Genomic DNA, 57,082 nt, shown 5'->3' on the forward strand with positions numbered 1-57,082 from the left:
TCACCCCTTGACCCCAAGCCGTCACGGAAGGCAACAACTTCATGATCAACGCGGTCGACCGCGGAGGGGACGGTGGGTGGACAGGGTGCGGAGGGTTTGGGCTGTTGCTATGGCGTCGCTGCGGGCGCTGCCGTGGCGGCCGTCAGTGCTGTAGAGGGTGGGGTCGGCCGTCAGGGGGTGGTCGGTCAGGTGCACGTGGATTGTTCGCAGGCGTTCGGCGAGGGTGGCCGTGTGGGCGGACAGGCGGCGCATCCGTTCGCCCAGGGCGGGCCGGACGTGCTCGGGCACCGCCGGGCTGTGCGAGACGTCGAACATGCCCACTGTGATCACGTCGGCGCCCCCGTCGTGCAGCGCGGCGATCATCGCGGTCAGCTCGGCGTCCACCGCCTCCGCGTCGTACGCCCTGTGGAAGGCGTCGTTGCCGCCGCACACGACCAGCGCCAGGTCCGGGGCGAAGGCCAGCGCCGGGGCGAGCTGGGTGGCCCGCACCTGGTGCGCGCGCAGCCCGCGTCGACCCAGATTCCGGTACGCCAGCTCGGGGCGCACGGCGGCCAGCTCGGCGGCCACCCGGTCGACCCACTGCACGTCCGGGTAGCCCGGTGTCGGCTCACACATGCCCTCCACGACGCTGTCGCCGAGCGCCACGAACCGCCGCCACGGGTGCCCGTGCAGCAGTTCGGTGGCCTCCCCGGGGCGCAGACAGTACGGGTCCGTCGATTCGTTGAGCGTCGATGGCATGCCGGCACGCTAGCCGACCGCCGGGCTTCCGGGCTCAGCCGGTCAGGCTGACCTCGGCCAGGTAGACACAGGTCCGCCCCTCGTGCGACGAGTAGTAGCTCACCCACAGCAGGTCGTCGTGCCAGACCAGGCCGGGGTAGCTGGTGTCGCCGCCGGACGGCAGCGCGACCAGCTCGGTCAGCTCGCCCCGCTCCGGGTGGACGACGCAGATCGCGGTGCGGACCTCGCCGTCGTGCAGGCGCACCCCGGCCAACAGCAGCCCGTCGGGCAGCCGGAGCAGCGCCGGCCCGCCCACCTGGACACCCAGGTCGGTCCAGGTCCAGTCCCGGTACGGCGGCGCGGCCCGTCCGAGCTGCGCGCTCGCGGTGGCCGCGTCCCGCCGCAACAGGCAGAGGGCGGTGCCGTCCGGGGCGAAGACCAGGCCGGACTCGTTGGGGTACCCGTCCTCGAACAGCGCCGGCACCCACTGCCGCAGGTCCACCCCGTCGGTGCTGCGGTAGAGCCGCGCGAACCTCGGCTCCCGGGTGGCGTAGCCGACGCCGTACATCACGTCGTCGTGCCAGGCCGCCCGCCACACCCAGACGTCCGGTTCGCCCACCGGGGTCGGATCGCCCCAGGCGTGCCCGTCGGTGGAGAGCCAGGTCACCGTCTGGAACGTCGTGGTGGCCTCGCCGGTGGCGGCAGCCGCCAGCAGTTGCAGCCGCCCGTCGGGGCGCGTCACGAAGCGCGGATCGCGTAGGTCGGCGCCGGCTTGCCGGATGACCGTCGCGGGAGCCCAGGACCGGCCGTCGGTCGAGGTCAGTACCCGGATCGCGCCGTCGTCGCTGAGGTGGGTCCGGGCCTCCCGGAAGGCGCAGAACCAGCTTCCGGCGTACCGGACGAGGTCGGTGAACGCGCTGTGCGGCGCGCTGTCGCCGATCCGGCGCACGGCGGTGACCTCGGCGGTGCGGCGGCGGGTGGGTGACGACGCCATGCGCGGCGGCCTCCAGGTGCGGTGACGACATGTCGACGCTAGTCGTCCCCGGCCGACGCCCGCGCGGCCAGCAGCCGAACGTCCGACGAACAATGCTCGGCCGCTGTCGGATTGGCGTCGGGGACGACGCGGCGTCGGCGCGCTGCTGTGGGCTGGTGGCACCCAGCGCCCACGATGGGCGGTGGGCTGACCGCAGATCCCATCGGCGAGGAAGGTGACCGCATGCTCGGTTCGTTCCTTCAGGCCCTCGCGTCGAAACTGGTCGAGGAGATCCTCAAGCTTCTGGTGCAGTGGCTGGCGCCGAAGGCGCTGCGGTCGGTGCCGCACCGCGCCTCGCCGAACTGCCCACGCTGCGGCGGGTACGGGGTCCGTCGGTGGGCGCCCGGCGGCATGTTGATGTTCCTGCCGTCCCTGCTGACCTTCGCCTGGGGTTTCGGGTTCACAGTGCTCGGTGTGCCGGTGGTCGTGCTCACCGTGGTCGCCGCGCTGGTCTCCGACGGCGTCGGCGGAGTGCCGACCGCGCTGCTCGCGCCGCTCGGCCTGCTGGTCCCCGCCGCGCTGATGATCGCAGGCGCGTTCGGCCTGGCGCACTACCACAGCTACCCACCGAAGTGGTGCTCCCGCTGCCACGGCCGGTGGCCACGCCGGAAGCGCGACGAGTACCTACGGGCGTCTGTCCCGGTGATGACCTGCGGCTGCGGTCAGCGGCTCCGGGTGCCCCGGACGGCAGCCGGGACGCGACTGCGCTGCCCGCGCTGCCGTACCGAACACGCCACCCCGGCTGCCGCCGGGCGCTGACGGGCCACGGCCTCTACGGGTTCAGCGGGCCACGCTGTCCTCGGCGAGAAGTTCGCCAAGCAGGTGTCCGGCCCACTCGGCCTTGGCCGGATCCCGATCGTCCGGGCACGCCCCGCAACGGGTTTACGGGGTGGTGACGGGGGTGGTCTTCGCCGTTGTCTCCGGCTCGGACGGCCTGCTCAGCAAGGGGTACGCGGTGATCACCAGGCACGCCGCTGCCATGGTCAGCAGGGCCGGGGTGAATCCCAGAGCGTCCACCGACCAGCCGCCGAGCAGCCCGCCGACCGGCAACCCGACGAACGCCAACGAACCGGCGATGCCGATCACCCGGGTCTGCAACTCCGGCGGCACCCGTTCGTAGAGCGCCACCCCGAGCAGCGGGTTGACCGCCGCGATGCCGATTCCGGACAGGAACGTCACCACGAGCACCACCGGCAGTTCATCGCTGATCGCCAGCGCCACCAACCGGGGCGTGCCGGCGACCAGCGCGCCGACCAGGAACGTCAGTCGCCGGGGCAGTCGGGGCCCGAGCGTCGTGAAGACCAGGTTGCCCAGCAGCGCGCCCGCCGAGAACGCCGCCAGCACCAGGCCGAGACCGCTCGGGCCGGACAGCTCCCGGGCGACCCAGACCGGGATGTAGACGGCAACGCTGGCGTTGGCCACCATGTTCAGCGCCGAGATGACGGCGAGCATGCCGAGCAGCGGCCGGTCCCGGCCCAGGTAGCTGAAGCCGCCCCGCAGGGCGCGCAGATAGCTCTCCGGCTGGGCGGGTTGCGTCGAGGCGGCCGGCGGGCGGACCAGGACGCCGATGAGCAGTGCGCAGACGCCGAAACTGGCCGCGTCGATGAGGATCGCCTCGGTCACCCCGAACGCGGCGATCAGCAGACCGCCCACGGCGACGCCGAACAGGGTCACCACCCGGCTGAGCCCGTCGTACGCGGAGGTCAGCCGGATCAGCGGCACTCCGGCGGCCTCCGCGACCGGGCGGAACATCACATGCTTCACCCGGTCCCCGATGCCCCGCAGCGCGCCGGCCACCGCGACGAGCGCCACCAGCGGGACGAAGCCCAACCACGGGGTCAGCGCCACGACGACCATCACCACCGCGCTACCCGCGTCGCAGAGGATCGAGGTACGGCGCAGGCCGATCCGGTCTGCCCAGGGCGTGCCCAACGCGCTGGACAGCAGGTACGGCAGGGTCTCGGCGAACGCGACAAGGCCCATCTTGGTGGGGCTGCCGGTGGTGACCAGCACCAGCCACGGAATGGTCACCACCGAGATGCGGGTACCCAAATTGGAGATCAGGTCGGCGCTGACCAGGACGACCAGCTGTCGGCGGGGGGTCACGCCCCGACCGCCGCCGCCCGACGGGCCGCGTACCGTGCGCGCAGCGCCCGCTTGTCCACCTTCATCGACCGGTTCACCGGCAGCCGGTCGACGAACTCCACAGCGGCCGGCGCCCACATCTCGTTGAGTTCGGCGGTCACCAGGTCGATCAGCTCCGCCCCGGCGACCGTCGCGCCCGGGGCGAGCACCACGTACGCGTACGGGACCTCACCGGCCGTCTCGTCCGGTACGCCGATCACGGCCGCGGCCCGTACCCGCGGGTGCCCGGCCAGCACGTCCTCGATGGGGCGGCAGAAGATCGGCCAGCTCCGTCGTTGCGTGAGGATCGCGTCGTCTGCCCGGTCGACCAGGTAGAGGTAGCCGTCGTCGTCGAGGTGACCGATGTCGCGGGTTCGCACCCAGCCGTCCACGAGCGTCTGTGCGGTCAGCTCCGGCTGGCCGTGGTAGCCGGCGAAGCTCAGCCGGGTGTGCACCCACACCACGCCGTCGCGGCCGCTCGGCAGCACGGTGCCGTCGTCGCCGCGGATCTCGATGCGGACGTCGCCGTAGGGCCGCCCGCAGGAGCCCAACCGCTCAGGGTGTTCCGGATCGTCGGTCAACCCGGGCAGCGCGGTGATCACGACCGCCTCGCTGAGGCCGTACACGATGCGCAGCACCGGACCGAACCGCGCGATGGCCTGGCGCAGCCGGGCGGGCGCGGCGGGCCCGGCGCCCACGTTGAACATGAACATGGCGGAGAAGTCCGCGCCGACCAGCGCCGGGTGGTCCAACACCTCGTAGAGCATCGGCGGGGTGACGAAGGTCGAGTTGATCCGCTCCCGCTGCACGGTGTCCACGAAGGCCACCGGGTCCCAGTCGTCGCGCAGGAACAGCACCCCGCCGGTGAACAGGTTGAACAGCGTGGTGATCTGCCCGCTGGCCAGCCACATCGGCGAGTGCGACAGGTGCCGCAGCAGCGGGAACCCGGCGGCGCGGAAATCGGCGGCCAGGGTGAGGATCTGGGCGTAGAAGCTCTCCCGGTGGTGGACCAGCTTGGGGCTGCCCGTGGTGCCGCTGGTCTGGAGGAACGACTCCGGCGCCGGCACGGACGCCGGCAGCTCCGCCACGTCGGCGTCGGCTTCGTCGGTGAGGTCGGGGCCGGCGCCGCCCGCGCCCAGACAGCAGACCGGTGTGCCGGGCAACGCGGCGGCCAACTCCGGGCCCAGACCGGCCCGGTCCCGGGCGTCGTAGACCAGGGCGTCCGGGCGGGCCAACCGGATGAACTCGTCGACCTCCCGGCGTGCGGTCACCGGGGCGACCCACATCGTCCGGCAGCCGAGCAGGTGCAGGGCGAGTTGGAGCAGGGGGCCCTCCACCGCGTTCGCGACGGTCACCAGCACCGCCGACCCGGGTCGTACGCCGTGCCGGGTCACCGTCGCGGCCATCGCCCGGACCCGCGCGGCGGCCTCGGTGTAGGTGAGTCGCCGATCGGCGCCGACCAACGCCTCCCGGTCGCCGAATTCGGCGAAGAGGTCCAACACCCTGTGCACGTAGGTAGTGGTGTGCCCGGGTCCGTCAGTCATCCGGCAGCCCCCATCCGAGAAAGCGGCGGTCCCCGGGCAGCTCCCGGTGACGACGCGACGGTGGCGCGCTTGGGCGACCGCACCGCCGCCGCCTGGAAGCCTAGGCGGGAAACGGCTGGTCGGAACCGTGCCGACGGGCGGTCCGAGCGGCCCGCCGGACATTTGATCGCGTCGATCAGGTTGATTGACGCCCGTCAGCGGCGGCGGCTAGGTTTCTGGACCATCGTCCAGGCGGGCGCCGTCAGCGGACGGCCCTGGGCTGCCACACGATGGAGGTTCCATGGCAACGGCAACCCCGAAGAGATGGCCTGTCATCGCCGCTGCGGCCGCGCTGTTGGTCGCCGGCGCACCCGCCGTCGTCGCCAGCGCCGGTCCGTCCGGCACCGCCGCCAGCCGACCCGACCGCGCCGAGTGGGCGGGTAGTTGGGCCACAGCTGTCACCCGGGGCAACTCGGTCGGGTTGACCAACACCGGCCTCAACAATCAGAGCGTCCGGATGATCGTGCACGTGTCGGTGGGCGGCCCGGCGCTGCGGGTCCGCCTGAGCAACCTCTACGGCGAGCAGGCGGTACAGGTCGGTCGCGCCACAGTGGCCCGGCCGAACACCGCGACCCCCGACGACCTCTCCGACATCGACGCGGCGTCGGTGCGTCCGCTGACCTTCACCGGTGCCACCACGGCGACGATGAACCGGGGCGCCGAACTGCTCAGCGACCCGTTGGCCTTCCCGGTCACCGACGACAGCGACCTGGTGGTCACTGTGCACTTCCCGACGCCGACCGGCCCGACCACGTTCCACGGGCAGTCCCAGCAGGCCAACTTCATCGGCGCCGGGGACCTGACCGGGGCGGCCGAGGGCACCGGGTTCACCACCCGTCCCACCTGCTGCTGGTTCTTCCTCTCCGGCGTCGACGTGCAGCGCAAGGGCAGCCCCGGCGCGCTGGTGGTGCTCAGCGACTCCATCGGTGACGGCAACGGCAGCACCGTCAACGCCAACCGGCGCTGGCCCGACCTGCTCTCCGACCGGCTGCTCGCCGACCGGCCGGACAAGCGCACCCCGGGCGTGCTCAACCTGAGCCTGGCCGGCAACCGACTCAACCACGAGGGCACCGAGCCGGGCGACGGTAACTACCCGGGCTACTACCAGCTCGGCCCGAACGCGGCGGCACGGCTCAACGAGGACGTCTTCCCGCAGACCGGGGTGCGTACCGTCGTCACCCACCTGGGCATCAATGACATCTGGATGTCGAACGACTCACCCGAGGCGATCATCGGCACGCTGCGGCAGATCAACCAGCAGCTCCAGCAGCGTGGGCTGACCAGCCTGGTGGCCACGCTGACGCCGTACGAGGGGCACGGCGCGCCGGGTGTGTGGACGGCGCAGAAGGAGGCCACCCGCCAGGCGGTGAACGCGTACCTGCGTGGCAGTCGGGAGTTCGACGGGCTGCTCGACTTCGACCGGGTGCTGCGCGACCCGGCCCGGCCCAGCCAGCTGCTGCCCGCGTACGACTCGGGGGACCACATCCACCCGAACGACGCCGGCAACCAGGCACTGGCCAACGCCGTGCCGCTGCGGCTGCTCGACCTGTGACATCGGCCGGGGGCGGCGGGTGATCCCCGCTGCCCCCGGCCACCGACATCCTGGGGAGGAACTGGCAGTGGACGTGGAGGAGATACTCACCGGCCTGTACAGCGAAGAGGGCAGAAAGAACCCGTACCCGTGGTACGCGGACCTGCACCGGCTCGGCCCGATCAGCGCGGTGCCGGTACGCCCCGAGCACCGGACGGTGGCCGCCGTCGCCGTCGGCTACGACCTCGTCGACGGGTTGCTGCGCGATCCGGAGTGGACGAAACAGCCGCCGCCGGGCTGGGAGGAGCAGGAGATCCTGCGGACCTTCCAGACCTCGATGATGTTCGTCAATCCGCCCGATCACACCCGGATGCGACACGTCTTCTCCCACACCTTCACGCCGCGCCGGCTCGGCGCGCTGGAACCGGTGATCCTGCGGGTGGTCGACGATCTGCTGGACCGGATGGCGGACACCGGGGAGGGCGTCGTCGACTTCGTGGCCGACTTCGCGTACCCGATTCCGGCCCTGGTGATGGCCGAGTTCATCGGCATTCCGGCCGCCGAGTTGCAGTGGTACCGGGAGCGGGTGGAGTGGATCGACGAGTTCCTGGACGTGGCCGGGAAGACCCCGCAGCGGCTGGCCGCGGCCAACACCGCCGCCCGGGAGTTGCGGGACTTCTACCGGGAGCTGATCGGGCACCGCCGCCGGGTGCCCGGGGACGACCTGCTCAGCGCGCTGGTCGAGGCGCTCGACTCCGGGGAGGTGGAGCTGACCGAGGAGGAGCTGGTCAGCAACCTGATCGTTCTGTTCAACGCCAGCTTCGTCACCACCGTCTACATGTTCAGCAATGGCTTGCCGTTGCTGCTGGCCCACCCGGAGACCGTCGCGGCGCTGCCCACCGACGCCACGCTGGCGCAGGGCTGCGTCGACGAGGTGCTGCGGTTGGCCAGCCCGGTGCACTTCCTGGCCCGCGCGGCGCCGGCCGACACAGTGCTGCACGGCGTACCGGTCGCCACTGACGACAACGTGCTGATCATGATCGGAGCTGCCAACCGCGACCCCGCCCGCTTCCCGGCCCCGGACACCTTCGACCCGACCCGTCCCGGCCCGCCGTCGCTGGCCTTCGGGGTGGGCCTGCACTTCTGCCTCGGCGCGGCGGTGTCGCGGTTGGAGGGCCGCCTCGCGCTGCCTCGGCTGTTCGCCCGGTTTCCCGCGCTGACGGTCACCGAGACGCCGACGTACAGCGGCAGCCTGTTCCTGCGCGGGATCGACAAGCTGCTGGTCAGCACCGGTGGATAGGAGCGACATGGCAGTTCACCCGGAGGTGGCGGCCTATCGGGCGGCCCGTGCCGCGGCCGGCACCCCGCCGCTGTACGCACAGACCCTTGGAGAGGCGCGCGCCGCGGACCTGGCCGCCATCCGCGCCGGCGGCGGCGCGGTCGAGCCGGTGACCGAGGTACGCGACGAGCGGTTCCCCGGCCCCGGCGGGGAGCTGCCGCTGCGGGTGTACCGGCCGACCGGGTCGGGCCCGCTGCCCACACTGCTGTACTTCTTCGGCGGCGGGTGGACGCTCGGCAGCGTCGACACCGCCGACGGCATCTGCCGGCGCCTGGCCAACGCGGTGCCCTGTCAGGTGATCACCGTCGGCTACCGCCTCGCCCCGGAGCACCCCTTTCCGGCGGCGGTGCACGACTGCCACGCCGCCACCTCGTGGATCGCCCGACACGCCGACGAGCTGGGCGTGGACCCGGCCCGGCTGGCGGTGGGAGGCGACAGCGCCGGCGGGAACCTGGCCGCCGCGGTGACACTGCTCAGCCGCACGGACGGGCCGCCGCTCGCCGCGCAGCTGCTGGTCTACCCGAACACCGACCAGAGCGGCGAACCGGCCGGGGACGACGACCCGGCGCTGTTCAACCGCCGATCGGTCGCCTGGTACCGGACGCACTACCTGGCCGACCCGGCGCACGCCAAGGATCCGCTGGCCTCGCCGCTGCTCGCCGACGACCTGTCCGGGTTGCCGCCGGCGCTGGTGATCACCGCGGAACTGGATCCTCTGTGCGCCGAGGGGCAGCGGTACGCCGAGCGGCTGCGCGACGCTGGCGTGTCCACCCGGTTGGCGCACTACCCGGGCATGATCCACGGGTTCTTCGCCATGCCGGGCACCTTCACCGACGGACGGCGCGCGCAGGAGGGCGCCGCGGTCTTCCTCCGCGAGCGCTTCGGGCTGCCGGCCGGGACGGGTGATGCCGATGAGCTGGCCGAGCCGGCAGCCGCGACGGGCCCGGCGGCGGGCGATGGGTGAGCGGATGGTGGCCGATCTGCCGGCCGTGTCGCTCGCCGACTACGCCGAGCGGGCCCGGGCCGTGCTGCCGCCGCACGTGTGGGACTACCTGGCCGGCGGCAGCGCGTCGGAGGTGACCCTCGCCGCGAACCGTCACGCGCTGGACCGGGTCGCGGTGCTGCCCCGGGTGCTGCGCGGGGTGGACACCGTCGACCTCGGCACCCACCTGCTCGGCCGTCGGTACGCCATGCCGGTCGGGGTGGCGCCGATGGCGTACCAGCGGTTGGTGCACCCGGACGGGGAGCTGGGTCTGGCGGCGGCGGCCGGCGCGGCCGGGATCCCGTACCTGGCCAGCACGCTGGGCAGCACCCCCATCGAACAGGTCACCGGGGCGGGCGCGGACGTCTGGTTCCAGCTCTACTGGCTGCGCGACCGGGCGCTCGTCCGCGACCTGCTGGACCGGGTCGTCGCGGCCGGCTGCCGGGCGCTGGTGGTCACCGTGGACGTCCCGGTGCTCGGCCGACGTCCCCGGGACCTGCGCAACGCGTTCCGGCTGCCGGCCGACGTGGTCGCCGCGAACCTCCCCGACGGTCGCGACGCGCTGGCGCACTCCGGTGCCCCCGGGGTGTCCGCGATCGCCGCGCACACCGCCGCGTCGTTCGCGCCGGCGCTGCGTTGGGCGGACCTGGCGTGGCTGCGCGAGCAGGTCGACCTGCCGCTGGTGGTCAAGGGGCTGCTGGACCCGCGCGACGCGACCGAGGCGGTACGGGTCGGCGCGGACGCTGTGGTCGTCTCCAACCACGGCGGGCGGCAACTGGACGGCTCACCGGCGAGCGTCACCATGCTGCCGGAGGTCGTCGACGCTGTCGGGGACGGCTGCCAGGTGCTGCTGGACAGCGGCATCCGGTGCGGCACCGACGTGTTGCGGGCGCTGGCGTTGGGTGCGGCCGGGGTGCTGGTCGGCCGGCCGCTGCTGTGGGCCCTCGCAGCCGGCGGCGAAGCGGCCGCCCGGGACGCGTTGGGGCTGCTCGTCGCCGAACTGACCGACGCGCTCACCCTGGCCGGCTGCGCCGACGTGGTGGCGGCCGGCGAGCTGCGCACCCTCGGGATGGGGTGAGGGGTGAGCGCCGACGAACATGTCGACCTGACCGTCGCCGACCTGCACCCCGCGCTGGGCGATCCGGCGCTGACCTCGATGAATTTCCTCAACGAGGTGTCCGAGCGCTACCCGGCGGCGGTGTCCCTCGCGGCCGGCCGCCCGTACGAGGAGTTCTTCGACCTCGCGGCGGTGCACCGGCACCTGGACACCTTCCACCGGCACCTCGTCGACGACCTGGGTCACCCACCCGAGCAGGCCCTCCGGCTGCTGCTCCAGTACGGCCGGACCAAGGGCATAGTGCACCACCTGATCGCCCGCAACCTCGCGGTCGACGAGGGGATCACCGTCGACCCGGAGGACGTCGTGGTGACCGTCGGCTGCCAGGAGGCGATGTTCCTGGTGCTGCGGGCGCTGCGGGCGGGGCCGACCGATGTGCTGCTCGCGGTCGCCCCGACCTACGTCGGGCTGACCGGTGCGGCCCGGCTGGTGGACCTGCCGGTGTGGCCGGTCGCCGGTGGGCCGACCGGGATCGACCTGGCCGACCTGGCCGCCCAGGTGCGGCGGGCCCGGGCGGCGGGGCTGCGGCCGCGCGCCTGCTACGTGATGCCGGACTTCGCCAACCCCTCCGGGGTCAGCATCGACACCGCCCACCGGCGACGGCTGCTGGACCTGGCCGCGCGGGAGGATCTGCTGCTGCTGGAGGACAACCCGTACGGTTTGTTCCACAGCGACGACGGGCCACGCCCGCCCACCCTCAAGGCGTTGGACACCGGGCGGCGGGTCGTCTACCTCGGCTCGTTCGCCAAGACCGTGCTCCCCGGCGTACGGGTCGGGTACGTCGTCGCCGACCAGCGGGTGGCCGGCCCGGACGGGCGGGTCGGCCCGCTCGCCGACCAGCTCGCCATGATCAAGAGCATGGTCACTGTGAACACGTCTCCGATCGCGCAGGCGGTGATCGGCGGCCGGCTGCTGGAGCACGGATGCAGCCTGGTGGCCGCGAACACCCGGGAGCGGTCCGCGTACACCCGGAATCTGCGGCACCTGGTGGCCGGCCTCACCCGGCGCTTCCCCGATCAGCCGGACCGGCCGGACGGGCCGGCGGTGCGCTGGACGGTGCCGGCCGGGGGGTTCTTCGTGGTGGTGACAGTGCCGTTCCCGGTCGACGACGCGTTGCTGGACCGCTCGGCGCGCGACTACGGGGTGCTGTGGACGCCGATGGCGCACTTCTACGACGACTCCGCGCCGGTGTGCGCGTTGCGGTTGTCGGTCAGCGCTGTCACACCGGAGCAGATCGACGTCGGGCTGGATCGCCTCGCGGTGCTGATCACCGACGAGCTGGTTCGCCGGACGGGTTGACACACCGCGTTCATCGGATGGCAATGCGCGACGACCCGCGTGCCGTCGTCCTGGTTGGACGGTCATAATAAGCCGCATGGTTGCCTGGGAGTACGCCCTGCTCGTCCGCCGCTATCAGGGACAGGGCCGCAATTTTCACGTCTCGTTCGTCTGGTACGCGCCGGACGGGTCACGCAAGGACATCACCGCCTACGGCGACACCGCCATCGCGCACCTCAACCGCGCCGGCCGGGAGGGGTGGGAGCTGGTCTCCGCCGCCGAGGACGTCAACAACGTCCAGGGCAGCACCGAAGTCCACCGCTACCACCTGAAGCGCCCGATGGCCTGACGCCCCCGCGACACCCGTCCGCGACGCCCCCCGTGTCGATCATGGAGTTGTGGTGGTGGACGACAGTCGTGCACCAGCCCGGATCGGGCACCACAACTCCATGATCGACGGGAGTGGGGGCTAGCTCAGGTCGACGCCGGGGTAGAGGGGGTACGTGGCCAGCAGGTCGGTGGCCTGTCCGGCGACCTTGTCGGCCAAGCCCGGGTCCAGCGTGTACTTCGCCTTCGACGGGGTGCCGTCGGCGTTGGCGCCGGCGGTGGTCTGGGTCAGCACGGTGTGGATCAGCTCGGCGGTCTGGTCCATCTCGGCGGTGCCCAGGCCCCGGGTGGTCAGCGCCGGGGTGCCGATCCGGATGCCGGACGTGTACCAGGCGCCGTTCGGGTCCTGCGGGACCGAGTTGCGGTTGGTGACGATGCCCGAGTCGAGCAGCGCCTGCTCGGCCTGCCGACCGGTGAGCCCGTAGCCGGACACGTCGATCAGCACCAGGTGGTTGTCGGTGCCACCGGTGACCAGCGTGGCGCCCCGGCTCAACAGCCCCTCGGCGAGCGCCTGCGCGTTGTCGACGATCCGCTGGGCGTAGTCGGCGAAGTCGGGACGGCGGGCCTCCGCGAGCGCGACGGCCTTGGCGGCCATCACGTGCGGCAGCGGACCACCGAGCACCATCGGGCAGCCCCGGTCCACCTGGTCGGCCAGCTCCGGCTGGCAGAGCACCATGCCGCCGCGCGGGCCGCGCAACGACTTGTGCGTGGTTGTCGTGACGATGTGCGCGTGCGGCACCGGGTCGAAGTCGCCGGTGAACACCTTGCCGGCCACCAGGCCCGCGAAGTGCGCCATGTCGACCATGAAGGTGGCGCCTACCGAGTCGGCGATCTCGCGCAGGATCCGGAAGTTCACCTTCCGGGGGTACGCCGAGTAGCCGCCCACCAGGATCAGCGGCTTGAACTCGCGGGCGGCCTCGGCCACCCGGTCGTAGTCGATCAGGCCGGTCGTCGGGTCGGTGCCGTAGCTGCGCTGGTCGAACATCTTGCCGGAGATGTTCGGCCGGAAACCGTGGGTGAGGTGGCCGCCGGCGTCCAGCGACATGCCGAGCATCCGCTGGTTGCCCAGCTCGCGGCGCAGCGCGAACCAGTCGGCCTCGGTGAGGTCGTTGACCTGGCGGACCTGGGCCTTCTTCAGGGCGGGGGACTCCACCCGGTCGGCCAGGACGGCCCAGAAGGCGACCAGGTTGGCGTCGATGCCCGAGTGCGGCTGCACGTACGCGTGCGCGGCGCCGAACAGCTCCCGGGCGTGCTCGGCGGCGAGCGCCTCGACGGTGTCGACGTTCTGGCAGCCGGCGTAGAAGCGGCGGCCGACGGTGCCCTCGGCGTACTTGTCACTGAACCAGTTGCCCATGGCCAGCAGGGTCGCCGGGGAGGCGTAGTTCTCGCTGGCGATCAGCTTGAGCGACTCCCGCTGGTCGGTCAGCTCGGCGCCGATGGCGTCGGCGACCCGTGGCTCGACGGCCCGGATCACCTCAAGGGCACTCCGGAATGCGGTGGATTCGGCGTTGCGGGACATGCGACCTCCAACAGACGTGCGGGAAGGCCCAGGCGCTCGGCAAACGTCCACGTGACGAGGCCGCTCCCCGATGGTTCTCCATCCCCACGCGCCAGTAACGGCCCGGGAGGATCCTACCGGGCCGGAACCGGCCGTTCGGGCCGCCCTCCGGGAGGCGACCCCGCCGACGTGATTGGGCGATGCGTCGCGGGGCACACGGTAGGTGACCACCGCACCGTCACGGGTGCGGCCAGGGTTCGCACAGAAGGAGTAGAGAACATGACCACACCCACCTCCAACCGGCCGCTCGCCCTGGTGACCGGGGCCTCCAGCGGAATTGGGTACGAGCTGGCGGCGCAGTTCGTCGAGCACGGCTTCGACCTGGTCATCGCCGCCGAGGACGACGGCATCGAGTCAGCCGCGCAGAAGCTGCGCCGCGACGGCGGCCCGCAGATCTGGTCGGTCCGCGTCGACCTGGCCCGCGAGCAGGGCGTGACGGAGCTGGTGGCTGCCGTCACCGCTACCGGACGCCCGCTGGACGCGCTGGCGCTCAACGCCGGTCGCGGAGCCGGTGGCGCCTTCGTCGGGGGCACCGACCTCACTGACGAGTTGGAGATCGTCGACCTCAACGTGCGCTCGACGGTGCACCTGGCGAAGCGGCTGCTGCCCGGCATGGTCGAGCGGGGCGCGGGTCGGGTCCTCTTCACCTCGTCGATCGCCTCCACCATGCCGGGGCCGTTCCAGGCGGTCTACAACGCGTCGAAGTCGTTCGTGCAGTCCTTCGCCGAGGCGCTGCGCAACGAGCTGAAGGACACCGGTGTCACGGTGACCTCGCTGATGCCCGGGCCAACCGACACGGAGTTCTTCGACCGGGCCGACATGGAGGACACCCGGGTGGGCTCGGGCAAGAAGGACGACCCGGCGAAGGTCGCCGAGCAGGGCTTCGAGGCGATGATGAGGGGTGATCAGACGATCACCGCCGGTTCGCTGATGAACAAGGTGCAGACCGCCGCCGGCAAGATCATTCCGGACAGGCTCAAGTCCGAGCAGCACCGCCGGATGGCCGAGCCGGGATCGGGCAGCTGATCCGTGGAGCACGACGAAGGGCCCGGCATCGTGCCGGGCCCTTCGGTGTGAGCGGGTGCCTCAGGCCGTCACCGCATCGAGCGCCTTCTTGATCGCCTTCGGCGCGGTGGGGGTACGCGGCGCGTCCGCGCGCATCGCGATCATCTTCTCGCCGATCTCCTGGAGCTGCTTGCGGCCCAGCGCGTCGCGGACCTTGGGGAACCACTCCTGCTCTTCCTCCTCGACGTGGTGGGTGACGTTCTCGATCAGCACTGTCGTCTTGGCGTTGAACCGCTCGTCGCCGGCGTCCATGCTGGCCAACTCGGCGCAGAGCACATCGGCGACGTGGTGCTCCTCGTACGACTCGAGGATGTCGTCCTCCAGGTCGGGCAGCAGGCGGCGGACCTCCGGATACATCACCTCGTTCTCCAGATAGGTGTGCACAGTCAGTGCCTCCAGGATCTGGTCCACCAGCTTCTGCCGCTGGCTCGCCGGCCCCTCCTCGGCATCCTGGAAGGCCTTGAACAGGCGGCGCATCTCCTTGTGGTCCTCTTTGAGCAGGACGATGGCATCGGTCGACACCGGTATGACCTCCCTGAAAAGTCTCGGCTGGTGGGGTTCCGGTACCCCGACGCCGAGTACGGAAACAGGTGAAACCAGCTCAGACCATGGCCAGGGTGCGGGGGATCTCGTCGAGCAACTCCCGAGCCAGAAAGCCGATCCGGCCGTAGCAGGGGATCAGCCGCTGGCCGCTCACCGAGTGCGCGAACGAGCCCCAGCAGGCCGCCTGCGCCGGGTCGGCACCCCGCGACAGCAGCCCCGCCAGCAACCCGGCGAGCACGTCCCCACTGCCGGAGGTGCCCAACCCGGCGTCGCCGCTCTCCTCCCGCCAACCCCGCCCGTCCGGGGCGGCCACGTGCCCGTACAGCGACACGACCGCCTCGTACCGGGCGGCCAACTCGGCCGCCTCGGCGTCCAGGTCGGCGCCCGGGTCCCGCCCGAGCAGGTGCCCGGCCTCGGTGACGTTGGGGGTGAGCACCACGGGTCGACCCGAGCCGACCAGCAGGTCCGGTGCGTGACTGAGCGCACCGAGGGCGTACGCGTCGAGCACCAGCGACGTGTCCGGACGGGCCGCCTCCAGGACCAGGCTCAGCAGGCGGTTGGTCTCGTCGATCGCCTTCAGGCCGGGGCCGATCGCCACCACGTCGGCCTGCGTGACCAGGTCGCCGAGCTGGCCGTCCCGGTCGGCGGCCACAGCGCCGTCGGCGGTCTCCGGCAGGCCGACCACCAGCGCCTCGGGCACCTGGATGCTCAGCGCGGCTGCGGTGGACTCGGCGGCGGCGAGCTGGAGCACTCCGGCACCGGCGCGCAACGCGGCCACCCCGGCGAGCAGCACCGCGCCCGGCGTGAAGCGGGAACCGCCGACCACCAGCACGGTGCCCCGGCTCTCCTTTCCGCCGACCGGCACCGGCAGCGCCCAGTCCCGCAGCAACGCCGGGGTGATCACCTTCACCTCAGACCGGCTCGGCATGGATCTCGTCCTCCCTGGTCGGCTGGGCGCCCTGCTGACGCAGGTGCGCGACATCGTTGAAGGCGGTGAGGGCCAGGCGGTCGTCGCCGTCCGTCGACCACTCGGTGATCGAACAGTTGGCGATCACGTCCTGCCGGGTGAGCGCCATCAGCTCGTCCTCGGTCAACCCCTCCAGCAGATAGCGAAGCAGGAAGACCAGCGCGTCGTGGCCGAAGAGCAGCACCCGGCAACCCTCGTGGTCGCGGCGCAGGTCGCCCAGCAGCGTCCGCAGCCGCAACGCCACGTCCGTCCACGACTCCCCGCCCGGCGGCCGGTAGTAGAACTTGCCCAACCGCTCCCGACGCTCGGCCTCGTCCGGGTACCGCCGGCGCACCCCGTGCCCGGTCAGCCCGTCGAGGATGCCCAGTTCCCGGTCGCGCAGCCGCTCGTCGCGGTGCACGGGAATGTCGGTGCCGGCCAGCGCCAGCCGCGAGGTCTGCACCGCGCGCAGGTACGGCGACACCACCGCCACATCCGGGCGCTTCGCGTCCGGCAGCTCAGCCAGCCAACGGCCGGTCGCCCGAGCCTGCTCCTCGCCGGTCGCGGAGAGCGGCACGTCGGCGTCGCGGTGGGTGAGGTCGATCAGTTCCGCGCCCGACGCCTCGGCCTGCGTCGCCGCGACGTTCGCGGTGCTCTCGCCGTGCCGGACGATCCAGAGGGTTGCCAGTTCCGCCATGCGGCCCCCCTACCCGGGCGCCGCCAACGGTAACCGTCTCCGGTTTCCGCTGTCGGTTTAGGGGCAGCGCCGCGACCTGGTGATGCGAAACAATGTGCGCCGGACAGCCGACGGGGGGGCGACAATGACTGTCTTGCGAGGGCTGCGGGAAGCGCTCCTGTTGTTCGCGGTGATCGGGGCGCTGGCCGCGGTCGCGGCAATGATCTGGGTGGCGGTCGCTGGCGGTGCCTACACCGCTCGGCTGGGCATCGGGTTGGTTGTGGTGGGCGGGCTGATCGGCATGACGGGCGACCTGACGCTGAGTCGGATCGGCATGCTCGGCCCGCGCGCCACCTTCGGCGTCGCGCCAGAGCGGGACACGGCCAGCGGTGGGCGCGTGCTCACCGGGGTGGGCATCTTCCTCTTCGTCGGGTTGCCACTGATCGTGGTCGGCGTGCTGCTGCTCACCTGACCGAGCGCGTCACCGCTGCCGGGGAAGGACAGCTCCGCCGGCGGCGCGCCAGTGTCCGCTCGGTGGCCGTACGGCGGGCTTGTGCGTCGTACCCTCAGGGCGTGGCCACGGCGGCGGAGGAGATCCAGGTGGGGGAGCGGCTGGTCCGCGTCTCCAGCCCCGACAAGCCGTACTTTCCGGAGCGCGGGCTGACCAAGCTGGACGTGGTCCGCTACTTCCTGGCGGTGGGCGAGGGCATCCTGCGGGCGCTGCGGGATCGGCCGACCATGCTGGAACGCTGGCCTCGTGGTGTCTTCGAAGGCGCGACGATCGCCACCCGGCAGACCAACCGGGGCGACGCGTTCTACCAGAAGCGGCTGCCGGCCGGCGCGCCCGAGTGGGTGCGGACGGCACACATCACCTTCCCCAGTGGCCGTACCGCCGACGAGGTCGCGCCGAGCGAGTTGGCAGTGGTCATCTGGGCGGCCAACCTGGGCACCCTGCGGTTCCACCCGTGGCCGGTCACCGCCGCCGACGTGGAACGCCCCGACCAGTTGCGCATCGACCTGGACCCGATGCCCGGCGTCGGCTTCGAGCAGGTGGTGCCGGTGGCGCACGAGGTGCGGGCGTTCCTCGCCGAGCTGGGCATGACCGGCTACCCGAAGACCACCGGTGGTCGGGGGCTGCACGTCTACCTGTCGATCGAGCCGCTGTGGAGTTTCGGCGACTGCCGTCGGGCGGTGCTCGCGCTGGGCCGGGAGATGCAGCGTCGGCTGCCGGACCTGGTCACCACCACCTGGTGGCGCGAGCAACGGGACCGGCCGGTCTTCGTCGACTACAACCAGATGGCCCGCGACCACACGGTGACCTCGGCGTACTCGATCCGGCCGACGCCGGCCGCGCTGGTCTCCGCCCCTCTGGACTGGTCGGAGCTGGACCAGGCCCGCCCGGAGGACTTCGACGTGCTCAGCATGCCGGCCCGGTTCGCCGAGCGCGGCGACCCGCACGCCGGTCTGGACGGTGACCGGCACTCACTGGAGCCGCTGCTGGAGATGGCCGACCGCGACGGGCTGGAGGCCCCTCCGGAGCGCTGAGCCTCGGCCGTCACGACCAGGGGCTGCCAACCCCGTCGAACTCCTCGAAGACCAGCCAGGTGCGGGTGGACAGCACCCCGGGAATGCTCTGCACCCGGCCCAGCACCACGTCGCGCAGCGCGGCGTTGTCCGGTGCCCGTACCAGCGCGAGCACGTCGTGGTCACCGCCGAGCAGCGCGGCGTGCTCGATGTAGCGCACCTGGGCCAGCTCGGCCGACACCTCCCGCCAGGTGTTCTGCTCGATGGTCAGAGCGATGTACGCCGACGTGCCCAGCCCGGCCGCCTCGGGCGCCACCTGGGCGCGGAACCCGGTGATCACCCCGTCGCGGAGCAACCGCTCCACCCGCGCGTACGCGTTGGTGCGGGAGATGTGGATGCGCTCGGCCAGGGTGCGCACCGACGTCCGACCGTCGCGGACCAGCTCGTCGAGGATCCGCCGGTCGACCTCGTCCAACGCTCGGGCCGATCGTCCCGATCCCGCGCCCCGGCTCGCTTCGTCGGCGGTCTCCTGGCTCACTGATGTGCCCTCCGCATGCCAACCGTCCCGCCTTCTGTGTCGATCTTGAGTCAATCATCCACAAGCGGAAGCATAGGCTCACCACACGTCCCAGGAGGTTCCGCCGTGACGACCACTCCCCAGGCGGTCCGCAGGGCATCCCCGCGCACCCGTCGAACGGTCACCCCGCCCGACCCGGCGCGCTCGTTGCTACCGGACGCCGAGCCGGTCCGCCTGCTCGCCGAGAACGGCACGCCGCTGCCCGCCCGCGCCGACTACCCCGAACCACCCGCCGAGGTGCTGCGCGAGCTGTACCGGCGGATGGTGCTCGGCCGCCGCTTCGACACCCAGGCGACGGCCCTGACCAAGCAGGGCCGGCTCGCCGTCTACCCGTCCTCGCGGGGCCAGGAGGCGTGCCAGGTCGGCGCGGTGCTCGCGGTCCGCGACACCGACTGGGTCTTCCCCACCTACCGCGAGTCGATGGCGCTGGTTGCCCGAGGCATCGACCCGGTCGAGGTGCTCACCCTGCTGCGCGGCGACTGGCACTGCGGCTATGACCCCACCCAGGTGCACACCGCACCGCAGTGCACCCCCCTCGCCACCCAGTGCGTGCACGCCGCCGGGCTGGCGCACGGCGAGGCGTACCAGGGTCGCGACACAGTGGCGCTGGCCTTCATCGGCGACGGCGCCACCAGCGAGGGCGACTTCCACGAGGGGATCAACTTCGCCGCCGTGTTCAAGGCGCCGGTCGTCTTCTTCGTGCAGAACAACAAGTACGCCATCAGCGTCCCGCTGTCGCGGCAGACTGCCGCGCCGTCGCTGGCCTACAAGGGCGTCGGCTACGGCGTGCCCAGCGAGCAGGTCGACGGCAACGACCCGGTCGCTGTGCTCGCCGTGCTCACCCGCGCGGTCGCCCACGCCCGGGCCGGCAAGGGGCCGTTCCTGGTCGAGGCGCACACCTATCGGATGGAGCCGCACACCAACGCCGACGACGCCAGTCGCTACCGCGACGGCGCCGAGGTCGATGCCTGGAGGGACCGGGACCCGGTCGCCCGGCTGGAGACCTACCTGCGCGCCCGCGGCGTGCTCGACGACGCGGCGGTCGCCGAGATCGGCGAGCAGGCCGAGGCGTGCGCGGCGGACCTGCGGACCCGGATGAACGAGCAGCCAGTTGTCGACCCGCTGAGCCTCTTCGACCACGTCTACGCCGAGCCCACCCCACAGCTGATCGAACAGCGTGAGCAGGTCCGCGCCGAACTGGCCGCCGCCCACGCCGAGGAGGGTGACGCCTGATGGCCACCACCATGGCGAAGGCGCTCAACACCGCGCTCGCCGACGCGCTCGCCGCCGACGACCGGGTCGTCGTGTTCGGTGAGGACGTCGGCGCGCTCGGCGGCGTCTTCCGGATCACCGACGGCCTCCAGGCCCGCTTCGGCGAGAACCGCTGCTTCGACACCCCCCTCGCCGAGGCCGGCATCGTCGGCTTCGCCGTCGGCATGGCCATGTCCGGCCTGCGCCCGGTGGTCGAGATGCAGTTCGACGCGTTCGCGTACCCGGCCTTCGAGCAGATCGCCTCGCACGTGGCGAAGCTGCGCAACCGCACCCGGGGCGCGCTGAGCGTGCCGATCGTCATCCGCGTGCCGTACGCGGGCGGGATCGGCGGCGTCGAGCACCACTGCGACTCGTCCGAGGCGTACTACGCGCACACCCCCGGGCTGAAGGTGGTCACCCCGGCGACCGTCGACGACGCGTACTCGCTGCTGCGGGAGGCGATCGAGGACCCCGACCCGGTGGTCTTCATGGAGCCCAAGAAGCTCTACTTCGCCAGCGCCGAGGCGTCCCTGCCGACCCGCAACGAACCGTTCGGCCGGGCCGTCGTGCGCCGGCCCGGACGCGACGCCACACTGGTGGCGTACGGGCCGGCGGTGCCGGTCGCGTTGGAGGCCGCCGAGGCCGCCCGGGAGGAGGGGTGGGATCTGGAGGTCGTCGACGTGCGCACCATCGTGCCGTTCGACGACGAGACCATCACCGCCTCGGTCCGGCGCACCGGCCGGTGCGTGGTGATCCAGGAGGCGCCCGGCTTCGCGGGCGTTGGCGCGGAGATCGCCGCCCGGGTGCAGGAGCGCTGCTTCCACGCGCTGCACGCCCCGGTGCTGCGGGTCGCCGGGCTGGACATCCCGTACCCGGCGCCGATGCTGGAGCACACCCACCTGCCCGGCGTGGACCGCGTGCTCGACGCGGTGGCCCGCCTCCAGTGGGACGACCAGCCGGACGCACGTTGGGCGGCGGCATGACCACCGTCGAACGGACGCAGGTCTTCCTCCTGCCCGACCTGGGCGAGGGGCTGAGCGAGGCCGAGATCGTCGAGTGGCGGGTCGCCGTGGGCGACGTGGTCACCGTCGACCAGAGCGTGGTCGAGGTGGAGACCGCCAAGGCCGTCATCGACGTGCCCTGCCCGTACGCCGGCCGGGTGGTCACCCTGCACGGCGCGGCCGGTGAGGTACGCCCGGTCGGCCAGCCGTTGATCACCATTGCGCCGCTGGACGGGGGCGACGAGCCCGCCGGGCACGCCACCTACCGCGAGGAGGAGCGGGCCGGCTCCGGCAACGTGCTGATCGGGTACGGCACCGGCCACGGCACTGCCACCCGTCGCCGGCGTCGGCCCCGCCTGGCGGTGGCCCCCGAACCAGTCGACGCCGGCCCGAGCGGCGCCGGTGCCGCGTCCGGCGCGGCTGCCCCATCCGGTGACCCGGCACCGCCGGTCACCGCCCTGGTCATCTCGCCGATCGTGCGGCGGTTGGCCCGCGAGCACGGCGTCGACCTCGACACGGTGCGAGGCACCGGGCCCGGGGGTGTGATCCGCCGCGCCGACGTGGAGGCCGCACTGACCGCGCCCGCCGCCCGGCTCGCCGCCGTGCCGGACCCGCAGGTCGGGTCGGCCCCGGTCGGAGACGGCGACGTGATCGTCGCGCTGACCGGCGTCCGCAAGGTGATCGCCGACAAGCTCTCCCGCAGCCGGCGGGAGATCCCGGAGGTGACCATCTGGGTCGACGTGGACGCCACCGGCCTGCTGGAGACTCGCGCCGCGATCAACGCGGCGACGCCCGACGCGCCGGTGAGCATCCTGGCCCTGCTGGCCCGGATCTGCCTCAGCGGTCTGCGCCGGTTCCCGCAGCTCAACGCCCGGGTCGACACCGAGGCGCAGCGCATCGTCCAGTCCGCCGGGGTGCACCTCGGTATCGCCGCGCAGACCGACCGGGGGCTGCTGGTGCCGGTGCTGCGCGACGCCCAGCGGCTCACCACCGCCGAGCTGGCCGCCGAACTGGCGTCGACAACCGCCGCCGCGCGGGCCGGCAGCCTGCCCCCGGCCCGGCTGACCGGCGGCACCTTCACGCTGAACAACTACGGGGTGTTCGGCGTCGACGGCTCCACGCCGATCATCAACCACCCCGAGGCGGCCCTGCTCGGGGTCGGACGGATCGTGGACAAGCCGTGGGTGGTCGACGGGCAGCTCGCCGTCCGCAAGGTGACCCAGCTCAGCCTCACCTTCGACCACCGGGTCTGCGACGGCGGGGTGGCCGGCGGCTTCCTGCGGCACGTCGCCGACTGCGTGGAGCGACCGGCACTGCTGATCGCCGCCGTCTGACGCGTACCCCCTTGGCCCCGGCGCCGCCCGTGCGGCGCCGGGGCCGACGCGCGCCCGGGGTTTCCCGGCGGCCTCACCGGGAAGTCGGCCCCGCCGGAGCGCACCGAACGCGTCGAAGGGAGCCCGCCCGTGGCCGTGGCGAACGAGCTGCTACTGAACTCGGTCCGGGTACGACGGCCCGCCTCGGCCGGCGCGCCGCTGTACTGCGACGCGCTGGAGTACGGGCTCACCGGTGACGGCGCGACCAACGACCAGCCGGCGCTGGCCGCCCTCGTGGACCGCCTCGGCGCCGGGTACGCCTCGGACGGGCGGGCCCGGGTCATCTACTGCCCGCCGGGCATCTACTCGATCCGGGACGCGGGCACCGTGTGGCGCAGCGGTGTGTCGCTGATCGGGGCTGGCCCGGCGGCGACCCGGTTCATGCTCAGCAACGAGGGCAACCGGGCCGACCCCACCCCGTTGGCCTTCTGGACCACTGTGCAGCACGGCGCCGACCGGGACCGGCACATCGCCGACTGCACCTTCTCGGACTTTCAGATCGACGGCTCCGGGGTCGCCATGGCCGAGTACAACTACCTGGCCAAGGGCCTCGGCATCCAGTACATGGTGCGGGGCGTCTTCCGCAACCTCTACATCCACCACACCGCGGCCACCGGGTTGGGCTGCGACTTCCTCCAGGACTCCCTGATCGACGGCGTGGTGGTGGTCGGCTGTGGCCGACTGGACAACGGCGAGCAGATGGGCGGCGCCGGCATCGGGATCGGCATCGGTGGCTGGGGCACTGTGGAGCGGCTGACCATCGCCAACTGCACCGCACTGGCCAACGGCACCAACGGCATCTTCCTGGAGCTGCAGAAGGACTACTGGCCGCCGCCGCGCGGCTACCGCATCGTCGGCTGCCACAGCCAGGGCAACCGCTTCGGCATCTCCGACTGGGGCGCCGACGGCCTGATCGTCTCCGCCTGCACCATGACCGGGAACCTGGAGACCGGGTTCGACGTGTCCGCGCAGGGCACCTCGTCGGTGGCCGGCCGGGGCGGGCTGCTCACCGACTGCGTCATCGACGGCAACATGTGCGACGGGGTCAGCATCGGCAACAGCCCCGGCCCGTACACCGTCCGGGGCAACCGGATCAGCGGCAACGGCCGGCACGGCTATCACGCGCACGACCTAGGGCGCGGCTACCGGGACTCGATCCGGGACGTGGTGATCGAGAGCAACGAGTTCTGGGGCAACGGCCTCGACGCGATCCGGATCGACCACCAGATGACCGACGCGGTGCTGCTCAACAACCGGATCCGCAACAACGGACGGCAGTACGGCGAGGGCACCGGCGGTACCGGCGACGCCGTCCGCTACAGCGAGCGGTGCCTGGTGGACCGGTCGGCCAGCTGGCCGCACGACGGGCACCGGGGCAAGGTCCTGCGGGTTGGGAAGGCCGTCGCGATGGTGGCCTCCAACACCGGCGACGAACTCACCCTCGCCCCGGTCCGCCCGGACGCGTTCACCGCGTGGAGCGGGGACGTGCCGCCGCCGGGATGCGGCTACGAGCTGGCCGCCGCACCGAATCTGCGGGCCGGCATCACCATCGACGCGCCGTTCGACTCGGCCACCATCCGGGGTAACCGGGTCTGGGACAACCACGACAACCCGACCCAGACGCACGGGCTGTGGATCACCGAGCGGGGCAGTTGCGTGGACTGCCGGGTCGAGGACAACGACCTGGCCGGCAACGCCGACGAGGGGATGCGACTGGACACCCCGCCGGTGGGCGGACGGTGGCGCGACAACCACGTGGACAGCGACTGGAGCTGACCGGCTCGGTCCGGGCCCGGCCCTGAACGACGTGCGGCGGCGGCCGGAAGGATCCGGCCGCCGCCACTGTCTCGGTTAGCTGATCAGCCGGCCAGACCGGCCACCGGGGTCGGGTCCAGCACCACCGTCGCCGAGCCGGACTGGGCGGGTGTGCCCGCGTCGGTGTACTCCGCGACGAACACCGCGGTCAGGTTGTCCGCGCCGCTGTGCCCACCGTCCAGGAAGGTGGGAATGGACCCGGAGCAACCCGTCGAGGTGGACAGCGGGTGCCCGTGCTCATCGTGCCCGAGCACGTAGGTGACCTTCACCCGGGAGCAGTCCACCGGCAGGTCGTCGGTGACCTTCACCTCGTACGCGACCGTCTGCCCGAACTGGAACGGCTGCCCGGCCTCCGGGGTGACGAACTCGACGATCGGCGCGGTCGGCCCGACCACCAGCGGCAGGGATGCCGAGGCGGACCGTCCGGTGCGGTCGGTGACCTTCAACGTCGGCGTGTACGAGCCGTTCTCCGGGAACGTCCAGCTCGCGTTCGGAGCGGTGCTGTCCACCGAGCCGTCCGCGTTGAAGTCCCACGCGTAGCTGAGCTTGTCACCGTCCGGGTCGGTCGTGCCGGCGCTGGAGAACGCGACGGTCAGTGGTGCCTGTCCGACGGTCGGAGTGCCGCTGATCTTCGGGATCGGCGTCCGGTTGCCCCGGACGAAGTCGATCCGGGACAGCTGCGCGTCCGGGTTCTCGGCGAAGTAGCCGTCGCCGTACTCCAGGACGTAGAGCGCGCCGTCCGGGCCGAACTCCATGTCCATCGGGTTGTCCACCACCAGCGACGGCGCCACCGGACGGATGTCCGTCACGTCGCCGTCGGAGTCCAGGCGGAACTCCTTGATGTAGTCGCGGGACCACTCGTAGAACAGCGGCACCCCGTCGTAGTAGGCCGGCCAGCGGGTGCGCGACGTGCTGGTTCCGTCGTACTCGTACGCCGGGCCACCCATCGGAGAGATGCCGCCGGTGCCCAGCTGCGGGAACTCGGCCGAGGGGGCGGCCGCGTACCAGACCTCCGGCTGCTCGACCGGCGGCAGCACGCGCTTGCCGGTGTTGTGCGGTGAGTCGTTGACCGGGCGCTTGCAGTTGAACTTGGCGCCGGACTCGCCGGTGGCGAAGTCGTAGTCGCGGTAGGCGATCGTCGGCGTCACGCAGTACGGCCAGCCGTAGTTCGCCGGCTTGTCGACGAGCATCCACCGGCCGTGCCCGGCCGGCCCGCGCTCCGGGTCCGGGTTGGAAGCGTCCGGGGAGTAGTCGCCCACGTACACGTTGTCGGTACGCCTGTCGACGGCGAACCGGAACGCGTTGCGCAGCCCCATCGCGTAGATCTCCGGGCGGGTCTGCGCCGTGCCGGCCTTGAACAGGTTGCCGGCGGGCACCGTGTAACCACCACCGGCCTTCACCTTGATGCGCAGCAGCTTGCCGCGCAGGTCGTTGGTGTTGGCCGAGGTGCGCTGGGCGTCGTACGCCGGGTGGCGGTCGGCCCGCTCGTCGATCGGGATGTAGCCGTCGGAGGCGAACGGGTTGCTGTCGTCACCTGTCGACAGGTACAGGTTGCCCTTGCTGTCGAAGTCGATCTGGCCGCCGACGTGGCAGCAGATGCCCCGGTCGGTCGGCACGTCGATGATCTGCTGCTCGCTGGCGAGGTTCAGCTTCATCCCGTCCAGCTTGAAGCGGGACAGTCGCAGCGCGCCCTTGAACCGCTGCCAGTCCGCCTCGGTGCCGGTCTCCGGCGCATCCCCCTCGTTGACGCCCGGGGTCGCCGGGTCGTCCACCGGGGTGTCCATCGGCGGCGAGTAGTAGAGGTACACCCACTTGTTCTGGGCGAAGTTCGGGTCGATGGCGACCCCCTGCAACCCCTCCTCGTCGTGCTCGTACACCGGGATGTCGGCGGCGAGGGTGTTCAGCCCGGTGCGCGGGTCGTGGATGCGGACCTCACCGGTGCGGGAGGTGTGCAGCACCCGCAGGTCGGGCAGGACGGCGAGGCTCATGGGCTCGCCCGGGAAGTCGTTCAGTGTCACTTTCTGGAAGCTGCTGTCCGGCGGCGCGGCCGGCGCTGCGGCCGCTGCCGACGGTGGTACGGCCAGACCGGCCGTCACCAGCAGCAGGGCGGACGCGAATGCGGTCCTGTTCATCAGGTGAGTCCCCCGGGTGGTTTCAGTACCGAAGTGAAGCGAGATAGTCGAAGCCGACGCGAGCGGTGTCCAGGGCGTCGGCGGGGGAGCGCGGCGCGGTGCCCGCGTCGTCACGCTCCACGATGTACTCCTCGATGCCGGCCTCCCGCTCGTGGGCGAAGATGCGGCCGAAATCGATGACGCCGTCACCGAGGTCGGCGAAGCCACCCTCGACGTCGAGGTCCTTGACGTGCACCTGGCGGATCCGACCACGGTTGGCCCGGATCACGTCGACCGGGTCGTGGGCGCCGCGCCAGGTCCAGTAGAGGTCGAGCTCGAAGTGCACCAGCCGGGAATCGGTCTGCGAGCTGAGGATGTCGAACCCGGTCGAGCCGCCGGTCAGCGGAACGAACTCGAGCTGGTGGTTGTGGTAGCCGAAGTCGAGCCCCGCGCGTTCGGCGAGCCGACCGGCGCGGTTCAGGTCCCGGGCCAGGGCCCGGTAGACGGCGGGGTCTCGGATCGGCTGACCGCTCGCGTCCCGACCGAAGTACGGGTGGACGATCTTCTTGCAGCCCACCACGTTGGCGTCGGCGAGGGCCTGCTCCCAGGTGGCGGCGTCGAACGGCTGCGGGATGCCGACGTGGCCGGAGGTGGAACGCAGCCCGGCCTCGTCGAGCGCGGCCCGGAACTGTGCTGCGGTGCGTCCGACGAAACCGGCGTGCTCCACTCGCCGGTAGCCGATCCGACGCAGCGCGTCCAGGGTGCCGGGCAGGTCGGCGGCGAGCTGATCGCGCAGCGTGTAGAGCTGAATGCTGATCCGGTCCACCGGCACCCGGCGGCGGCCCTGGGCCTGCCCGGTGGATGCGGCGGGCGCGGCGACGGCAGTGCCGCCGAGCAGACCGGCGGCGCCGACAGCGGCCGCGGAGACGGTCGCGGCGCGCAGCACTCCACGCCGGCTGACCGGCTCGGACGCCGGTGTCGGCCCCGGTCGGTTGAGTTGTTGATCCATGGTGGTGGTCCCTTCCTGACGGCTGGTACGCCGTCGGCGGCGGTCGACCTGACTGCCGTCCGCCGGGCGCGCCGAACCGGCCGGAGGCGGGCTCCGGCTGGACGGTGAGGGACGGCGCGGGTGCGGCCCGGACCCATCGGGGAGCGGAACGCGGCGACCCGGCAGAGGTGGCGGCAAGTTGATCGACGAATGGGCAACCCTCTATCTAGATCGAGACCCTACCCTTGCCTCCGGACGAAGGCAAAGCTTTGTCGCGTTCGCCGGAAGTTTCGCTTCAACTGACAAAAGTCCGCCCACGAGGTGCGCCACGCGGCGTGACCTTCTACTTCCCGTGCCCACCGCGCCGCGCGCGATCGGCGTCTCGGCCGCCCCGCGCCGCCCGCTCGGCCCGCGCTGCCCCGGTGCGTGATCCACTCGGGTTCATGTAAGTCGCGGTGTCAGCGCGACCGGGATGCCGCGACTTCCTTGACGTCGAGTCGATCATGAAGCGCAACCGCTTCCCTGTGCCGGTTGCGCACCGGGCCCACCCTCGGGTGCCCCCGCCATTCGGACAGTCGACGTTGCGCCGCTCAAGCGGAGCAAAGCGCATGACACGGGTCGGTTGAACCCCTGTTCCGGCCAAGCGGAGCATTGTCGGAAAATGCGTCGGTAAATGCGCTGTCGATTATTTCGGAATGCCGCGAATGGTCGCCTCAAGCGAGCAAGAATGTGGCGGAGGGAAGTCGAAAACGGGGGGACTGAACATGACGTCTAGGCGGCGATTGACGCTGTTGGCGGTAACCATCGCAGCCGCACCACTCGTCCTGGGTGCGTGCACCGCCGACCGGGGTTCGGCGACCGGCTCGGCCAAGAAGCACGCCGCCCCACCGGAGCTCGCTGTGACACCGGGGGACAAGGCCCGGGACGTCCCGGTCAGCGCCGAGGTGGGCACCGTGGTCAAGGGCGGCCGGGTCACCGGCGTACGACTGACCGACGACAAGGGCAAGCAGGTCAACGCCGAGCCGCGCGAGGACGGCTCCGGCTGGGTGCCGAGCGCCCCGCTGCAACCGCGACGGACCTACACCGCCGAGGTGACCGCGACGGGTGACTCCGGTGCCACCACGACCCGTTCCACCACGTTCACGACGATGGCCAAATCGACCAAACCGCAGATCACCAGCACCCTCTATTTCAACGGCAATCGGACGTACGGCACGGCGATGCCGGTAACTGTGGCGTTCGACCCAGGAATTCCGAAAGAGGCCAGAGCGGATGTGCAGCGGCGGTTGTTCGTAAAGACCAATCCACCGCAACCTGGTGCCTGGTCGTGGCTTGAGGATGGAAGTCAGGTCTATTACCGGGCCCCCGATTTCTGGAAGCCCGGGACCACTGTCAGTGTCCGGGCGGGTCTGGAGGGTCTGCCGATCGGAAAGAAACTGGTCGGCGACGCCGAGCGGACCGCGACCTCCAAGATCGGACGGCAGGTCTCGCTGGAGATCGACAACGCCACCAAGCAGATGACAGTGCTGCGCGACGGCAAGCAGGTCCGCCGGATCCCGGTGAGCCTGGGTAAGCCGAGCACGCCGAGCTCCAGCGGCAAGATGGTGATCATGGAGAAGCACGAGCGGGTCACCTTCGACACCCGGGGTGAGCCGGACGGTGGCTACGTGGTCGACGTCGACGACGCCCAGCGCTACACCTGGGGCGGCGAGTTCATCCACTCCGCCCCGTGGTCGGAGGGGGACCAGGGCAACACCAACGTCTCGCACGGTTGCGCGAACGTCTCCGCCACCGCGGCCGACTGGCTGATGGGGGTGACGCAGGTTGGTGACCTGGTCACCGTCAAGGGCACCGAGGTGGAGCTGCAGCCGGGCAACGGCTGGACCGCGTGGAACGTGAGCTGGGACGAGTTCGCCCGGGGTAGCGCTCTGCCGGTGCCGCCCGGGCTCAAGCCCGCGCCGGTCGCCCCGGCGCACCCGGGTGCGGTGGCCGGCGGATCGCCCGCACCGGCGCCCTCGGTCAGCGGTCGCTGAGACACCTGCGGCAGGACAGGGCCGGCCCGCCACGACGGCGGACCGGCCCTGTCGCCGCCCGTCACCCCAGGGGTACGCGGGCCACCCCGGAACCGGTCAGGCTGCCCAGCCAGAGGTGGTCGCCGTGCTGGCGTACCCCGGTGATCATCGAATAGTTCCCGTTCGGGCCGTGCAGCGTCCGGCGGACCGTTCCCGCGTCGTCGACCAACGCGACCAGCCCGTAGCGGCGTGGTTGCGGCTGCATCGCGTCGGGCAGCAGGGCGGCGATCTGGCGCAGCCGCGGATGGGGCAGCAGCCGTTCGGCGATCGGTACCCGGGGGCTGGGCAGCGCGATCCAGTACGTCCCGTCGCCCACCGAGGCGAGATTGTCCGGGTACGCGGGCAGGTCGGCGAGGACCCGCACACCGCCGCTCAGCTCGACCCGCAGCAGGCGGTGGGTGCTGGTCTCCACGAGCATCAGCGCCGACTCGTCCGGGGTCAGCGCGATCCCGTTGGGGAAGTACAGCCCGTCGGTCACCACCTCGGTGCGGCCGCTGCCCGGGTGGTGGGCCAGCACCCGCCCGTTGGGGCGGTGCTCCAGCAGGTCCCGTTTCCAGTGCGAGACCGGAAACCTGTCGGAGCTGTCGGTGAAGTAGATGGTGCCGTCACGGCCCACCGTCGCGTTGTTGGCCAGGTGCACCGGGGGCGCCGTTCCGGTCAGTTCACGTACCGTGCCGTCGGGCGTGACCCGCAGCAACCCGCGGTACGCGTCGCAGACCACCAGGGCCTCGCCGGACGGGTCCAGCTCGATGCCGAGCGGACGGCCCCCGGTCTCGGCCAGCAGTTGGGGCGGGGTGCCGGCCGGCGCGTCCACCGGCCACCACCAGAGCCGACCGTCCTCGTCACCACTGATCACCCGCCCGGCGCCGTCGACCAGCACGTCCTCGGGGCCGACGGCACCTGCGGGGAGGGGGAGCAACTCGGCATCATCGAGCCGGCGGTCGGTGGGGGCCCACGCCCCGGCCAGCGCCGGAGGGCTGGTCGCCGGCTCGCGGACGGGGCGGATCAGCCGGGGTGGCCGGGGCCGGGGGATCAGCATCGACCTATTCTCCACCCGAATGCCGGCCGACCCCCGGGTTCCGGGCCCGCGCGGCGCGCCGTCCGGGCCCTGACTCCACCCCGAGAGGGAGGCGGGGCACCTCGGGGTATGCCCCTGGGCGTACCCGGAATCACTCCGTGGAGGGGCGAAAGTGTCGGTGGTGCCGGCTAGATTTCTGGGCATGGAAGAGCACAGCGACCGGCTGGACGTGCAGGTCAGCGTGGGTGACCAGATGGTCCTCGTGCGGGTGGCCGGCGAGATCGACATCGCCACTGTGGCCGCGTTCCGTTCCGCGCTGTGGTCCGCGCCGGCCCGCCCGGTGCTTCAACTGGAGTTGTCCGGGTTGCGGCTGCTCTCCGCCGCTGGCGTTCGCACGCTGCTCGCGGCGCATCTGCGCGTGCGGGCCTGCGGTGGCGAGCTGGTCCTGGTCGACCCGAGCCCGGTGGTGGCGCGGGTGCTGCGCGTCAGTGGGCTGCACCGCGTGATGCCGATTCTGGAGCTGACCTCGCCGATCGAGGCCAAGGCTCGCCCGGTGGTCGCGACCACTGACCTGCAACTGGCCGCCTGACGCTGGTCGACGAGGTGGGCCGCCACCGTCGCACCGGGCGCGGGGCCGCCGGCGTGAGCCGGCGACCCCGACAATCGGTCAGCGAACGCCGAGCAGGTCGACGACGAAGACCAGCGTCTCGCCCGGCTTGATGACGCCGCCGGCACCCCGGTCGCCGTACCCCAGGTGCGGCGGGATGGTCAGGCGGCGGCGACCGCCGACGCGCATGCCGGCGACGCCCTGGTCCCAGCCGGCGATGACCTGACCGCCGCCGAGCGGGAAGTCGAACGCCTCGCCCCGGTTCCACGACGAGTCGAACTCGCCGCCGGTGGAGTGCGACACGCCGACGTAGTGCACGCTGACCAGCTGGCCCGGCTCGGCCTGCGGGCCGTCGCCCACGGTGATGTCCTCGATCACGAGGTCGGCCGGCGGTGCACCCTCGATCGGACCAACCTCGGGCTTGCCCGACTGGGCGCCTGCTGCCTGGGTCATGCGGGGATCTCCTGCCGTGTTGGGTGATGTGTCCGGTCACCGTCGATCCTGCCGGATCACCCCTCACCGATGTGCGGCGGACCCGCAACCTGCCGCCACTGGCGGCTGTCGGATCGTCGTCGTGGGGCCCGACCCGACTTTGGTGGACCGCCCGATTCCGGGTGGGGCGTTCACCTAGGCTCGGAAAGGGCCGGCCGGCCTGGTGACGGGCGGTGCACAGTGGTCGATGCGGAGGGCGTCGGTGGCTGAGGCGACGGTCGCGGTCCCGCTGTGGGCGTGGGCCGCGGTCGGTGCGGTGATCACGGTGCTGCTCGCCGTGGACGTGCTCCTGCACCGGGACAACCACGTCATCGAGCTTCGCGAGGCGCTGCTGTGGAGCGCCGTCTGGATCGGCGCGGGTCTGCTGTTCGGGCTGGTCGTCTGGTGGGGCCTCGGCGGTGACCCGGCCATCGCGTACTTCTCCGGCTACCTGCTGGAGAAGGCGCTCTCGGTGGACAACGTGTTCGTCTTCGCGCTGCTCTTCGGCTACTTCCAGGTGCCGCCGGGCTACCAGCACAAGGTGCTGTTCTGGGGTGTCGTGGGGGCGCTCGTCTTCCGGCTGTTGTTCATCTTCGCCGGCGCCGAGCTGCTGGACCGGCTCGCCTGGGCCGGGTTCGTGCTGGGCGCGTTCCTGATCTGGACCGGCTGGCGCCTGGCCGTACGCGGAAAGCCGGACGTCGACCCGGAACGCAACGTCGTGGTCCGGCTGTTCCGGCGGCTGGTGCCCACCGACGCCCGATACCACGGCGACCGGTTCACCGCCCGGGTGGCCGACCGGCGGGTGGCGACGTTGCTGCTGGTGGCGCTCGTCGCCATCGAGGCCACCGACGTGGTCTTCGCCATCGACTCGGTGGCGGCGATCCTCGCCATCACCACCAACACCTTCCTCGTCTGGACGGCCACCGCGTTCGCCGTCCTGGGGCTGCGCAGTCTCTACTTCTGCCTCGCCGGCCTGCTGCGGCACTTCGGCTACCTGCGGTACGGGCTCGCGCTGCTCCTGGCCTTCGCCGGGCTGAAGCTGATCCTCGCCGAGACCCCGGTCGGCAAGCTGCCGGTCTGGTTGACCCTGGCCGTGGTGCTGCTGACCCTGGCGGTCTCCATCGGCGCCAGCACCCTGGCCGCCCGCCGCCGAACCGACGGCTGAGCTGCCGAACGGCGTCCGGGGTCAGCCGACCCGCACCGGCCGGGCCAACTGGTCGGCGAGCAGCGCGGGTGCCTCGGCCAGGGACGGGCCGTACCAGGTGAGGTGCCGCCCGGAGAGCAGGGCGCACGGTACGCCGGGGAACGCCTCCGGCCCGTCGTCGGCGGTGAACCGGTACGGCTCGTCGGGCAGCACCACCAGGTCGGGCTCCCGCTCGCGTAGTTCGCTGAGGGTCGGGCGGGGATAGCGTTCGGGGTGCTCGTCGTAGGTGTTCAGTACGCCGAGGCGGCGCAGCACGTCACCGGCGAACGTGTCGCCGCCGAGCACCACCCACGGCCGACGCCAGACCGGCACCACCGCGCGGCGGGTCGTCGTCAGCCGGGGTGGCGTCGCCCACGCCTGCCGGGCGGCCCGCAACCAGGCCGGCTCGCTCGGCGCGCCCAGTTCGGTCAGCAGATCGCCCAGCTCGGTCAACGCGCCGGGAACGGTCCGCGGGTAGGTGACCCGCACCGGTACGCCGGCCGCCCGTAGCGCGTCCGCGTCGGCCCGGCGGTTCTCCTCCACGTTCAACAGCACGAGGTCCGGCCGCAGCGCGCGCACCCGGTCCAGATCGGGGTACTTGCTGCCGCCGACCCGGGCCACGTCGAGCCCGGCCGGGTGGCTGCACCAGTCGGTGGCCCCGACCAGCGCTCCCGGCACGGTCAGCGCCACAGCCTCGGTCAGGGACGGCACCAGCGACACCACCCGCACCCGCGTACCTCCGTTCGCCCGACACCGATCATGCCCGTCGGGTCGGCGTCGGGGTTCAGGGGTGGCCGGGCTCGATGCGGGCGGTCACGTCGAGATGCGCGGGCTGGCAGTCGGTCGTCGCCGCGAACCGGCGGACCGCGGCGCGAACGTGCTCGCGTACGCCGGCGGCCGGCGCGTCGGCGGTGAGGTCCACCCGGATCCACACGTCGGGGTGCGGTGGCGCGCCGGTGAGCACCACCCGGGCCCGGCGCACCCCGGGGTTGCCGGTCAGGTCGCGTACCAGCGCGTCGGCGAGAACGTCGGTGGCCAGCCGGGTCCGGCCCGGCCGGCGTCCGGGGTGGCTCAGGGTGCCGCGCAGCGTGCCGTCCGGGCCCCGCAGCTCCCGGGCCAGCAGGCGTTGCCCGGCCAGCGCGAACAGCGCTCCGGCGACGGCCGCGGCCAGGGTGCTCCACGGCGCGGCCAGCCGCCACCGGTCGACCAACTCGGCGCTGAGCAGCACCGCCGCCGGGTCAGCTCCGGGCAACGTGCCGAGGCTGGCCGTCAGCGCCGCCGCGCCGCCCGCCACCAGCAGCAGCGCGATGATGGTCCACAGCAGTCGATGCCCGGCGTTTGTCACGCCGGCCGTCGCCGAGGCAGCAGCCGGACGTCGATCCGGGCGGGGCGGGGCGCGGTGAGGTGGCGCAACTCCTGGTGCACTGCGAACTCGATCTCCGCCCGGGCCGCCGGGTCGCCGGTCGCGCGTACCCGGGGGCGCCACTGGCCGCCGCGCCGTCGGACCCGGACCCGGGCGCGCCGGACGCCCGGCACCGCGCTGGCGGCGTCGGCGAGGCGCCGTTCCACACAGCGCCGGTGCAGGTACCAGCCGTCGCGCTCGTCGGCGCGTAGGCGGACCGGTGTCCAGCGGCGCAGTTGGGCGACGAGGATGGCCAGGCCCAGCAGGAGCGCCCCGCCGGCCGCGGCCCGGACGGTGGGGTCGCGCCAGCGGGTGCCGCTCAGCGCGTCGAGCCAGGCGGTGGTGTCGAGCGGCGTCGGTCGGTGCACTGTGAGCAGCAACGCCTGGACGGCCGCCGCCGCGCCGCCGAGAAGGAGGACGGTGGCCAGCAGCAGCGAGGCGACCCGGTTGGCGGTGCGCATTTCAGCCGTCCTTCACTGTGGCGGTGCCGGTGCCGGAGGAGTCGACGCCGGGGACGAGCAGGTCGTCCACGGTGACGGTCACCACCGCCACATTGAGCCCGGTCTGGGCGGCCACCCGGTCGGTGACCACCGCCCGGACGGTTTCGGCGATCGTCGGCACGCTGTGCCCGTACCAGGTGATCAGGTGCAGGTCGAGTGCGACGGACCGGTCGTCCAGGCGGACCGCCGCCGGGCGGACGACGGACACGCCCGGCACGAGGCTGGCCGCCTGCACGGCGATCCGCGCGACGTCCGCCGTGTCGCCCGGGCGGCGCTCCGGGCCGGTCGTCCCGGCGGTCAGGCCGGTGCTGGGGTTCGTCCCCGCGGACGGGCGGGTGGTCATCGACGCCGCCGAGCGTCGGCGCGGCGGTCGCCGAGACCGGTCACCGCGAGGTCGCCGTCGAGCACTCGGACGACCAGCCAGCCGAGCAGTCCGGCGAGCACGGCCAGGGCGGCCACGCCGACGCCGGCGAGCGCCCAGACCGCCACGGCGAGGAACCCGGCGAGGAAGCCGAACTGCTGTCGCGACATGGTCACCTCCGGGCCGGTCCGGTACCGGCGGTCGCTGGATACACAGGGCGGCCATCCCTGGAACGTCGGCGCTGCTGTGATCCGCGTCACAGGAGAAGTCGGTGGCCCATGATCGACCACCTAGACTCGTCCCGGCTCGACCGACCGGCGGATGGATCAGGCAGATGACGAGCATCGGGAGCAACGACCGCGGTTGGCTGCGGGCGATGCCCGCCGAGGCGGGGAGCGACGCGCTGGTCAGCCGCGCCGGTCACCGGGTCCTGGCGGCGCGCCGGCTCAGTGACCTGGTTCAGGGCCGCCCACCCGGTGTCACCGGCAGCCAGTGGACCTCGGCGAGCCGCGCCAGCTTCGACTTCGTGGTCTACGCCGCCGACACCGGCCGTCCGGTCGTCGCCGTGCAGATCGGCCCGGTGCCGTCTCCCGGCTCGGCCGAGCAGCGGTTGGAGCGGCTCAAGGACGCGGTGAGCGTGGCCGTCGACCTGCCCGTGCTGCGGATCGGTTCGCCGACGCTGAGCGCCGCAGAGCACGGCCGCAGGCTGGTCGAATACGTGATCGACGCGCGCGCCTACGCGGCGGGCGGGTCCACCGCCGCCGGGACCGAACCGGCACCGGTGGGCTTCCGGGACATCCTGGGCCGGCTGCCGGACGGGCGCACCGGGCCTGTCAACGACCTCGGCGCGCTGACCCGCGCGGCGGCGGTCGAGGCGTACGTGGCCGGGCAGGTGGCCGACCCGATCGTGCGAGGGCTGCACGTCCGCTGGGTGGACGGGCCGGCGCAGGGGTGGAGTTGGGTGCAGGTACGCCCCGACGCGTGCCTCATCGAGCAGGTCTCGGTGACCGAACACCGATTCTCCTGCGGCATCGACGCGGCCCGCCTGGCCGAGGATCTCGCCGCCGTCGCCGTGGGGGAACGACTGCGGGACAACTCCGTCGCCGACCTGCCGTCGCGCGCCGAGTGGACCGCGCAGATCGCCGCGCTGAGCCGGCGCCGCCACGAACTGGTCGGCGGCTTCGCCTTCGACCACCTCTGCGCCGACTGACCAGCGCCCGTTTCACCTGCTGATCCCTGCTTCGCACCGGCTCCGTGTCGGGTCGCGGCAATTTCCTGTGCGTCTGTTGAACCTTCCCAGCCGCAGCCCCGTACTCCTGCGCGAATGAACAGGATCTCCCCATCCGCGTCCACCGGGCGCGGGAGACGGTGCGGAAAGGGCATCGTCGGCCATCGACGCATTACCGGGTAGGTCACGGTGGGTCGCCACCGCGGCGTGCCAACTCACATCCGTCGGTCCGCCGAGGGCAGAAATCCACTACCGGATCGAGAAGGAGAGCAATTCGATGCGCAGGTCCACTCGGGCGCGCCGGCCTTCCGGCAACGCGCGGAGCAAGCGTCTGCTGGCAGTTGTCGGCACGCTCGCGGTCTTCGGCGGAGTTGTCGCCGTGACTCAGATTTCGTCGGCCCAGGACCGGCGGACAAATAAGCCCCGTCCGGCTTCCGGGCAGTGCGTGGAGCCGAGCCCTGGCGCGACCGCGCCGACTGGCGGCGGCTCGACCAGCCGGACCTGGCAGAACGGTCGGTGGGTGCGTAATCACTGGGGCGACGGACAGCAGTCGGTCCCCGAGTGCGAGGACGGCAAGGACGGCACTGTCGGCACCGGCACGGCCATCGCCTGTCCGGACGTGGCGGCCAAACTGCCGCAGGTGCCGAACCGGGCGCGGGCCGAGGTGGACCGCAACCTCGCCCAGTTGCAGACCCAGATCGCCGAGGCGGACCGCCGACTCGCCGCCGAGGGCAACAAGGGCGAGGCGTTCATCCGCAGCGCGATCCTCCAGCCGTTGGCCGGCAAGCGTCGCGCCGTGCTGGACCGGATCACGACCGCCATCGACCGGGCCGGACCCCGGCCGCAGGGCCTCGCGCAACTCGCCGAGTGCCAGGTGCAGCCCACCGGCGGCACGGGCGGCAACAACGGCGGCGGCACCACCCCCACCACCACCCCCACCACTCCCGGTGGCGGCAACAACGGCGGTGGCAACAACGGTGGCGGCAACAACGGCGGTGGCACCGAGCCCGGCGCAGGGCTCGGCGTGCTCGCCAACGACTGCGACGAGAGCCGGCTCCAGCCGCACGACGGCTTCCAGAGAGGCGACCGTTGCGTGAGCACCGAGTTCGGTGAGGTCGGCGCCGCGGCCAACAACCCGTCGCTGCTGATCACCCAGTTCCCCGAGCAGGTCGGCCAGAACCAGGCCTTCACCCTGCGGGTCAGCACCCGCAACCTGGTCCGGGACCGCTTCCTGGCCGCCGGTCAGGGTGGCTACTACGTGGAGAGCTCGCTCCTCAACGACCAGGGCCTGGTCCGCGGTCACTTCCACACCGCCTGCCGGATGCTGGACAGCCTGACCGCTCCGCCGGAGCCGCAGGAGGTGCCCGCGTTCTTCGTCGCGACCGAGGATGGTCGCGGCGGCGCACAGCCCGACGAGGTGACGATTCAGATTCCGGGTCTGCCGGAGGCCGGTACCGCCCAGTGCTCCGTCTGGGCCGGTGACGGCTCGCACCGCCTGCCGATGATGGAGCGGGCCAACCAGACCCCCGCCTTCGACTCGGTGCGCATCGACGTCAACTGAGCTGACGTACCACCGCGGCCGGCCACTCGGGGCGACAACCCGGGGTGGCCGGCCGCCGCCTCGCAACGGGCGCCCGGACAGACGACGGGGCCCCGCCGTTTCCGGCGGGGCCCCGTCGAGTCGTGTCAGCGGCTCTTGTACGCCTCGACGACCTCAACCGGGATCCGGCCGCGCTCGGAAATCTTGTAGCCGTTCTTGACGGCCCATTCCCGGATGGCCCGGTTCTGCTCCCGATCCATTCCCGCGCCGGCGGGTCGCCCCGGCCGCCGGACTGAACGGGTGCTCTCCACCGGGCCGCGCCCGATCCGCCGACCCGCATTGATGTACGGATCGAGCGTCTTGCGCAGGACGCCGGCATTCTCGTCGGAGACATCGATCGTGTAGGCCACGCCGTCGAGACTGAACTCAACCGTCCGGTCGGCCTTCCCACCGTCGAGGTCGTCGGTCAGGACCGTGATTACTTTTCTCGCCATTGCCGATTACTCCCTGTGTGCGGCGGGATGTGTCCAAAGTCTGACCTATCACCCCGGTAATCCGCAACAATATGCCTTCTATTCATTCGGCGCGTCGCGATTCCGTTACCGGGCAAAACCGTGAATCGGTCGGTGGCGAGGCTTCATTCTCCGAGGATGCCGCTGTGACCGGCGATGGCAGCGGCCTCGGCACGGTTCGAGACCCGCAACTTGCGCAGCAACGCGGCGGTCATCCGTTTCACCGTCCGTTCGGAGACGTGCAGTTCTTCGGCGATGTCGACGGTGCTGCGGCCGGCGGCGATCGCCCGCAGCAGCCGCTGTTCCTCGCCGTCCAGGTCGACGGGCGCGGAGCGCGTGGGCCGCAGCATGGCGCGCAGCAGTTCGGCCGGCAGCACCGCCCAGCCGTCGAGGATGGCCAGCAGCGGGGGCAGCAGTTCCTCCGGTTCGCTGGTCTTGGGCAGGAACCCCTCCGCGCCGGCTCGCAGCGCCTCAACCGCTGGCCCGGGGTCGGCGGAACCGGACATCGCGACCACCCGTACCCGTGGGGTGGTCCGCCGGATCGCGGCCACCGCCCGGATGCCGCCGGGTGGCGGCATGTGCAGGTCGACCAGGGCCAGGTCGGGGCGGCAGTTGCTGACCAGGGCCGCCGCCGCGGCGGCGTCGCCGGTCGAGGCGACCACCTCGGCGCGACCGTTGGTGGTGATCGGGAGCAGCAACTCGAGGCCGCGGACGAAAAGGGGGTGATCGTCCACGACGACGAGTCGCAAGGTGGAGGCTCCCGGCATGTCTGCGCCGTTCCCCAGCGGGTACCGATCATGCGGGTTCGCACCGAACGAGAGGAGTCGGGTGGATGCGCGTACGGCACGGTTTGCGGGACCTGCTGCGAGGGTTGCGTCCCATTGAGCCGACACCGGGCGAGAGGCGACCGCCGGCGGCCGATTCGGAGTTGCTGCTGCGGGTGTTGTGCCACGAGTTCCGGACGCCGATCAGCACCCTGACCTCGCTGACCCGCGCGCTGGCCGACGAGCGCCGCGAGCTGACCGGGGACGACCGGCGGGCGCTCAGTGAACTGGCCCGCGACCAGGCCGCCCACCTCCAGAACCTGCTGCGCGACGCGACCGCCGGCACCGGCGTACTGATGCCGGCTCCGCAACCGGAGCCGGCCGTGGCGCTGTCGGGCATCCTGCGGGAGGCCGCCGCGTTGGTGCCGGTCGGCCGTCGGCGGGCGCGGGCCACCCGGGGGGCGGCCTCCTGTCCGGTGCCGGCTGGACGAACCCGACAGGTACTGGTCAACCTGGTGCAGAACGCGTTGCGGCACGGGCCGCCGGACGGACAGGTCGGGCTGTACGCCACAGTGCGCGGCCCCAGCCTGAGCATCCTGGTGACCGACGAGGGTCGGGTCGACGAGGCCCTGCTGGTCGCGCTGCGACGTCCGGCGCCGGCCGTCGGGATGTCCGGTCTGGGCCTGTGGATCGCGCGACAGCTCGTCGCGGCGGACGGGGGAGCGGTGCGGGCGCACCGGCTACGGCCCCGTGGAGTGGCGCTGGAGGTGCTGCTGCCGATGGCTCCCGTCCCGGTGCGCTGACCCGGGCGGGACACCGGTTGGCCCGCCCGGGTCAGCCGGGCGGGAATCGCCTCGCTACCTGTTTCCGGTACCGAGGAGGTTGGATGTTCAGCCACGTCAAGGATCTGCAGTTCGAAGCCAAGCCGGACGGCCCCGACGCGGCGTTCGCCCGCCGTCTGCAGGAGGTGTTGGGCGGCAAGTGGGGCGAGATGACAGTCGCCAACCAGTATCTCTTCCAGGGTTGGAACTGCCGGCTGCCCGGCAAGTACAAGGACCTGCTGCTCGACGTCGGCACGGAGGAGATGGGCCACGTCGAGATGATCGTCACGATGATCACCCGGCTGTTGGACAACGCGCCGCTGTCGCTGACCGAGGGGATCGCGGAGGACCCCGGAGGCGCCGCGACCTACGCCGGCGAGAACCCGGCGCACTTCATCCACGGCGGTGGTGGGGCCCTGCCCACCGACTCCAACGGGGTGCCCTGGAATGGCGCGTTCATCACCGCCAGCGGCAACCTGTTGGCGGATTTCCAGCTCAACGTCACCGCCGAGGCGCAGGGTCGGCTCCAGGTCGCCCGGTTGTTCCACATGACCGACGACCCGGGCGTCAAGCAGATGCTGCGCTTCCTGCTGGCCCGCGACACGATGCACCAGAACATGTGGCTGGCGGCGATCGAGCAGCTCAAGGAGGACGGGCTGGAGGAGATGCCGGTGCCGGAGGCGTTCCCGGACTCGGGTGAGCTCACCGCGGAGTACAGCTACACCTACCTGGGTTTCTCCTCGGGCACCGACGCCGCCCAGGGGCGCTGGGCGTCCGGACCCTCGCCGGACGGCAAGGGCGAGTTCCGGTACGACGACAACCCGCGCGCGAACGCACCGGAACCGGTGCTGCCTCCGGGTGATCCTCGGTTGTACGGCACCAACCCCGGGGTGGCCGGCTCGGTGGTGAACACGGTGAAGAGCAAGCTCACCTGACGTGTCTCGTCGGGTCGCCCGCCGGTACCGGGCGACCCGACGGACCGACCGGGAGAGTGGTCTGGGTCACAGAGCGGAACAAGGGGAACGCTTTGTTACTTGAGCCAGACACGCTCAACTCAACGCGATGGCAGGTGTTCGATGGCAACTCTTCCGGTACTTCCCCTGACCGACGCCGTACTACTGCCCGGCATGGTCATCCCGGTGACCCTCGACCCGACAACCCAGGCCGCGATCGACGCGGCGCGAGCGACCGGCGACCGCAAGCTGCTGGCCGTGCCGCGCATCGACGGCGAGTACGGACCGGTCGGCGTGGTCGCCACCATCGAGAAGGTCGGCCGGCTGCCCGAGGGTGAGCCCGCCGCCGTCATCCGTGGCCTCTCCCGGGCCCGGATCGGCTCCGGCGTGCCCGGCCCCGGCGCCGCCCTCTGGGTCGAGGCGACCGAACTCGACGAGCCCGCCTACGCCGGTCGGGCCCGGGAACTCGCCCGCGAGTACCGCGCCCTGGTGACCTCCGTGCTCCAGCAGCGGGGCGCCTGGCAGGTCATCGACGCTGTGGAGCGGATGACCGACCTCTCCGAGCTGGCCGACTCGGCCGGTTACGCGCCCTGGCTGACGCTGGAGCAGAAGAACGAGCTGCTCGCCGCGCCGGACGTCACCGCCCGGCTGGAGCTGCTGGTCGGCTGGGTGAAGGACTACCTGGCCGAGCAGGAGGTCACCGAGCAGATCAACAGTGACGTCCGCGAGGGGCTGGAGAAGTCCCAGCGCGAGTTCCTGCTGCGCCAGCAGCTGGCCGCGATCCGCAAGGAGCTGGGCGAGGACGAGCCGGACGGCTCCGCCGACTACCGGTCCCGGGTCGAGTCCGCCGAGCTGCCGGACAAGGTGCGCGAGGCGGCCATGCGCGAGGTCGGCAAGCTGGAGCGGGCCAGCGACGCCTCCCCGGAGGCGGGCTGGATCCGTACCTGGTTGGACACCGTGCTCGAGATGCCGTGGGGCACGCGTACCGAGGACAACACCGACCTGGCCGCGGCCCGGGCGGTGCTCGACGCCGACCACGCCGGCCTGGCCGACGTGAAGGACCGCATCCTGGAGTACCTGGCGGTGCGCAACCGGCGTGCCGAGCGCAACCTCGGTGTGGTCGGCGGTCGCGGCTCCGGCGCGGTGCTCGCCCTCGCCGGTCCTCCCGGGGTGGGCAAGACCAGCCTCGGCGAGTCCGTGGCGCGGGCGCTCGGGCGTAACTTCGTCCGGGTCTCGCTCGGCGGCGTCCGCGACGAGGCGGAGATCCGCGGGCACCGGCGCACCTACGTGGGGGCGCTGCCCGGTCGGATCGTCCGCGCGTTGCGCGAGGCCGGTTCGATGAACCCGGTCGTGCTCCTCGACGAGGTGGACAAGCTGGCCGCCGGCTATGCCGGTGACCCGGCCGCCGCCCTGCTGGAGGTGCTCGACCCGGCCCAGAACCACACCTTCCGGGACCACTACCTGGAGGTCGACCTCGACCTGTCCGACGTGCTCTTCCTGGCCACCGCCAACGTGGTGGAGTCCATCCCCGGCCCCCTGCTGGACCGGATGGAGCTGGTCACCCTGGACGGGTACACCGAGGACGAGAAGGTCGCCATCGCCCGCGACCACCTGCTGCCCCGGCAGCGGGAGCGGGCCGGGCTGACCGTCGACGAGGTCAGCGTCGCCGACGAGGCTCTCGCGCTGATCGCGGGGGAGTACACCCGCGAGGCCGGCGTCCGGCAGCTCGAGCGGGCCCTGGCCAAGATCCTGCGCAAGGTGGCGGTGACGCTGGCGACGGACCCGACGCCGGCACGCGTGGGCACCGACAACCTCGCCGGCTACCTGGGTCGGCCGAAGTTCACCCCGGAATCGGCCGAGCGCACCGCCGTGCCCGGCGTGGCCACCGGTCTGGCCGTCACGGGCGCCGGTGGGGACGTGCTCTTCATCGAGGCGACCAGCATGGAGGGCGAGCCGGGGCTGACCCTGACCGGCCAGCTCGGTGACGTGATGAAGGAGTCGGCGCAGATCGCGCTCTCCTACCTGCGCTCCAACGGGCGGCGGTTCGGCATCGACCCGAACGCCCTGGCGGGACGCCGGATCCACGTCCACTTCCCGGCGGGCGCGGTGCCCAAGGACGGTCCGAGCGCCGGCATCACCATGGTCACGGCCCTGGCGTCGCTGGTCACCGGTCGCCCGGTCCGCCCCGAGTTCGGGATGACCGGTGAGGTGACGCTCTCCGGTCGGGTGCTGCCGATCGGTGGGGTGAAGCAGAAGCTGCTCGCCGCGCACCGGGCCGGCCTCACCGAGGTCATCATCCCGGCCCGCAACGAGCCCGACCTGGACGACCTGCCGGCCGAGGTGCGCGAGGCGTTGACAGTGCACACCCTGGCCGACGTGGCCGACGTGCTCGCCCTGGCGCTGCGCCCGGCCGACGTGAAGACGCTGGACGGTCCGGCGCTCTTCGCGGTCTGACGCTCCGACCGTCCGGGCCCCCGCCGTCTTGCGACGGCGGGGGCCCTTTCGGTACGTGGGGGGAGGTCTACTGTCTCGTCTGCACCGTCAACCACCTCTCCGCCGCGAGGCGGGCCCCTGGAGGAACCCCCGTGAACGTGGTGCTCTGGATCATTCAGATCCTGCTCGCCGCCATCTTCGCCGGCGTCGGGCTGGCCAAGCTGAGCCAGCCCAAGGAGAAGCTGCGCGACGTGATGCGGTGGGTGGACCCGGTTCCGCCGTCACAGGTCAAGTCGCTGGGCGCTGTCGAGTTGCTGGCCGCCGCCGGGCTCGTTCTGCCCGCCCTCACCGGCATCGGCACAGTGCTCACCCCGCTCGCCGCCGTCGGGCTGGTCATCGTCATGATCGGCGGCATCCTGGTGCACCTGCGTGACCGCAAGCAGCAGACCACCCAGCAGGGGCGTCGCACCGAGATCCAGGGCGCGATCACCTGCGCGGTGCTGCTCGTCCTCGCCGCCGTGGTGGCCTGGGGTCGTTTCGGCCCGTACGCCCTCTGATCCGCGTCGGCGACCGCCGTACTCCGGCGGTCGCCGACGGCGTGCTCAGCGCTCGTCGCCGCCGCGGTCCCGGCGGACGGTGGCCTTGCGGCCCTTGATCGTGCTCTGCCGCAGCCCGGAGATGACCTCGTCGGCCACCCCCTGCGGCACCTCGACCAGGGAGAACCGGTCGGCGATCTCGATCGAGCCGATGTCCCGGCCGCGGATGCCGGTCTCCCCGGTGATCGCGCCGACCAGATCCTGCGGGCGTACCCCGGCGCGTCGACCCAGGCCGACGAAGACCTGGACGGTGTTGCCGCCGCCGGAGCGCGGCCGGCCCCCGCCCCGCCGGTCGCCGCCACGGCCGCCGGTCTCCGGCCGACCCTCGCGCGGCCCACGGACCGGAACCTGCGGGATCTCCTCCTCGTCGTCGGAGCCCGGCGACGTCACCTCGTGGGCCAGCTTCACGGCGGCGAGGGCGACCTCCATCAGGTCGAACTCGTCGGTCAGGGTCTCCACGATCACCCGGAACGGGTCGAGGTCGTCCTCCAGCAGGCTCTCGCGCAGGGCCGCCTGGGTCAGCTCCAGCCGCCGGGTCCGCATGTCGGCCACGGTGGGGATCTTGTCGATGGTGATCCGCTGGCCGGTCACCCGCTCGATGGTCTTGAGCATCCGGTGCTCACGCGGCTCGGCGAGGGTGATCGCCACACCCTCGCGGCCAGCCCGACCCACCCGACCGATCCGGTGCACGTACGACTCGGGGGCGGACGGCACGTCGTAGTTGACGACGTGCGTCAGCTGCTCGACGTCCAGCCCGCGGGCCGCCACGTCGGTGGCCACCAGCAGGTCGGCGGTGCCCGCCCGCAGCCGGCCCATGACCCGGTCGCGCTGCTCCTGGCTCATGCCGCCGTGCAGCGCCTCGGAGCGGTAGCCCCGACCGTTCATGGTCTCGGTCAACCGGTCGACCTCTTCCCGGCTGCGGCAGAACACGATCGCCGCGGTCGGGGACTCCACGTCCAACACCCGACCCAGCGCGGCCGGCTTGTGCGCCCGGGTCACGATGTACGCGCTCTGCCGCACCCGGGGCGCCTCACCCGCGACCGTCTGCTCGCGGCCGATCTCGATCCGCACCGGTTCCCGCAGGTGCTGGCGGGCCATCCCGTCGATGCGCGACGGCATGGTGGCCGAGAAGAGCACAGTCTGACGCTGCGCCGGAGCGTGCTCCAGGATCGCCTCGATGTCCTCGGCGAAGCCCATGTCGAGCATCTCGTCGGCCTCGTCGAGCACCACCGTGGTCAGCCCACCGAGGCGCAGGGTGCCCCGGGCGATGTGATCGAGGGCCCGCCCCGGGGTGGCCACCACCACGTCGACACCGCTGTCCAGTGCCCGCAGCTGCCGCCCGATCGGCTGCCCACCGTAGATCGGCAGCACCCGCGCACCCAGGTCCTTGCCGTAGCGGTGGAACGCCTCGGAGACCTGCACCGCCAGCTCCCGGGTCGGCACCAGCACCAGGGCCACCGGGTCGCCGCCCTGGCGGTGTGCCGCCATGAGGTTCAGCAGTGGCAGCGCGAACGCAGCCGTCTTGCCGGTGCCGGTGGCCGCCTGACCCAGCAGGTCCCGACCCTCCAGCAGCGGTGGGATAGCCTCCCGCTGGATGGGGGTCGGCTCCTCGTACCCGAGGGCGGCGAGGGCGCCCAGCAGCTCGGCGCGGAGCCCGAGCTCGGTGAAGGCGCTCACCTCGTCGGTGCCGTCGGGGGTGGCGTCGATCGGTGCGTCGTGCTGTGCAGGTGCGGAACTCATGTGCCAAGCCTTTCATCACGCCGTCCGGGCCGTTGCGGCGACCGCCACAAGAGCGCGACAAGCGCCGTGCCAGGCATGCGCGAGATCCGGGCGGGTTCGGGGAAACCGCTGCCTCGGACGTCGCGGAGGAAGCGGGTTGCCCCCGACGATCTTGCACTTCCTGTCGCCTTTTTGTCGCCATTTGCGGCACAAGTCCCAGCAGAAAGTGCAAGATCGGCGAGGTCGAGACGGCTTGCGCGGGTCGGGCGGACCGGCGTGGTCAGAGGGGGCCGGTCAGGATCGCCACGATCATGATGCCCCCGAGTATCGCGTCGAGCACTCCGCAGAATTCGGCGTACCCATGTGGCACCACGCGGCCGGTGCGGTGGTGGACCAGGTCCCAGCCGGCGTGCACCAGCCACCCGAGCGCCACCAGCCACGCGGCCGTCTGCCCCCCGACCGCCACGGCGACAAGCGTCACGGCGACCCAGACGACCAGGCCGACCAGCTGGGTCGCGAGCACCCCCGGCCCGCGCAGGGTCCGGCGAACCACGCCGATCAGCAGGTATCCGCCGGGCAGCACCAGCATCGTCCACGGGTTGAGCACAGTCGGATCGACCCACAGCTCCACGGTCAACAGCACCGCCAGCCCGGTCGGCCAGCGGCGGGCGAGCGCCACCACGGCCGGATGCCGGCGCACCGGCACCGGCGTCTCGTGCCGATGGCGCACCGCCACCAGCACCATGGCCGGCACCATCAGCAGATGGCCGCCGAGCATCAGGGCGTCGGCGTCCAGCAGGCCGGCCCACCACGGGACGAGCAGCAGCAGGAACGGCACGTACATCGCGGCCGCCATCTCGACGACCCCACGCCAGTGGTGCGCCCGGTAGCGCATCCACACTGTCATCCCGACGGTCATGTTCGTCGCCATCACCAGTGCCGCGACATCCGGGCGGCCCAACGTCCCGGTGAGCCCCAGTGCGACGCCCGCCGTGCCCCACAGGGGCCCGAGCAGCAGCATCCCGGCGACCATCGCCAGCGCCATCTCGGCGAGATGCCACAGCAGACGCCGTGTGCCGCCGACCGACACCGCGTCCGTGGGTGCCGGCTGGTCGCCGGGCAACGACCCGGCTGACGGTACGACGATGCTGGTGTCCGCGTACATCCGTGTCTTTTCCATGCTTTGACCCTGCCGGTGTGCCCGGCGTGGCGGGCAGACCCGCCTGTCACCGGAAAACCGTGCGGACCGCACGGTCCGACCGTGACAGTTCGCAGGGGTGGAGCGTGCGCGGGACGGCCCTAGGATCGGGGCGTGGCGAGCGAGGCGGTGACTCCCCGGGCGGACCGCCGGTTGCACCGCGCCCGGCAGGCGACGCTGGTGTCACTGGCCACCGGCGTCTGGGCGAGTGTCCTGCTGCCGGCGGTCGGCCTGACCCGCGAGCACGACCCGAGCCGGGTGACGCTCGGCGCGGTCGGCATCCTCGCCTTCGTGATCGCCCAGACGGTCGTCCTGTACGCGGCCGTGACGCCGTGGCTCGACCCGCGCTGGCGGCGTCGGGCCGAGCTGAGCCTGGTCGGGGTGGCGGTGCTGACCGTGCCGCTGGTGGGCCCGGTGGCGGCCGGCAGGTGGCCGACCTGGGCCTGGCTCGGTGCGGCGTTGATCGGCATGACGCCGCTGCTGGTGCGCTGGCGAGCCGCGCTGGCGGTCGCGGTCGGCGTCCTGGCGGTGGCGGTCGCGGTGGCCTGGTGGACCGGCGGTTCCGTTCCGCGCCACCTCGCCGTGACAGGTGGGATCGGCGTGGCCGTGGCCGCCGTCAACGGGTTCCAGGTCTGGTTCTGGGACCTGCTCGTGGAGGCGCGGCAGGGCCAGGCCGCCCTGGCGCGGCTGGCCGCCGTCGAGGAGCGGCTGCGCTTCGCCCGCGACGTGCACGACGTGCTGGGGCACAGCCTCACGGTGATCGCGTTGAAGGCCGAACTCGCCGCCCGACTCGCCCCGGTCGACCCGGAACGGGCCGGGCGCGAAGCCGCCGAGGTGCAACGGTTGGCCGCCTCCGCGCTGAGCGAGGTACGGGAGACCGTGCACGGCTATCGGGCCGTCGACCTCGACGAACAGCTCGCCGCGGTGGTGGGTGTGCTGCGCTCCTGCGGTGTGCGCTGCACGGTCCTGCCGCTGCCTGCGGACCTGCCGCAGCCCGCCGCCGTCGAGCTGGCGGCCGTGCTGCGCGAGGCGAGCACCAACGTGTTGCGGCACAGCCGGGCCGACTGGTGCCGGATCCGCATCGATCGGAAGGATGACGTGGCCAGGATGACGGTGGCCAACGACGGCGCCGACGACAGTGGCCCGGACGCACACAGCCACGGCCTGCGCGGGCTGGCCGACAGGCTCGCCGCCGCCGGGGGCGAGTTGCGGGTACACCGGGAGGACGCGATCTTCACCCTCGAAGCCACAGTGCCGGCGCCGTCGTGATCCGCGTTCTGCTCGCCGACGACGAGGACCTGATCCGGGTCGCCGTCGCCGCGCTCCTCGGCCTGGAACCGGACATCGAGGTGGTGGCACATGCCGCCGATGGGAAGACAGCAGTCACCGCGGCACTGGCGCACCGCCCGGACGTGGCAGTGGTGGACCTGGAGATGCCCGGCCTGGACGGCATCGCGGTAGCCGCCGAGCTGACCCGGGTCCGACCCGACTGCGCGGTGGTCGTGCTGACCGGGCACGGTCGTCCCGGGCACCTGCGCCAGGCGTTGACCGCCGGCGCCCGGGGGTTCCTGCCCAAGGGCTCGCCGGGTGGGGCGCTCGCCGACGTGATCCGCCGGGTGCACGCCGGAGGTCGTTACGTCGACCCAACGCTTGCCGCCGACGCGTTGACCCTGCCCCCGTGCCCGCTGACCCCTCGGGAGTTGGAGACGCTACGGCTGGTGGAGGTTGGTGCCCCGGTCGCGGTGATCGCCCGTCGGGTTCACCTGTCCACCGGAACCGTCCGCAACCACCTCTCCGCCGCCGTGCAGAAGCTCGGCGCCGCCGACCGGGCCGAGGCGGTGCGCACCGCCCGGGACAACGGCTGGCTCTGACCGTCGTGCCGGGTGGCTATCGGAATTGTGCCCAGGTGACGAACCGGTCGCCGAGGTTGACCGCCGGCTCGTCGCCGAGCTGGACAGCGGCCTCGTCCCGTAGGGCCGCCAGATGGTCCAGCAGGGCCGAGCGGTCGTCGCGGTAGTCGGCGAGGAGGCGCAACTTCGCCGCGGAACACGGCCAGGCGATCCCGCACGATTGGCACCGCCAAGTGGGACGGGTCGCAAGGTGGGGCACGCGGCGACGCCTCACCGGGGCGTCGCCGCCTTCCGGGCACCCGGAGCCGGAGGGTGACCCGGCCCGGCCGTTGGCAGCCAACGCAGACCTTCGCGGAGGACGAACAGTTCCCGCGCAACTTCCGTCGGTGCATGTCTACGTGGTGCCAGCGACAGTGGGGATGTACTCGGGCTTGGGCGGGCCGTTCATCGTCGCCGAGCTGGAGGGCGGTGGGCGCGTGGCACACATCGACGGTCAGGCGCAGGCACAAATAACTGAGCAGCAGACAGAAATTGTTACCCTTGACCGACGATGGGAACGCATTCGCGGCGAAGCTCTCTCTCGCGGACAGTCCCTAGACCTGCTCAGGGAAGCGGCATCATCATGGACGTGACCGGCGCGCAGTGGCGCAAGAGCACCAAGAGCGGCAACAACGGTGGGTCGTGTGTGGAGGTCGCCGACAACCTGCCGGGCGTCGTCCTGGTTCGTGACACGAAGGATCGTGACCGCGGGACGTTGACCTTCCAGCCGGAGGCGTGGCGGGGCTTCGTCGCCTTCGCCCGAGCCCAACACTGACCCAACTCCAGCGACAGGCCCTCGGCCAAGGGCATTGCGCCGACCGAACCCCGGCCTGAAGGTATGGCTCGGTCGCGATCCGTGAGGGTGACATGGACTGCCGGGCTAACGTGTCTGCGTGCGTACGGTAGAACTGGTCTGCTCGCCCGGCTTGGAGGTCGCGGTCCGGGCGGTCTGGGGCCGTCTGGCCGCCGCCGGTTTGCCCAGCCTGGCCCGCAACATCCACCCGACCAACCGGCCGCACCTCACCCTCGCCGCCGTCGACGAGTTCCCGCCGGGGGTCGAGCACCACCTGGCCGAGCTGTTCGACGCTGCGCTGCCGGTGCCGGTGACGCTCGACCGGGTCGTCGTCCTCGACGGCAGCGCCCCACTGGTGTGGCTCGTCCGACCCACTCCGGCGCTCACCGCGCTGCACGCAGCCGTCTGGGACGTTCTCGCCGAGGCCGACGGACACCGCCCGTGGCATGCGCCCGACGCCTGGGTGCCGCACCTGAGCCTGGCCCTTCGGTTCCGCAACGCGGACCTTCGGTTGGCTCGTGCCGTCGCCGGTGGGCAGCGCCCGACGGGCGACTTCGACGCCGCGCGCAGCTACGACGGCACGGACCGGTCGGTGACCGCGCTGACCCGGCTCCGCTAGGGTCAGCGCCTCAGGTGCGGGACAGGTGGCCGGGCCGGGCCTCAGTTGCCGCCCCCACCGCCGTCGCCGCCTCCGCCATCGACCCCGCCGCTGAACTCGCCGCCACCGGCACCACCGCCGCCTGCACCGCCGGCGTAGCCGTGACGGCCGTCGTTGAAGGGCAGATCGCCGCGAATGCCGGGTGGTTTGGGCCGCTTGCCCGGCCCTGCGAGGTGTTGCAGGCAGACCCGGCCGGAAACCGGGAAGCATTCGCCTCGGCCTCCGCAGTCGGCCAGGTAGCGGTTGCCATCGGGGATGTGCAGTTCCTGGTCCACCCGGAACAGCAGCGGAAGGCCGTTCGGACCGCAACCCTCGTCCCGGCGGCCGTGGCTCAGCGTGGTGAGCAGCAGGGACCGTCGATTGTCGTCGGTCGTGTCGCCGCCTGTCGCGGACCTTGGCTTGGGGTGCGGGGGGCGCCCGAACGCGGTGTCGCAGAACGTGGCGTAGTCCCGTGCATGCAGGGTCAGTTCCTGCCACAGATCGTCCACGACCACCGAGGGCATGGACAGCTTCGCGTTGGGCTGGCGGGCGATGATCCGGAACCACTGCCGGGTCGCGGTTTCGACGAGAACGATGTCGCCGTCGCTGAGGTGGGGGTACCGATTTCGTAGGTGCTCACGCCCGCTGGCCGGAAAGTGCAGGTCGGACACGGCGCGGAGTCGGTGAGGGGTGCGGTCGCTTCTGAACTTCGTCCAGATCATGCGGTTGCTTCTATCCGCCCGGGGTGCAGGCGCTAAGGCCTCGACTTGCCGAAGTGGCGCCGCGGCTCCTTCAGAGTAGAGCAGTAGGCAAGCCGATGTGGATCGTCCCGTTCGCGTAACCGCCATGAAGGACGCACAAATTGGTCGCCATGAATCTAAATGATCGCGGTTCCGGGCTGGTCCACAAACTGCGGACAGTGTTCGTCGCGTGCATTAATTCGCCATGGATTCGGTCGTCATGCTCCGCCGTGGATTGCCTGCCCGAGGGCGGTCGACGGGCGGAGGTTCGGCCCGGTTCGTGGGAATCCGGTGGCGTCCACGATGGACAGCTGGGGTAGTTCGGAGCGAGCAGCAAACGGACCTAAGCCATCAAACGCCCTGTGTCTTGACGGAAAGTAATCGTCCCAGGTCGCAGCGCTGATCCGCACGTCCATGGCTGACGCGGCTTGACAGCCGATTGGCGGTGCTGCAACCTACAGCGGCATATCGATGAGTAGCAGCACACGGGGGTGTGAAGCTGTGACCGCTGACCTGGCGGCATTTTGCCGTGCCGAGGCGATATTTGTGTTGTTGGGCGACCCGTTCGGGCGTGAATTCCGTCCACCCGAGCTGCCTCCTCGTATCTCCTGAGATCTTCGTCGACCGATAGGTCGACGCCGTACCGCCGTGCCCGTGAAGGGGTAACGGCGGTCCCACACCCGGCTTCGTGGGGCCTTCGCAGGTCTCGCGGCCCACGCATGCCTGTCTCCTCCTCAGCCCGTCCTCGATCCAGGGGTGACCAACCATGTCCTTCAGCATTCGGCGTCTGCCCGACCCGCGTGGTCGGCTGACCGATCTGCGTGGTCGGCTACTCCGGCAACGCTCGGTGTTCGGCTCCGGCACCACCCGGTCCGTCCTGGCGGCGGCCCTGGCCGGCGTGCTGATGCTCAACCTGGGCGGCAGCGGGGTGACCGCGCTGCCGACGGGCGGCGCCCGGGACCGCGACGGTGTCGCCTCCACCGGGCGGGGTGGCGGCGCGAAGCCGAAGCAGGCATGGGGCTCGGCGGCGGGCAAGGCGCACGTCACGTCCGGACGACCCAACCGTGACCTCCCGAAGTCGCTACGCGGGCAGTACCCACCGCACAAGCTCGCCGACAAGCCTGCCCCCGGACGCAACAAGGCGTCGGTGGCCACCGCACCCGTCGACGACACCAAGGGCTTCGACAAGCGCACCAGTCGGGAACGACCTGCCGAGCGCGGTGTCGATCAGCGCGTCTTCGACAACGCCGACGGCACCCAGACCACCGAGTTCTCCTCCGCCCCCATCAACTACCGCAAGCCGGACGGCACCTGGGCGCCCATCGACCACACCCTGGTGCCCGCCGCCGACGGGTGGGGGACCACCGCGGACTCGGTCGGGCTGCGCCTCGCCGGGAACGGCGCCGCGAGCCAGGTGGCCCGGCTGAGCTTCGACGGTGACACCGAGTTCGGCTTCGGTCTGGCCGAGGCGACCAACGCGCCAGGCCGGGTGGACGGCAACGCCGTCACCTACCCCGGCGTACGCCCCGACGTCGACCTGCGCCTGGAGCCCCGAGCCGGTGGCCTGAAGGAAACGCTGGTCCTGCACTCGGCCAAGGCGCCCACCTCGTACGTGTTCCCGCTGAGCCTGCGTAACCTCACCGCGAAGCTGGTCGACGGCCAGATCATCCTCAGTGACCGGGCCGGTCGTCAGCGCGGGGTGATCCCGCCGGGTTACATGGTGGACGCCGGCTCCGGCAAGGCCGGTCCCGCCACCTCCACCAAGGTCGCCTACGAGCTGGTCACCACGGGTGGGCAGACGGCGCTGAAGGTCACTCCCGACCGGGCCTGGTTGGCCGACCCGGCCCGGCGGTACCCGGTCGAGGTCGACCCGACCGTCGGCCCACCGGTCGACGCGGTCAACGCCGACAGCAGCATGTCCGTGCACGGCGGCAGCTCCACCTCCGGTAGCGGCGAGCTGCTCGTCGGGCGCTTCCCCTCGTCGGCGTGCCCCGGCGGCAGCTGCGGCGGCGAGTTCAACGCCGCGGCCTACCTCAAGTTCGGCAACCTCATGAGCCGACTCCAGAACCACACCGTCTACGGCGCGGCGCTCTCCGCTGTCAACTTCGACGCGGGCTCCTGCAAGGCGCGCGCGGTCACCGTCCACCCGGTCACCGGGTCGTGGTCGGCCGGCGCCGGCTACTCGTACCCGGGCCCGTCGGTGGGTGGCTCGCTGGTCAGCCGCTCGTTCGCCCACGGGTACGTTGCCCTCGGTCAGTCCCAGTCCGCCTGCCCGGCGGCCGGTGAGATGTTCGACCTCGGTGTCGCCGGCCGTAACCTGGTGCAGCGGTGGGCCAACGGCCAGCAGGCCAACAACGGTCTCTCGCTGCGTGCGTCGACTACCGACACGTCCGCCCGGAAGAAGTTCGCCGGTACCGGCACGGCGAACCCCCCGGCGCTCTACGTCACGCACAGCCCGTACAACGCCGGGTACGCGATCCCGAAGCCCACCCCGGAGCCGCCCGTCCTGCGTAACCAGGACGGCAAGGTGAAGGTGACAGTCACCAACCTCGGTGCCGAGGCCTGGACGCCGGCCAACTACTACCTCGCCTACCGGGTCTACAACGCGCAGACCGGCGCCGCGGTGACCCAGCAGCGGGCGGCGAACCTGCCCACCACGCTGGCCCGGGGCGCGAAGGTCACCCTCGACGCGACAGTCAAGCGGTTGGAGCCCGGCAACTACTTCCTCGACTTCACAATGGTGCGTACCGGTGGAGCGGTCTTCACCGACCACCAGGTGCCACCCGGTCGGATCGTGCTCCAGGTGTTCGACGTGCCGCCGGTCGTGCAGGAGCTCTACCCGGAAAACGGCTACCAGGCACCGACGCTCACCCCGCTGCTCTGGGCCCGGGCCGTGGACACCGACGCCGCACCCGGCGCCACCCTGTCGTTCAAGTTCGAGATCTGCGACCGCACCGACGCCGGTGCGGCGACCAACTGCACCAACTCCGGCTACCAGGCCAAGCAGTCCTGGGTGGTGCCCGCAGGCCGAATGGTCTGGGGCAAGAGCTACCTGTGGCGGTCCTTCGTCAAGGACAGCGCCAACGAGGTCATCTCGCCGTACTCCACAATGCTCACGTCGGTGCCACAACCGGACCTGCTGTCCCGGATCGCCACCTCACCCAACGCCGAGCAGGGCCGCGAGTTCGACGCGCAGACCGGTAACTTCGCCACCTCCGCGGTGGACGCCACCGTGGTGACCGTCGGGCCGGAGCTGAACCTGGTCCGCACCTACAACAGCCTCGACCCCCGCACGTCCGGCGTCTTCGGCGCCGGCTGGTCGAGCCGGTACGACATGACGCTGGTCCCCGACAACGACGGCACCGGCAACATGGTGGTCCGCTACCCGGACGGCCAAGAGGTGCGGTTCGGCAAGAACCCCGACGGCACGTACGCCCCGCCGCCGGGCCGGGTCGCGAAACTCAGCGTCGACAGCAGCAACTGGAAGCTGGTCGACCGCTCCGGTAGCACGTACCAGTTCTCGCTGCTCTACAAGCTCCAGAAGATCAGCGACATCTCCGGGCGCGCGGTGAATCTGTTCCTCGACCCGATGACCGGCAAGTTCGCCAAAGCCCAGGTCTCCAACAGCCAGAGCAACACGGCCGGTCGGTCGCTGATCTTCACGTGGAACGGCAACCACATCGCCACGGTCAGCACCGACCAGGTCAACGGCGCGAGACTGACCTGGAACTACACCTACAACGGTGACCTGCTGACCACTGTCTGCGGCCCGGAGTCCGCCTGCACCAACTACGCCTACGCGGCCGGTTCGCACTACCGCACCGCAGTTCTCGACGCCAAGCCCGACTCGTACTACCACCTCGGCGAGGCCGAGGGCACCGGCGCGGCCAGCGACGTGGCGATCAACCTGGGCAAGGACGCCGGCACCTACCGCAACAACGTCACGCTGGGCCAGCCCGGTGTGGTGGAGGGCACCAACGGCACCGCCGCCGCCTTCAACGGCACCTCGGCGTACCTGGAACTGCCCAAGGGGCTGGTGAAGAAGAGCCGCGACGTCTCCGTCGAGCTGTGGTTCAAGATCGGCCTGACCCAGACCGGTGGCCCGCTCATCGGGTACCAGGACAAGGCCGTCGGCACCGCCGCCACCAGCGGTGCGCCACTGCTCTACACCGGCACCGACGGCAAGCTGCGCGGCCAGTTCGCCAACGGCACGATCGACCCGATCACCTCGGCCAGCACCGTGAACGACAACAAGTGGCACCACGTGGTGCTGTCCGCGATGGCCAACACCCAGACCATGTACCTCGACGGTGAGAAGGTCACCAACCCGCCCGGGCAGACCGGGCAGCCGATCGAGCACTCGCTGCTGACCTTCAATCAGGTCGGTCTCGCCTCGGCGACCACGCCCGGGTCATGGTCGGGCTGGGGCAGCACCGCACAGCGCTACTTCGCCGGCACCATCGACGAGGTCGCCGTCTACTCCCACCCGATCGGCCCGGACACGGCCAAGGCGCACTTCCGGTACGCGAAGCCGGCCGCCCAGCAGCTGACCCGGGTCACCCTGCCCAGCGGCCGGGTCGCCACCGAGGTCGAGTACGACACGGCCACCGACCGGGTCAAGGAGTACACCGACGACAACGGCGGCACCTGGAAGGTGGGCCAGCCCACCGTCTACGGCGGCGACACGGATCTACGGCGCAGCGTCCAGGTCCTCGACCCGGCCAACCGCCCCTACCTGTACGAGTACGACGCGCTCGCCGGTCGTCTGCTGCGCTCCGGCACCCCGCTCGGACTGGAGACCCGGGAGGAGGACCGGCCAGGGCAGACCAGCCCGCCGCCGAGCCCACCGCCGACCGAGGTCTGCACCCAGCCCGACCCGAACGACCCGGCCTTCTGCACGGTGATCCCCGGCAATTCCGGTGGACCGGTCTTCGTGCGCCACCCGTTGGAGGGCATGGCCATCCGCTCGTTCTCCTACAACGAGGACGGCCAGCAGAGCAAGGTCACCAACGAAAACGGCGACACGGTCGAGATGACCTACGACAGCCGGGGGCGTCTCGCCACCCGCAAGAGCTGCCGTACGCCCACGCAGTGCTTCACGAACTACTACACCTACTCGACCACCATCACGGACCCGCTCAACCCGCTCATCGACCTGGCCGTCGAGCAGCGCGACGGCCGCTCGACCGGACCGACCGACAACAACTACCGGACCACCTTCACCTATCACCCCACCGGACAACTCCGGATCCAGACCAACCCCGACGGCAGCGCGGTCACCCACGCCTACACCACCGGCGGCGAAGTCGGCATCAACGGCATCATCCCGCCCGGGATGCTGGCCAGCAGCATCACCAACGCGCAGGCCAGGGCCACCACCAACGCGTACTACGCCAACGGTGACCTGCACAAGGTGACCGAGCCGTCCGGGCTGGTGACCGAGTACACCTACGACGCGCTCGGTCGGCGGATCACCGAGAAGGTCATCTCCGACACCTATCCCGCGGGCGTCACCACCACGATCACCTACGACGGGCACTCGCGGGTCGCCACCGTCACCGGTCCGGTCACCACCGACGCCGTCACCGGCAAGCAGCACCAGAGCCGGACCGTCAACGAGTACGACGCCGACGGCAACCCCACCAAGGTCACCGTCTCCGACCTGCTCGGCGGTGACCCCGAGCGGGTCACCAGCAGCGAGTACGACGACGAGGGCCGACCGGTCCGGGTCGTCGACCCCGAGGGCAACGAGACCAGCTACGGCTACGACCGGTTCGGCAACAAGACGACAATGACCGACGCCAACGGCAACCGCTACGACTGGGCGTACACCGCACAGAACAAGGTGGCCGAGGTGCGGCTGCGGGACTGGCGCAGCGACCCGGCCGGCACCCCCGGCACGGGCACCGGCGACTACCTGGTCCTGCACTCCTACTCGTACGACTTCGCCGGGAGGCTGGCCAGCGACACCGACGCCATGGGCCGGCGACTGGAGTATCAGTACTACCGCGACGACCTGCTCCAGAAGATCACCCTCAAGGACTTCCGCAACCCCGACGGCTCCAAGCGGGACTACGTCGTGGAGGAGAACACCTACGACGGCGCCGGCAACGTGACCCGCAAGGT

General features: G+C 71.7%; 52 protein-coding genes, 1 pseudogene and 1 riboswitch (1 of these 54 cut by a window edge). Of the genes and pseudogenes, 29 read left to right on the plus strand and 24 right to left on the minus strand.

What is annotated here, in order from left to right:
• Positions 1–45 precede the first annotated feature (45 nt).
• On the minus strand, positions 46–738 hold the full coding sequence (locus NIE79_RS07635) for an SGNH/GDSL hydrolase family protein (RefSeq protein ID WP_238677872.1): 693 nt from the start codon (positions 736–738) through the stop codon (positions 46–48).
• 34 nt (positions 739–772) lie between these two features.
• A complete protein-coding gene (locus tag NIE79_RS07640) occupies positions 773–1,711 on the minus strand; it encodes an exo-alpha-sialidase (RefSeq protein WP_238677873.1) in 939 nt (312 codons plus the stop codon).
• Positions 1,712–1,933: 222 nt separating this feature from the next.
• Between NIE79_RS07640 and NIE79_RS07645 the strand changes: the two genes are divergently transcribed.
• Positions 1,934–2,509 carry a hypothetical protein gene (locus NIE79_RS07645; protein ID WP_238677874.1) on the plus strand — a complete coding sequence of 192 codons (576 nt, stop codon included), beginning with the start codon at positions 1,934–1,936 and terminating at the stop codon, positions 2,507–2,509.
• 123 nt (positions 2,510–2,632) lie between these two features.
• On the opposite strand, the gene NIE79_RS07650 is transcribed toward NIE79_RS07645, so the two are convergent.
• Entirely contained in the window at positions 2,633–3,856 is a 1,224-nt protein-coding gene (locus NIE79_RS07650; protein ID WP_238677875.1) for an MFS transporter, read from the minus strand.
• Positions 3,853–5,418, minus strand: coding sequence for an AMP-binding protein (locus NIE79_RS07655; protein ID WP_238677876.1), 1,566 nt, complete (start codon positions 5,416–5,418; stop codon positions 3,853–3,855). The genes NIE79_RS07650 and NIE79_RS07655 overlap by 4 nt, the downstream gene beginning before the upstream one ends.
• A gap of 313 nt (positions 5,419–5,731) precedes the next feature.
• Between NIE79_RS07655 and NIE79_RS07660 the strand changes: the two genes are divergently transcribed.
• The 6 genes from NIE79_RS07660 to NIE79_RS07685 all read left to right on the plus strand — a co-directional run bounded on the left by NIE79_RS07660 (position 5,732) and on the right by NIE79_RS07685 (position 12,053).
• Positions 5,732–7,009, plus strand: coding sequence for an SGNH/GDSL hydrolase family protein (locus NIE79_RS07660; RefSeq protein ID WP_238678054.1), 1,278 nt, complete (start codon positions 5,732–5,734; stop codon positions 7,007–7,009).
• Positions 7,010–7,076: 67 nt separating this feature from the next.
• Positions 7,077–8,288 carry a cytochrome P450 gene (locus NIE79_RS07665; protein WP_238677877.1) on the plus strand — a complete coding sequence of 404 codons (1,212 nt, stop codon included), beginning with the start codon at positions 7,077–7,079 and terminating at the stop codon, positions 8,286–8,288.
• 7 nt (positions 8,289–8,295) lie between these two features.
• Positions 8,296–9,291 (plus strand): LipP1 family hormone-sensitive lipase, encoded by a 996-nt coding sequence (gene lipP1, locus NIE79_RS07670; RefSeq protein WP_238677878.1) that lies wholly within the window; start codon positions 8,296–8,298, stop codon positions 9,289–9,291.
• Positions 9,284–10,387 carry an alpha-hydroxy acid oxidase gene (locus NIE79_RS07675; RefSeq protein ID WP_238678055.1) on the plus strand — a complete coding sequence of 368 codons (1,104 nt, stop codon included), beginning with the start codon at positions 9,284–9,286 and terminating at the stop codon, positions 10,385–10,387. The genes lipP1 and NIE79_RS07675 overlap by 8 nt, the downstream gene beginning before the upstream one ends.
• Before the next feature lie 3 nt (positions 10,388–10,390).
• Positions 10,391–11,725: an aminotransferase-like domain-containing protein gene (locus NIE79_RS07680; RefSeq protein WP_238677879.1), complete on the plus strand. Its 1,335-nt coding sequence runs from the start codon at positions 10,391–10,393 to the stop codon at positions 11,723–11,725.
• A gap of 67 nt (positions 11,726–11,792) precedes the next feature.
• Complete coding sequence (locus NIE79_RS07685; RefSeq protein WP_091397680.1) at positions 11,793–12,053, plus strand: hypothetical protein; 261 nt, start codon at positions 11,793–11,795, stop codon at positions 12,051–12,053.
• Between the two features lie 120 nt (positions 12,054–12,173).
• Here the strand turns inward: NIE79_RS07685 and NIE79_RS07690 are convergent, their stop codons facing one another.
• Complete coding sequence (locus NIE79_RS07690) at positions 12,174–13,610, minus strand: glycine hydroxymethyltransferase (protein ID WP_238677880.1); 1,437 nt, start codon at positions 13,608–13,610, stop codon at positions 12,174–12,176.
• 19 nt (positions 13,611–13,629) lie between these two features.
• Positions 13,630–13,719, minus strand: a riboswitch (ZMP/ZTP riboswitch).
• Between the two features lie 149 nt (positions 13,720–13,868).
• Here NIE79_RS07690 and NIE79_RS07695 point away from each other — a divergent pair.
• Positions 13,869–14,675, plus strand: a complete 807-nt coding sequence (locus NIE79_RS07695; protein ID WP_238677881.1) for an SDR family NAD(P)-dependent oxidoreductase — start codon at positions 13,869–13,871, stop codon at positions 14,673–14,675.
• Between the two features lie 60 nt (positions 14,676–14,735).
• Here NIE79_RS07695 and NIE79_RS07700 read toward each other — a convergent pair whose 3' ends face one another.
• The 3 genes from NIE79_RS07700 to NIE79_RS07710 all read right to left on the minus strand — a co-directional run bounded on the left by NIE79_RS07700 (position 14,736) and on the right by NIE79_RS07710 (position 16,900).
• Entirely contained in the window at positions 14,736–15,236 is a 501-nt protein-coding gene (locus tag NIE79_RS07700) for a hemerythrin domain-containing protein (protein ID WP_238677882.1), read from the minus strand.
• Positions 15,237–15,315: 79 nt separating this feature from the next.
• Positions 15,316–16,185, minus strand: a complete 870-nt coding sequence (locus NIE79_RS07705) for an NAD(P)H-hydrate dehydratase (protein WP_238677883.1) — start codon at positions 16,183–16,185, stop codon at positions 15,316–15,318.
• Positions 16,169–16,900: a histidine phosphatase family protein gene (locus NIE79_RS07710; RefSeq protein WP_238677884.1), complete on the minus strand. Its 732-nt coding sequence runs from the start codon at positions 16,898–16,900 to the stop codon at positions 16,169–16,171. Before NIE79_RS07710 ends, NIE79_RS07705 begins: the two co-directional genes overlap by 17 nt.
• Positions 16,901–17,024: 124 nt before the next feature.
• On the opposite strand from NIE79_RS07710, the gene NIE79_RS07715 reads away from it, so the two are divergent.
• Entirely contained in the window at positions 17,025–17,351 is a 327-nt protein-coding gene (locus tag NIE79_RS07715) for a hypothetical protein (protein WP_238677885.1), read from the plus strand.
• A 101-nt stretch (positions 17,352–17,452) separates the two neighbouring features.
• Positions 17,453–18,424 carry a DNA polymerase domain-containing protein gene (locus NIE79_RS07720; protein WP_238677886.1) on the plus strand — a complete coding sequence of 324 codons (972 nt, stop codon included), beginning with the start codon at positions 17,453–17,455 and terminating at the stop codon, positions 18,422–18,424.
• 10 nt (positions 18,425–18,434) lie between these two features.
• Here NIE79_RS07720 and NIE79_RS07725 read toward each other — a convergent pair whose 3' ends face one another.
• Positions 18,435–18,941, minus strand: a complete 507-nt coding sequence (locus NIE79_RS07725) for an Lrp/AsnC family transcriptional regulator (protein WP_238677887.1) — start codon at positions 18,939–18,941, stop codon at positions 18,435–18,437.
• Between the two features lie 105 nt (positions 18,942–19,046).
• Here NIE79_RS07725 and pdhA point away from each other — a divergent pair, with 105 nt between their 5' ends.
• The 4 genes from pdhA (at position 19,047) to NIE79_RS07745 (ending at position 24,381) form a co-directional block, all read left to right on the plus strand.
• Complete coding sequence (gene pdhA, locus NIE79_RS07730) at positions 19,047–20,213, plus strand: pyruvate dehydrogenase (acetyl-transferring) E1 component subunit alpha (RefSeq protein ID WP_372471422.1); 1,167 nt, start codon at positions 19,047–19,049, stop codon at positions 20,211–20,213.
• Positions 20,210–21,214, plus strand: coding sequence for an alpha-ketoacid dehydrogenase subunit beta (locus NIE79_RS07735; RefSeq protein ID WP_181539337.1), 1,005 nt, complete (start codon positions 20,210–20,212; stop codon positions 21,212–21,214). The genes pdhA and NIE79_RS07735 overlap by 4 nt, the downstream gene beginning before the upstream one ends.
• The gene (locus NIE79_RS07740; RefSeq protein WP_238678057.1) at positions 21,199–22,566 is read left to right on the plus strand and encodes a dihydrolipoamide acetyltransferase family protein; all 1,368 of its coding nucleotides are present in this window, start codon (positions 21,199–21,201) and stop codon (positions 22,564–22,566) included. The genes NIE79_RS07735 and NIE79_RS07740 overlap by 16 nt, the downstream gene beginning before the upstream one ends.
• A 135-nt stretch (positions 22,567–22,701) precedes the next feature.
• A complete protein-coding gene (locus NIE79_RS07745) occupies positions 22,702–24,381 on the plus strand; it encodes a right-handed parallel beta-helix repeat-containing protein (RefSeq protein ID WP_238678058.1) in 1,680 nt (559 codons plus the stop codon).
• 83 nt (positions 24,382–24,464) lie between these two features.
• Here the strand turns inward: NIE79_RS07745 and NIE79_RS07750 are convergent, their stop codons facing one another.
• Both NIE79_RS07750 and NIE79_RS07755 read right to left on the minus strand, forming a co-directional pair.
• Positions 24,465–26,552 (minus strand): PQQ-dependent sugar dehydrogenase, encoded by a 2,088-nt coding sequence (locus tag NIE79_RS07750; protein WP_238677888.1) that lies wholly within the window; start codon positions 26,550–26,552, stop codon positions 24,465–24,467.
• A gap of 22 nt (positions 26,553–26,574) precedes the next feature.
• The gene (locus NIE79_RS07755; RefSeq protein WP_238677889.1) at positions 26,575–27,540 is read right to left on the minus strand and encodes a sugar phosphate isomerase/epimerase family protein; all 966 of its coding nucleotides are present in this window, start codon (positions 27,538–27,540) and stop codon (positions 26,575–26,577) included.
• A 743-nt stretch (positions 27,541–28,283) separates the two neighbouring features.
• Between NIE79_RS07755 and NIE79_RS07760 the strand changes: the two genes are divergently transcribed.
• Entirely contained in the window at positions 28,284–29,552 is a 1,269-nt protein-coding gene (locus tag NIE79_RS07760; RefSeq protein ID WP_238677890.1) for a L,D-transpeptidase, read from the plus strand.
• A gap of 61 nt (positions 29,553–29,613) precedes the next feature.
• Here the strand turns inward: NIE79_RS07760 and NIE79_RS07765 are convergent, their stop codons facing one another.
• On the minus strand, positions 29,614–30,630 hold the full coding sequence (locus tag NIE79_RS07765) for an SMP-30/gluconolactonase/LRE family protein (RefSeq protein ID WP_238677891.1): 1,017 nt from the start codon (positions 30,628–30,630) through the stop codon (positions 29,614–29,616).
• Positions 30,631–30,811: 181 nt separating this feature from the next.
• On the opposite strand from NIE79_RS07765, the gene NIE79_RS07770 reads away from it, so the two are divergent.
• Complete coding sequence (locus NIE79_RS07770; RefSeq protein ID WP_238677892.1) at positions 30,812–31,198, plus strand: STAS domain-containing protein; 387 nt, start codon at positions 30,812–30,814, stop codon at positions 31,196–31,198.
• A gap of 78 nt (positions 31,199–31,276) precedes the next feature.
• On the opposite strand, the gene NIE79_RS07775 is transcribed toward NIE79_RS07770, so the two are convergent.
• Positions 31,277–31,669 (minus strand): FKBP-type peptidyl-prolyl cis-trans isomerase, encoded by a 393-nt coding sequence (locus NIE79_RS07775; RefSeq protein ID WP_238677893.1) that lies wholly within the window; start codon positions 31,667–31,669, stop codon positions 31,277–31,279.
• Between the two features lie 226 nt (positions 31,670–31,895).
• Between NIE79_RS07775 and NIE79_RS07780 the strand changes: the two genes are divergently transcribed.
• Positions 31,896–32,852, plus strand: a complete 957-nt coding sequence (locus NIE79_RS07780; RefSeq protein WP_372471423.1) for a TerC/Alx family metal homeostasis membrane protein — start codon at positions 31,896–31,898, stop codon at positions 32,850–32,852.
• A gap of 21 nt (positions 32,853–32,873) precedes the next feature.
• On the opposite strand, the gene NIE79_RS07785 is transcribed toward NIE79_RS07780, so the two are convergent.
• Genes NIE79_RS07785 through NIE79_RS07805 form a run of 5 tightly spaced genes read right to left on the minus strand, consistent with a single transcriptional unit; the run spans position 32,874 to position 35,303 of the window.
• Positions 32,874–33,599: a helical backbone metal receptor gene (locus NIE79_RS07785; protein ID WP_238677894.1), complete on the minus strand. Its 726-nt coding sequence runs from the start codon at positions 33,597–33,599 to the stop codon at positions 32,874–32,876.
• 55 nt (positions 33,600–33,654) lie between these two features.
• The gene (locus NIE79_RS07790; protein WP_238677895.1) at positions 33,655–34,215 is read right to left on the minus strand and encodes a hypothetical protein; all 561 of its coding nucleotides are present in this window, start codon (positions 34,213–34,215) and stop codon (positions 33,655–33,657) included.
• Positions 34,212–34,733, minus strand: coding sequence for a DUF6286 domain-containing protein (locus tag NIE79_RS07795; protein WP_238677896.1), 522 nt, complete (start codon positions 34,731–34,733; stop codon positions 34,212–34,214). The genes NIE79_RS07790 and NIE79_RS07795 overlap by 4 nt, the downstream gene beginning before the upstream one ends.
• A gap of 1 nt (position 34,734) precedes the next feature.
• A complete protein-coding gene (locus NIE79_RS07800) occupies positions 34,735–35,115 on the minus strand; it encodes an Asp23/Gls24 family envelope stress response protein (protein ID WP_238677897.1) in 381 nt (126 codons plus the stop codon).
• Positions 35,112–35,303: a hypothetical protein gene (locus NIE79_RS07805; protein WP_146754562.1), complete on the minus strand. Its 192-nt coding sequence runs from the start codon at positions 35,301–35,303 to the stop codon at positions 35,112–35,114. Before NIE79_RS07805 ends, NIE79_RS07800 begins: the two co-directional genes overlap by 4 nt.
• A 164-nt stretch (positions 35,304–35,467) precedes the next feature.
• Between NIE79_RS07805 and NIE79_RS07810 the strand changes: the two genes are divergently transcribed.
• Positions 35,468–36,343, plus strand: a complete 876-nt coding sequence (locus tag NIE79_RS07810; RefSeq protein WP_238677898.1) for a PDDEXK family nuclease — start codon at positions 35,468–35,470, stop codon at positions 36,341–36,343.
• A gap of 295 nt (positions 36,344–36,638) precedes the next feature.
• Positions 36,639–37,922 (plus strand): hypothetical protein, encoded by a 1,284-nt coding sequence (locus NIE79_RS07815; RefSeq protein WP_238677899.1) that lies wholly within the window; start codon positions 36,639–36,641, stop codon positions 37,920–37,922.
• Between the two features lie 125 nt (positions 37,923–38,047).
• On the opposite strand, the gene NIE79_RS07820 is transcribed toward NIE79_RS07815, so the two are convergent.
• The gene (locus tag NIE79_RS07820) at positions 38,048–38,395 is read right to left on the minus strand and encodes a histone-like nucleoid-structuring protein Lsr2 (RefSeq protein WP_238677900.1); all 348 of its coding nucleotides are present in this window, start codon (positions 38,393–38,395) and stop codon (positions 38,048–38,050) included.
• A 143-nt stretch (positions 38,396–38,538) separates the two neighbouring features.
• Positions 38,539–39,147, minus strand: a complete 609-nt coding sequence (locus NIE79_RS07825; protein ID WP_238677901.1) for a response regulator — start codon at positions 39,145–39,147, stop codon at positions 38,539–38,541.
• A gap of 98 nt (positions 39,148–39,245) precedes the next feature.
• Between NIE79_RS07825 and NIE79_RS07830 the strand changes: the two genes are divergently transcribed.
• From NIE79_RS07830 to NIE79_RS07845, 4 genes are all read left to right on the plus strand, one after another.
• Positions 39,246–39,980 carry a sensor histidine kinase gene (locus NIE79_RS07830; RefSeq protein WP_238677902.1) on the plus strand — a complete coding sequence of 245 codons (735 nt, stop codon included), beginning with the start codon at positions 39,246–39,248 and terminating at the stop codon, positions 39,978–39,980.
• A gap of 83 nt (positions 39,981–40,063) precedes the next feature.
• Positions 40,064–40,933, plus strand: coding sequence for a manganese catalase (locus NIE79_RS07835; protein WP_238677903.1), 870 nt, complete (start codon positions 40,064–40,066; stop codon positions 40,931–40,933).
• A gap of 141 nt (positions 40,934–41,074) precedes the next feature.
• Entirely contained in the window at positions 41,075–43,405 is a 2,331-nt protein-coding gene (lon, locus tag NIE79_RS07840; RefSeq protein WP_238677904.1) for an endopeptidase La, read from the plus strand.
• Positions 43,406–43,536: 131 nt separating this feature from the next.
• The gene (locus tag NIE79_RS07845; protein WP_238677905.1) at positions 43,537–43,941 is read left to right on the plus strand and encodes a DoxX family protein; all 405 of its coding nucleotides are present in this window, start codon (positions 43,537–43,539) and stop codon (positions 43,939–43,941) included.
• 45 nt (positions 43,942–43,986) lie between these two features.
• Here NIE79_RS07845 and NIE79_RS07850 read toward each other — a convergent pair whose 3' ends face one another.
• The gene (locus NIE79_RS07850) at positions 43,987–45,720 is read right to left on the minus strand and encodes a DEAD/DEAH box helicase (RefSeq protein ID WP_238677906.1); all 1,734 of its coding nucleotides are present in this window, start codon (positions 45,718–45,720) and stop codon (positions 43,987–43,989) included.
• Between the two features lie 259 nt (positions 45,721–45,979).
• Positions 45,980–46,879 carry a DUF6010 family protein gene (locus NIE79_RS07855; protein WP_238677907.1) on the minus strand — a complete coding sequence of 300 codons (900 nt, stop codon included), beginning with the start codon at positions 46,877–46,879 and terminating at the stop codon, positions 45,980–45,982.
• Between the two features lie 132 nt (positions 46,880–47,011).
• Between NIE79_RS07855 and NIE79_RS07860 the strand changes: the two genes are divergently transcribed.
• Both NIE79_RS07860 and NIE79_RS07865 read left to right on the plus strand, forming a co-directional pair.
• Positions 47,012–48,166 (plus strand): sensor histidine kinase, encoded by a 1,155-nt coding sequence (locus NIE79_RS07860; RefSeq protein ID WP_238677908.1) that lies wholly within the window; start codon positions 47,012–47,014, stop codon positions 48,164–48,166.
• On the plus strand, positions 48,163–48,768 hold the full coding sequence (locus NIE79_RS07865; RefSeq protein WP_238677909.1) for a response regulator transcription factor: 606 nt from the start codon (positions 48,163–48,165) through the stop codon (positions 48,766–48,768). The genes NIE79_RS07860 and NIE79_RS07865 overlap by 4 nt, the downstream gene beginning before the upstream one ends.
• 16 nt (positions 48,769–48,784) lie before the next feature.
• Here NIE79_RS07865 and NIE79_RS07870 read toward each other — a convergent pair whose 3' ends face one another.
• Positions 48,785–48,931, minus strand: a complete 147-nt coding sequence (locus tag NIE79_RS07870) for a hypothetical protein (RefSeq protein WP_238677910.1) — start codon at positions 48,929–48,931, stop codon at positions 48,785–48,787.
• A 187-nt stretch (positions 48,932–49,118) separates the two neighbouring features.
• Here NIE79_RS07870 and NIE79_RS07875 point away from each other — a divergent pair.
• The 3 genes and pseudogenes from NIE79_RS07875 to NIE79_RS07885 form a co-directional block, all read left to right on the plus strand.
• Positions 49,119–49,379 (plus strand): annotated as a pseudogene (locus tag NIE79_RS07875) (Scr1 family TA system antitoxin-like transcriptional regulator); the annotation flags it as partial.
• Positions 49,376–49,561 carry a DUF397 domain-containing protein gene (locus NIE79_RS07880; protein WP_238677911.1) on the plus strand — a complete coding sequence of 62 codons (186 nt, stop codon included), beginning with the start codon at positions 49,376–49,378 and terminating at the stop codon, positions 49,559–49,561. The pseudogene NIE79_RS07875 and the gene NIE79_RS07880, both read left to right, overlap by 4 nt.
• Before the next feature lie 118 nt (positions 49,562–49,679).
• Complete coding sequence (locus NIE79_RS07885; protein WP_238677912.1) at positions 49,680–50,198, plus strand: 2'-5' RNA ligase family protein; 519 nt, start codon at positions 49,680–49,682, stop codon at positions 50,196–50,198.
• A gap of 41 nt (positions 50,199–50,239) precedes the next feature.
• On the opposite strand, the gene NIE79_RS07890 is transcribed toward NIE79_RS07885, so the two are convergent.
• Complete coding sequence (locus NIE79_RS07890; RefSeq protein WP_238677913.1) at positions 50,240–50,938, minus strand: UCP032817 domain-containing protein; 699 nt, start codon at positions 50,936–50,938, stop codon at positions 50,240–50,242.
• Positions 50,939–51,722: 784 nt separating this feature from the next.
• Here NIE79_RS07890 and NIE79_RS07895 point away from each other — a divergent pair.
• Positions 51,723–57,082, plus strand: the 5' portion of a protein-coding gene (locus tag NIE79_RS07895) for a LamG-like jellyroll fold domain-containing protein (RefSeq protein WP_238677914.1). 4,558 nt of this gene lie beyond the right edge of the window; only the first 5,360 of its 9,918 coding nucleotides appear in the window; it begins with the start codon at positions 51,723–51,725; its stop codon lies off the right edge, out of view.

This window comes from Micromonospora trifolii (genome assembly GCF_022229005.1).
GTDB classification, from domain to species: Bacteria; Actinomycetota; Actinomycetes; order Mycobacteriales; family Micromonosporaceae; genus Micromonospora; species Micromonospora trifolii.

Coding starts and splice junctions, on each gene's coding strand:
- NIE79_RS07755 (WP_238677889.1), bottom strand. CDS start 27,540: ATGGATCAACAACTCAACCGACCGGGGCCGACACCGGCGTCCGAGCCG.
- NIE79_RS07795 (WP_238677896.1), bottom strand. CDS start 34,733: ATGCGCACCGCCAACCGGGTCGCCTCGCTGCTGCTGGCCACCGTCCTC.
- NIE79_RS07800 (WP_238677897.1), bottom strand. CDS start 35,115: ATGACCACCCGCCCGTCCGCGGGGACGAACCCCAGCACCGGCCTGACC.
- NIE79_RS07765 (WP_238677891.1), bottom strand. CDS start 30,630: ATGCTGATCCCCCGGCCCCGGCCACCCCGGCTGATCCGCCCCGTCCGC.
- NIE79_RS07835 (WP_238677903.1), top strand. CDS start 40,064: ATGTTCAGCCACGTCAAGGATCTGCAGTTCGAAGCCAAGCCGGACGGC.
- NIE79_RS07635 (WP_238677872.1), bottom strand. CDS start 738: ATGCCATCGACGCTCAACGAATCGACGGACCCGTACTGTCTGCGCCCC.
- NIE79_RS07850 (WP_238677906.1), bottom strand. CDS start 45,720: ATGAGTTCCGCACCTGCACAGCACGACGCACCGATCGACGCCACCCCC.
- NIE79_RS07710 (WP_238677884.1), bottom strand. CDS start 16,900: ATGGCGGAACTGGCAACCCTCTGGATCGTCCGGCACGGCGAGAGCACC.
- NIE79_RS07750 (WP_238677888.1), bottom strand. CDS start 26,552: ATGAACAGGACCGCATTCGCGTCCGCCCTGCTGCTGGTGACGGCCGGT.
- NIE79_RS07695 (WP_238677881.1), top strand. CDS start 13,869: ATGACCACACCCACCTCCAACCGGCCGCTCGCCCTGGTGACCGGGGCC.
- lipP1 (WP_238677878.1), top strand. CDS start 8,296: ATGGCAGTTCACCCGGAGGTGGCGGCCTATCGGGCGGCCCGTGCCGCG.
- NIE79_RS07775 (WP_238677893.1), bottom strand. CDS start 31,669: ATGACCCAGGCAGCAGGCGCCCAGTCGGGCAAGCCCGAGGTTGGTCCG.
- NIE79_RS07770 (WP_238677892.1), top strand. CDS start 30,812: ATGGAAGAGCACAGCGACCGGCTGGACGTGCAGGTCAGCGTGGGTGAC.
- NIE79_RS07820 (WP_238677900.1), bottom strand. CDS start 38,395: ATGGCGAGAAAAGTAATCACGGTCCTGACCGACGACCTCGACGGTGGG.
- NIE79_RS07705 (WP_238677883.1), bottom strand. CDS start 16,185: ATGCCGAGCCGGTCTGAGGTGAAGGTGATCACCCCGGCGTTGCTGCGG.
- NIE79_RS07645 (WP_238677874.1), top strand. CDS start 1,934: ATGCTCGGTTCGTTCCTTCAGGCCCTCGCGTCGAAACTGGTCGAGGAG.
- NIE79_RS07760 (WP_238677890.1), top strand. CDS start 28,284: ATGACGTCTAGGCGGCGATTGACGCTGTTGGCGGTAACCATCGCAGCC.
- NIE79_RS07715 (WP_238677885.1), top strand. CDS start 17,025: ATGACTGTCTTGCGAGGGCTGCGGGAAGCGCTCCTGTTGTTCGCGGTG.
- lon (WP_238677904.1), top strand. CDS start 41,075: ATGGCAACTCTTCCGGTACTTCCCCTGACCGACGCCGTACTACTGCCC.
- NIE79_RS07805 (WP_146754562.1), bottom strand. CDS start 35,303: ATGTCGCGACAGCAGTTCGGCTTCCTCGCCGGGTTCCTCGCCGTGGCG.
- NIE79_RS07690 (WP_238677880.1), bottom strand. CDS start 13,610: ATGTCCCGCAACGCCGAATCCACCGCATTCCGGAGTGCCCTTGAGGTG.
- NIE79_RS07780 (WP_372471423.1), top strand. CDS start 31,896: ATGCGGAGGGCGTCGGTGGCTGAGGCGACGGTCGCGGTCCCGCTGTGG.
- NIE79_RS07810 (WP_238677898.1), top strand. CDS start 35,468: ATGACGAGCATCGGGAGCAACGACCGCGGTTGGCTGCGGGCGATGCCC.
- NIE79_RS07890 (WP_238677913.1), bottom strand. CDS start 50,938: ATGATCTGGACGAAGTTCAGAAGCGACCGCACCCCTCACCGACTCCGC.
- NIE79_RS07830 (WP_238677902.1), top strand. CDS start 39,246: ATGCGCGTACGGCACGGTTTGCGGGACCTGCTGCGAGGGTTGCGTCCC.
- NIE79_RS07675 (WP_238678055.1), top strand. CDS start 9,284: ATGGGTGAGCGGATGGTGGCCGATCTGCCGGCCGTGTCGCTCGCCGAC.
- NIE79_RS07855 (WP_238677907.1), bottom strand. CDS start 46,879: ATGGAAAAGACACGGATGTACGCGGACACCAGCATCGTCGTACCGTCA.
- NIE79_RS07655 (WP_238677876.1), bottom strand. CDS start 5,418: ATGACTGACGGACCCGGGCACACCACTACCTACGTGCACAGGGTGTTG.
- NIE79_RS07640 (WP_238677873.1), bottom strand. CDS start 1,711: ATGGCGTCGTCACCCACCCGCCGCCGCACCGCCGAGGTCACCGCCGTG.
- NIE79_RS07815 (WP_238677899.1), top strand. CDS start 36,639: ATGCGCAGGTCCACTCGGGCGCGCCGGCCTTCCGGCAACGCGCGGAGC.